Origin of the sequence: Bradyrhizobium sp. JR4.3, from assembly GCF_040547695.1 — a bacterium.
In the GTDB taxonomy this organism is placed as follows: Bacteria; Pseudomonadota; Alphaproteobacteria; order Rhizobiales; family Xanthobacteraceae; genus Bradyrhizobium; species Bradyrhizobium canariense.
In genome coordinates, this window is record NZ_JBEPQF010000011.1 from 171,314 (window position 1) to 228,079 (window position 56,766).

The following is a 56,766-nucleotide window of genomic DNA, read 5'->3' on the forward strand; positions in this document are numbered from 1 at the left end:
AGCGCGCAGACGCCATAGGTGCCGATCCGGCTGTCGCGCATGATCTCGAGCTTGCGCTCGCGCGTGCGGCCGCCGCCGAGCCCGTCGGCAGTATCGGCAAGGCCGTCCTCGTGCAGCGCGCCGGTGATGAGGGCGGTCGCGGCCAGCGCGAGCAGGGCGGCAAGATTCGGTGTCAGACCGAACCGGCTCGCGACCTTGTAGACCAGGGCGCCGGCAAGGCCGACCAGCAGTCCCGCCACGGGCAGCGCCCAGGTCGCGCGCGCGACGGCGCCGTCAGCTGCGGGCTTCGACGATGCCACGGGGAGGATCGTCACGAACGATGCCGCCATCCTGAGATCGGCGATGACGTCCTGCAAGAATTCGGCGCGCGGCATCATTTCAGTTTCATCGGTAGGCCGGCGACGATAAATTCGACCTCGTCGGCGACGGCCGCGATGGCCTGGTTCATGAACCCGGCGGCGTCGCGGAAGCTGCGCGCCAGCGCATTGTCGGGGACGATGCCGAGGCCGACTTCGTTGGTGACGAGAACGACGGGGCTTTTCAGCCGGGGCAGGGCACCGGCAAGCTCCTTGATCTCGCGTTCCCAGTCGCGCTCCGCATGCATGAGGTTAGAGAGCCACAGCGTCAGGCAATCGACGAGCCGCGCGCCGCCGCCGTCGCTTGCGACCAGCGCGGGAACGAGATCGAGCGGCACTTCGCGTTCGATCCAGTCTGTTCCGCGGCGCGCGCGATGCCCGGCAATGCGCGCCTCCATTTCGGCATCGAGAGCCTCGGCCGTCGCGACATAGACCGGCTGCCCAGGAAAGGCGCGCGTGCGCATTTCCGCACGCTTGCTCTTGCCCGATCGCGCTCCGCCCGTGATCAAGATGATGGCCATAACGGTCTCCTGTGGGCCTGACTAATCACCAAACGCGGCCAAAAACAAAGCCGAAATCCGCCAATCAGGGGCTTGCGCTCCGGCCACCCTTTGCGCAACAGGGGCAGGACAGGAGACGGGTGTGGGTTTTGTGGGTGCGATGGCGGTGGCGATGGCGGTGGATGCCCTGTTGGGCTGGCCGTCGTGGTTGTTCGCGCGGATCGGCCATCCCGTCACCTGGCTGGGCCGGCTGATCTCTGCCATCGACACCGCCTGGAATCGATCGTCTGATCCGCCAGCGTTTCGCCGCGCCGCCGGTCTTGCCGGAACGCTCGCGGTGATCGGGCTCGCCGTTGCGCTCGGCTGGGCGCTTCAGTCCCTGCTTCCCTTGGAGATCCAGGTCGTGCTGGTCGGCGTCCTCGCCTGGCCGCTGGTCGCGCTGCGCTCGTTGCTCGACCACGTTGCTGCCGTCGCAAATCCCATGCGGGCCGGTGACATCGCCGCCGCGCGCGACGCGGTCTCGCGCATCGTCGGCCGCGATCCCCTGACGCTCGACGAGGCCGGCATCGCGCGCGCGGCGATCGAGAGCCTCGCCGAGAATGCGTCTGACGGCATCGTCGCACCGGTGTTCTGGGGCGCGCTGTTCGGTCTGCCCGGCATTTTGGGTTACAAAGCGATCAACACGCTGGACTCCATGATCGGCCATCGCTCCGAACGCCACGAAGCTTTCGGCTGGGCCGCGGCGCGCATCGACGACGTCGCCAATTTCGTTCCGGCGCGGCTGACCGGATTTCTGTTCGTTCTGTTGGCGCCACGGCGATCAGAGGCGCTGTCGTGCATGACGCGGGATGCACGCCGTCACCGTTCGCCCAATGCCGGCTGGCCGGAAGCAGCGATGGCGGGTGCGCTTGGTGTGCGGCTCAGCGGTCCGCGGATCTATCACGGCAGCACCACGAACGAGCCATGGCTGAATGAAGGTGCGCGCGATCCGCTTGCCGCCGACATCGATCGGGGATTGACGGTCTACCGCCGCGCCATGCTGCTGCTCGCCGGCATCCTTGCGATCCTGGCCTTCGCGTGAAAGAACAACGCATGCGCGAGCACGGTGGAAATCTCGATCAGGCCCAGCAGCGTTTCGGCGGTCGCGCGGAGGACTGGATCGATCTGTCGACCGGGATCAACCGCCTGCCTTATCCCGTGGGCGAGGTGAGCTCGCGCGCGTGGAGCGCGTTGCCGTCCCGCGGCGGAATCGAGGCGCTGCATCAGGCGGCGCGGCACGCTTATCGCACGAGCGCGGCGGTCGTTGCGCTTGGCGGCGCACAAGCTGCAATTCAACTGCTGCCGCAACTTGCGCCGCCCGGCCGCGCGCGCATCCTCGCGCCGACCTACAACGAATATGCGGGGGTCCTCTCGGCTGCGGGCTGGGAGGTCCAGGAGGTCGGGGAGCTCGACGCACTGGCGGGCGCGGACCTCGCCATTGTCGTCAATCCCAACAATCCCGACGGCCGATGCCACACACCAAGGGATTTGCTGTCACTGCTGCCGCGCGTCGGCCGTCTCGTCGTCGACGAGAGTTTTGCCGATGTGGCACCGCAGCTTTCGCTTGCATCCGAGGACCGGCCGGGGCTGCTGATTTTGCGCTCCTTTGGAAAGTTTTACGGCCTTGCCGGCCTGCGGCTCGGCTTCGCGCTCGGCAATTCCTCCGACATCGCCAGGCTCGCATCGATGTCGGGGCCTTGGCCGGTCTCGGGACCGGCGATCGCGATCGGTTGCCGCGCTCTGCATGACGATGCCTGGGCCGAGGCCACGTCCGCGCGGCTGGCGCGAGACTGCGTTCGCCTCGACGGCATGGTGCGGTCGCAAGGCTGGACGCTCGTTGGCGGCACGCAGCTGTTTCGTCTCTACGAGACGCCTGACGCGCTTGCGGCGCAGGAGAGACTGGCGCGTCGCCATATCTGGTCGCGCGTGTTCGCGCGAGAGCCGACATGGCTGCGCCTCGGGCTTCCGGGCGGCGACTCCGAATGGACCCGCCTGGCCGAGGCGCTAGCGCGCTAGCGCGAGCAGGCCGTCGACGTCGAGATGTTGCTCGATGTGATCGGCAAGCGCATCGAGCGCACTCTCGACCCTGGCGTGATAGGGCTCGTTGCCTGCGGGAATGTCGAGCTTCGCCAAGAACGCCTTGCGGAAATCATCCGACGTGAACAGGCCGTGCAGATAGCTGCCCTGCACGCGTCCGTCGCGTGAGATCGCGCCTTCCAGTTCGCCGTTCAGCCTTGCGAATGGCCGCGTGCGATCCGGCCCATCGGTGCGGCCGATGTGGATTTCGTAGGCCTCGATCGGCTGATCCGTCGCGGCATGCACGGCCGCGACACGCGTCAGCGTCTTCTGCGGGGTCATCACCGTCTCGACGTCCAGAAGTCCGAGACCCGGTGTATCGCCCGCGGGTCCCTCGATCCCCTCGGGATCAGTGACGCTTCGTCCGAGCATCTGATAGCCACCGCAGAGGCCGAGCACATGGCCGCCTCTGCGGTAATGAGCCAGGAGATCGATGTCCCAGCCCTGCGCGCGCAGAAAGGCGAGGTCGCCGCGGGTGGATTTCGAACCGGGAATGATGACGAGGCGCACATCGCCGGGAATTGCCTCGCCCGGCCGCACCATCACGAGATCGACGCCAGGCTCGAGCTTGAGCGGATCGAGATCGTCGAAATTGGCGATCCGCGACAGCGCGAGACAGGCGATCTTGCATTGGCCCGGCTTGCGCGCATCGCTCAGGCCCAGCGCATCCTCAGCCGGCAGCTCGCCGGCGCGCGCGAACCAGGGCAGCACGCCGAAGCCGCGCCATGCGGTCTTTTCTTCGATCAGCTTATAGCCGTCGTCGAACAGCGTGGGATCGCCGCGGAACTTGTTGATGACAAATCCCTGGATCATCGCGGCATCATCCGGGTCGATCACCGTCTTGATGCCGACGAGTTGCGCGATGACACCGCCGCGGTCGATGTCGCCGACCAGCACGACCGGCACGCCAGCCTTGCGCGCAAAACCCATATTGGCGATGTCGGCCTTGCGCAGGTTCACCTCGGCCGGACCGCCGGCGCCTTCCACTAGCACGAGATCGGCGCGCGCCTTCAGCCGTTCGAAGCTCTCCAGCACCGCACCCATCAATGACGGCTTCATCGCCGCATATTCACGCGCACGCGCGGTCGCGATGCGCTTTCCTTGCACGATCACCTGCGCGCCGACATCGGTCTCGGGCTTGAGCAGCACCGGGTTCATGTCGGTGTGCGGCTCGACGCCGGCGGCGAGCGCCTGGAGCGCCTGGGCGCGGCCGATCTCGCCGCCGTCGACCGTGACGGCAGCATTGTTCGACATGTTCTGCGGCTTGAACGGGAGCACGCGCAGGCCGCGTCGCACAAAGGCGCGCGCGAGGCCGGCGACGATGAGCGACTTGCCCACGTCCGAGCCGGCCCCCTGGATCATCAATGCGCGCGCCATCGCGAGTTTCTTAGAACTCGACGCCGGCTTGCGCCTTGATGCCGGAGCGGAAGGGATGCTTGATCAGCGTCATCTCGGTGACGAGATCGGCGATCTCGATCAGCTCGTCCTTGGCGTTGCGCCCGGTGAGCACGACATGCGTCATCGGTGGCTTCGAGGTCACCAGGAAATCGACAACTTCGGCGATGTCGAGATAATCGTAGCGCAGCGCGATGTTGATCTCGTCGAGCACGACCATGCGGAGATTCTGGTCGAGGATCAGTTCCTTGGCCTTTTCCCAGCCGGCGCGCGCGGCTGCGATATCGCGGGCGCGGTCCTGCGTCTCCCAGGTAAAACCCTCGCCCATGGCGTGGAATTGGCAGAGGTCGCCGAAATGACCGGTGAGCATGCGGCGCTCGCCGGTGTCCCAGGCGCCCTTGATGAACTGCACGACCGCGCAGGGGAAGCCATGGGCGACGCAGCGGACGATCATGCCGAAGGCCGAGGACGACTTGCCCTTGCCGGCGCCGGTGTGGACGATGATGAGGCCCTTTTCGCCGCTCTTGGTCGCCATGATCTTGTCGCGGGCGACCTTCTTCTTCGCCATTTTCGAGGCGTGACGGGCGTCGGTTTCGTCGGCCGTCTGGGTATCCGGTTCTGACGTCATCGGACGGGGTCCTTCGGCTTGACAAGAGGCGGTCGGGGGCAAATGGTGACCCGGCGTTGGTTCCTGTCCTACGACAGGCGAAGAGGGAATGCGATAGGGTCCGAATCGGCAAGATTTGGTTCCAAAATGCAGCCGCCCCCGCGACCGTGACCGGAGAGATGCCCGAAGCCACTGACCCCTAGGGGATCGGGAAGGCGGGGATCGAAGGGGAAACCCTGCTCCGGAAGCCGGGAGACCTGCCAGCGCGGACGATTTTGGACCGGCGGACGGGGTGTTCCGCGACGGGGAAACGGGCCTTCGCAAGAACGGTTCGTGGGCCTCATCGCTTCCCGCTGTTTATTCTGGAAGAAGCGATGACCGTCACACTTCATGTCTGCATCACCTGCCGCGCCGGCCAGACGCTTGGCGAGGGCGAGACGACGCCGGGCAAGCGCCTCCATGGTGCGATCCTCGAGGCCGGCGTGCCCGACGGCGTCAGCGTGGTTCCCGTCGAATGCCTGTCTGCGTGCAACCAGGGTTGCTCGGTCGCGCTCAGCGCGCCCGGCCGCTGGTCCTATGTTTATGGCCGTCTGTCGGATGCGAATGCGAGCGACGTGGTCGCGGGCGCCGCGGCCTATGCGGCCGCGCCCGACGGCCTCGTGCCCTGGCGCAGCCGCCCGGAGATCTTCCGCAAGCAATCGCTTGCCCGCATTCCCCCCATTCCCACCTTGGCCGTCGTACCGGAGGCCGCCGAATGAATTCGCTCGCAAAAGTCCCGGTCACGGTCGTCACGGGCTTTCTCGGCTCCGGCAAGACCACGCTGATCCAGCATCTGCTTGCCAATGCCAACGGCAAGAAGCTCGCGGTGCTCGTCAACGAGTTCGGCAGCGAGGGCGTCGATGGCGAGATTCTGAAATCCTGCGCCGATGCGAATTGCCCGGAAGAGAACATCATCGAGCTCGCCAATGGCTGCATCTGCTGCACCGTCGCCGACGATTTCATTCCGACCATGGAGAAGCTGCTGTCGCGCCCGGTGCGCCCCGATCATATCCTGATCGAGACCTCGGGCCTGGCGCTGCCCAAGCCGCTGCTGAAGGCGTTCGACTGGCCGGAGATCCGTTCGCGGATCACGGTCGATGGTGTGATCGCGCTCGCCGACGCCGAAGCTGTCGCCGCCGGCCGTTTCGCGCCCGATCCTGACGCCGTCGAGGCGCAGCGTGCGGCGGACGAGAATCTCGACCATGAGACGCCGCTGTCGGAAGTGTTCGAGGACCAGATCGCCTGCGCCGACATCGTGCTGCTGACCAAGGCGGATCTTGCGGGCGCGGCAGGGCTCGAAGCCGCCAAGGCGGCGATCACCGCCGAGATGTCGCGTCGTGTGCCGATGCTGGCGATCACCGACGGTGCGATCGATGTGCGCCTCATCCTCGGCCTCGGTGCTGCCGCCGAGAACGATCTCGCCGCGCGTCCCTCGCATCACGACGGCGAGGAGGATCATGAGCACGACGATTTTGCGTCGGTCGTGATCGATCTTCCCGAGGTCACCGATATCGACGCGCTGGTTGCATCCGTTCAGCGGCTGGCGCGCGAGCAGAATGTGCTGCGCGTCAAGGGTTACATCGCGATGGAAGGCAAGCCGATGCGCCTCTTGCTGCAAGCGGTCGGCGAGCGCGTGCGCCACCAGTTCGACAAGCCCTGGGGCGCGGGTGTGAGGCGATCAAAGCTCGTCGTGATCGGCGAGCACGGAAATATTGATGAAGCCGCGATCAAGGCGGGACTCGGTCTTTCAGGATCTGGTATCTGATGCACGTCGTCTTCCGCGAGAGCCGCGGTCTCGAGGAGACCGCGATACCAAGGGACATCGGCCAGGACCCGGCCGATCTCGTGGTGCTCTCGTATTCGGATTCCGATCTAGCGGCGTTCGCGGCCGGTTGGCGCCGTGGTCGCGACAGCCTGCCGTCGCTACGCCTCGTCAATCTCGCCGAACTGCGTCATCCGCTCTCGGTCGACACCTATATCGAGCGCACGCTGGCGCAGGCGCGCGGCATCCTCGTGCGTCTGATCGGGGGGGAATCCTATTGGTCATATGGGCTCGCGGCCCTGCAGCAACTGGCGAGGGAGCGCGGCATCGTGCTGGCCGTGCTGCCGGCTGACGGCCGCGACGACACGCGGCTGGATGCGTATTCGACCCTGCCGGTCTCGACGCTGCGGCGGCTCAAGGTGCTCTGCGACACCGGCGGGCCCGTCGCGGCGCAAGCCGCGATCGCGCAGCTTGCGTTGGCTTCGGGCCTCTATGCGGGGCCAGTTATCGGCGAGATGACCGTGCCCGAGATGGGCTTTTACGATCCCGCGCGCGGCGTCATTGCCGCGCCGGCGTCGGGTGAGGGCAGGCCGCGAGCGCTCGTGGCCTTCTATCGCTCCTATCTCACCGCTGCCGACACTGGCCCGGTCGATGCCCTGATCGCCGCACTGCGCGAGAAGGGGTTCGACGCGCTTGGTGTGTTCGTCACCTCGCTGAAGGCCCCGGGCGTTGCGGATTGGTTGCGCACGTATCTCGCGCAAAATCCTCCGGCCGCCATCGTCAATGCGACGGCGTTCTCGGCGATGGGCGACGACGGCACGATGCCGTTCGATGCCGCATCCTGCCCGGTGTTCCAGGTCGCGCTCTCCACGGCACGGCGCGAGGATTGGGCCGGCTCGCTCCGCGGCCTGTCGCCCGGCGACCTCGCGATGCATGTGGTGCTGCCCGAGGTCGACGGCCGCCTGTTTGCGGGCGTGGTGAGCTTCAAATCGGCCGCGATGCGCGATCCCGATCTGCAATTCTCGCATCTGGCACACAGGCCCGACGAGGAGCGCGTGAAGGCCGTCGCCGCGCGCGTTGCGGCCTGGCGGCGCCTTTCAGAGAAGCCAGCCGCCGACAAGCGGATGGCACTCGTGCTCTCCAACTATCCGGGCCGTCCGCATCAGATTGCGCATGCGGTGGGACTCGATGCGCTGGCCTCGGTCGAAGCCATGGTGTCCGACCTCGCGGAGGCTGGCTTCGATGTCGATCCGGTCCATGCGCTCGGTGAGACGCTGCTCAAGCGGACCTTGAGCTGGAGCGTTGTCGATTACCGCGCTGCGCTCCTGCACCTTCCGCAAGTCTTGCAGGATGATCTCGCGCAAGCCTGGGGCGCGCCGGAGACCGATCCGGGTTGTCGCGATGGCGCGTTCCATTTTGCCGCGATTCAGTGCGGCCGCTCGATCATCGCGGTTCAGCCGGAGCGTGGCGATGCGACGACGCGCGATGTCGACTATCACGATCTCGCCCGCACGCCGCGCCATGCCTATGTCGCGTTCTATCTCTGGCTCCGAGCGCAGGGCTGTGATGCCGTCGTGCACATGGGCGCGCACGGCACGCTGGAATGGCTGCCCGGAAAATCCGTGGCGCTATCGCAGGCGTGCTGGCCGGAAGCCCTGATTGGCGATTTGCCCGTCATCTATCCCTTCATCGTCAACGATCCCGGCGAAGCCGCGCAGGCCAAGCGGCGCCTGGGCGCCGTCACGATCGGCCATCTGCCGCCGCAGCTCGCAGCATCAGCGGTGCCGGACGGGCTGCGCAGGCTCGAACAGCTCCTCGACGAGTACTCGACGGCCGATGGCCTCGACCCCGCCCGCCGCCAGCGTCTGATCGCCGCGATCCGCGACGAGGCACGCGCGGCTGGCCTCGAAGACGATCTTGGCCTCGATGCAGCGGCCGCGCCGGCCGAAGCGATCCCCCGGATCGACCGCTTCGTCTGCGATCTCAAGGAAAGCCAGTTCGGCGACGGCCTGCACGTGTTCGGCCGCGGCGCCTGCGGTGAAGCGGAACGCGACGCGTTGGGGGCCGCGCTTGCAGGACGGCGCGTCGCGCCGGGGCCGTCAGGCTCACCGTATCGCGGCCGTCAGGACGTGCTGCCGACCGGGCGCAATCTCTTTGCCGTCGATCCGCGCGCGGTGCCGACGCCGTCCGCGCATGCGCAAGGCATCAAGCTCGCGGAAGAATTGCTCCGTCGTCATCTGCAGGATCATGGCGACTGGCCGAAGGGCCTTGTCGTCGATCTCTGGGGCTCGGCGACGATGCGCACCGCGGGCGAGGAGTTTGCCATGGCGCTGCATCTGGCCGGCCTCGCACCGCGCTGGGATCATGCTTCCGGCCGTGTGACCGGCTACGACATCATCGCGCCTGCCGAGCTTGGCCGGCCCCGCATCGACGTCACGCTGCGTGTCTCGGGCCTGTTTCGCGACGTCTTCTCAGGCCTCGCGCAATTGTTCGAGGCGGCAGCCGAGGCGCTGTCGGCGCGCGAGGACGAGGGCGATGACAATCCATATCGCCATCGCACATCGCGCGTGTTCGCGCCGCGTCCCGGACAATACGGCGTGGGTCTCTCGGCAATCCCGGACGCCTTCACGCCCGAGACGCGCGACGCCGCCGGCGAAGCGTGGCTCTCGGCATCGTCATGGGCGTTCTCGGCCGATGGCGAGATCAAGCCCGATCGTGCCGGCATCGAGAAGCGGCTCGCATCCGCCGATGCTTTCGTGCACGTGCAGGATCTGCCTGAAACCGATCTTCTGCTCGCGGCCGACTATGCTGCGCATGAGGCCGGCATTGCGGCCGCCGCAGCACATCTCGGTGCGGCAGGGCCATCGCTCTATCATCTCGACGCGACGCGCCCCGAGCAGCCGCACGCGCGTACGCTGACCGAGGAAATCTCCCGTGTCGTCCGCGCGCGCGCGGCCAACCCGGCCTGGATCGCGGGCATGATGCGCCACGGTTTTCGCGGGGCGGCCGAGATCACCGCAACGCTCGAGCACATGGCCGCCTTCGCGCATCTGGCCGGCGCCGTGCCGCCGCATCTGTTCGACCTCTATTACGATGCGACGCTCGGCAGTGAGGACGTCCGCGCTTTCATGGGCCGCGAGAATCCGGCGGCACTGGCGGCGATGGAGACGTGTTTCACGCGCCTGCATGAGGCCTCGCTCTGGCGTACGCGCCGCAATTCGATTGCGGCTGCGCTGCGGGAGGCGTCATGAGCGCTTCCGTGGTCAAGGGCTGGTGTCCCGGCGCGCTGCGCCCGATGCAATCCGGCGACGGGCTGGTGGTCCGCGTGCGTCCGTTCGGCGGCCGGCTCGAAGCTGCCCAGATCTCCGGACTGGCCCATCTCGCCGAACGCCATGGCAACGGCCTGATCGACGTGACCAGCCGCGCCAATCTCCAGATCAGGGGCGTCAACGAGACCAGCCACAGGCTGCTGCTCGACGGCCTTTCGCAACTGGCGCTGCTCGACCCGGATGCTGACACCGAATCCCGTCGCAACATCCTTGTGACGCCGTTCTGGCGTGCGGGGGACGCGACCCAATCGCTCGCCGCCGAGCTCGAGGAGGCGCTCGCTGACAGCAAGCTCGAACTTCCAACCAAGTTCGGCTTCGCCATCGATGACGGCACCTCACGCGTGCTTGCGGGCGATTCCGCCGACGTGCGGATCGAGCGCGATCGTTCCGGCGGCCTGCTGGTGCGGGCTGATGGCGACAAACTTGGCCGCTCCGTCGCGCGTGGCGAGGCCGTGACCACCGCGCTCGCATTCGCCGACTGGTTCGTGACCTCAGGCGGCGCCAGAGGGGGGCGAGGGCGGATGGCGGCGCATCTTTCAGCCGGTGCAATCTTGCCGGCGGCATTGCGCGGCGAGGCCGAGCCGGCGCCGATCATGGCCACGGCGCGTCCCGGCCTCTATGCGCAAGGTGCGATGGTCGGGGTCGCCTTCGGGCAGATGGCGCATGCGACGCTCAACCAGTTCGCCGGTTGCGGGCATGCGCTGCGCATGACGCCATGGCGGATGGTTTTGAGCGAAGGCAAGCGCGCCATGCCGAACGTGACCGGTCTTATCACCGAGGCCTACGATCCCGCACTGCGCGTCATCGCCTGCAGCGGCGCGCCACGCTGTCGCGAGGCGCATGCCGATACGCGTGGCCTTGCCGCGGCCCTGGCCCCGAACATCGGCGCGGCCGCACGGCTCCACGTCTCCGGCTGTGCCAAAGGCTGCGCCCATTCCGGTCCCGCCGCCATCACTCTGGTCGCGACCGGCGCCGGCTTCGACCTCGTGCGCGCCGGGTCGACACGCGATGAGCCCATCCTGCGTGGGCTGAACCGCGACGACATTGTCCGAGATCCCTCCATCCTGATGGGAGGGCACTGATGCCGCACTCGTACGAGACCGACGGCGCGGCGATCTACCGGCAATCCTTTGCGACCATCCGGGCTGAAGCCGATCTTGCGCGCTTCACGCCGGACGAGGAGCAGGTGGTGGTGCGGATGATCCATGCCGCCGGCATGGTCGGCCTCGAAGCGCATATCCGCTTCACATCAGGCATGGCGGTCGCGGCGCGCGCGGCCTTGCAGAAGGGCGCACCGATCCTGTGCGACGCGCGCATGGTCTCCGAAGGAATTACGCGCGCGCGGCTTCCCGCGGCCAACGCCGTCATCTGCACGCTGGGCGACGAGACCGTTCCCGCGCTCGCGCAGTCCATGCGCAACACTCGTTCGGCTGCTGCCCTGGAGCTATGGCGCCCACATCTCGACGGCGCGATCGTAGCGATCGGCAACGCGCCGACCGCGCTGTTTCACCTCCTCAACATGCTGGAGGACCGGGACTGCCCGCGGCCTGCGGCGATCATCGGCTGTCCCGTCGGCTTTGTCGGCGCGGCCGAATCCAAGGCTGCGCTGATGGCCGATCCGAAGGTCGCCGCGTTGACGGTCGAGGGCCGCCTCGGCGGTTCCGCGATCACGGTCGCCGCCGTGAACGCGCTGGCGAGCCGGAGCGAATAGCGATGGGACGCATCATCTGCTGCGGTCTCGGCCCCGGCGATCCCGATATGATGAGCGTGCGCGCCGATCGCACGGTGCGCGGCGCCAGGCATGTCGCCTATTTTCGCAAGAAGGGTCGGCCCGGCCAGGCGCGCCGCATCGTCGAGGGCATGTTGGCTACCGACGTCACCGAATATCCCATGGAATATCCTGTTACGACCGAGATCGCCTTCGACACGCCTGAATATGTCCAGCTGCTTGCCGGCTTCTACGACGAATGGTCGGAACGTCTGGCGCGGCTGGCGCGCGCAGTCGACTTGGTCGTGCTCTGCGAGGGCGATCCCTACTTCTACGGCTCTTTCATGCATCTGCACGCGCGCCTGCAGGGCCGCGTCAAGATCGAGGTGATCGCCGGCATTCCCGGCATGGTCGGCTGCTGGAATGGCGTGGGACAGCCGATCGCGCTCGGTGATGACGTGACGACGGTGCTCATGGGCACGCTCGCCGAGGCCGAGCTCGAACGCCGCATGCGCGATTCCGATGCGCTCGTGATCATGAAGACCGGGCGCAATCTCGCAAAGGTGCGCCGTGCGCTCGCGTCCGCCGGACGGCTGGACGACGCGTGGCTGGTCGAGCGCGGCACCATGCCGGGCGAACGCGTGGTGCGGCTCGCGGATATCGATGCTGCCGATTGTCCCTATTTCGCGATCGTGCTCGTGCACGGCAAGGGCCGGCATCCGGACGCCGCCGAATGACGGGCACGCTGACCATCGCGGGACTTGGGCCGGGCAGCGATGCGCTGGTGACGCCCGAAGTCTCCGCCGCGCTTGCCGCCGCGACCGACATTCTGGGCTACGCACCCTATGTCGCGCGTGTGCCGCCGCGACGGGGACTCAAGCTGCATCCCTCCGACAATCGCGAAGAATTACAGCGCGCGAGCGAGGCGTTGCGGCTCGCGGCCGAAGGCGGGCAAGTCGTCATCGTGTCCTCCGGCGACCCCGGTGTCTTCGCGATGGCCTCCGCCGTGTTCGAGGCGCTCGAACAGGCGCCGCAATGGCGGGAGCTGCCGATCCGTGTGCTGCCCGGCATCACCGCGATGCTGGCGGCCGCCGCGCGCGCCGGCGCGCCGCTCGGCCATGATTTCTGTGCGATCAATCTCTCCGACAATCTCAAGCCGTGGGCGGTGATCGAGAAGCGCCTGCGGCTCGCCGCGGAAGCCGATTTTGCCATTGCGATGTATAATCCGCGCTCGGCGAGCCGGCCGGAAGGATTTGGCCGTGCGCTCGCAGTGCTGAACGAGGCCGGCTGTGGCGAGCGCCTCGTGATCTTCGCGCGCGCGATCAGCGCCGCCGATGAAAGGATCGAGACCGTCAGGCTGAACGAAGCGACACCCGAAATGGCCGACATGCGCACGCTGGTGATCGTCGGCAACTCGCAGACACGCCGCGTCGGCCGCTGGGTCTATGCGCCGAGGCAGGTGCGATGACCGAGCCGCTGCATGATCTCGGCCACGCTCTCGACCCGCAATCGTTCCGGCAGTTGCGGTCGCGCGATCATGATCACGGGCAGGCCGAGCACCCGCGCAGCGTCGATCTTGGCGCGCGCGCCGTCGCCGCCCGAATTGCGGGCAACGATCCGGGTGATGCCTCGCGCCCGCATCATCTCCAGCTCGCCCTCAAGCGTGAACGGCCCGCGCGACACGATGACGTCCGCGGCAAAGGGGAGCGGCGCTTCGGGCGGATCGACGAATCTCAGCGTGTAGGCGTGCTGCGGCTTTGTCGCGAAAGGTGCGATGTGCTGGCGGCCGATGGCGAGGAACACATTTGCCGCCGCCTCCGGCAGTGCGGCGACCGCGGCGTTGACATCAAATATTTCGATCCAGTCGTCGCCGGGCGCTTTGGTCCAGGGCGCACGTTCGAGAGCGATCAGCGGCGTGCCAGTTTCCGCGCATGCCGCGACCGCATTGCGGCTCATCTCGGCGGCAAAGGGATGCGTCGCATCGACCACATGCGTGATGTCTTCGCGTCGGATGTAATCGGCAAGACCGCTGACGCCACCAAAACCGCCGATGCGGGTCGGCAGCGGCTGACCGGCGGGCGCACGTGTGCGGCCGCCGTAGGAATACACGGCGTCGATGCCGGCGCGCGCGATCTCCGTCGCGAGCAGGCTCGCGTCGGCCGTTCCGCCCAAAATGAGGGCGCGTGTCATGGCTGATCCCTGGCTGACCATCATCGGTATCGGCGAAGATGGCCTTGCCGGGCTGTCCGAAGCAAGCCGAAAGGCGCTCGATGATGCTGAAACTGTCTTTGGCGGTGAACGGCATCTTGCACTGGCCGGTGTAACCGGGTGCGGCCGTCCATGGCCGGTGCCATTCGATGCAGATGTCGTGCTGAGCTGCCGCGGCCGTCCGACTGCGGTGCTCGCCTCCGGCGATCCGTTCTGGTTTGGCGCCGGCGCGAGCCTTGCCGAGAAGCTCCATGGCGACGAATGGATCGCGCATCCGGCTCCCTCGACATTCTCGCTCGCCGCCGCGCGACTAGGCTGGCGCCTTGAAGCGATTGCCTGTCTTGGTCTCCATGCCGCGCCATTCGAGCGCCTCGTGCCACATCTGGCGCACGGTGCACGCATCATTTGCCTCGTGCGCGACGCGAAGGCGGCCGGCGATCTCGCGAAATGGCTGACGGCGCGCGGATGGGGTGCCTCGGCATTCTGGACGCTCACCGCGCTTGGCGGGCCGCGCGAAAGTATCGACGCGCATCGCGCCGATAGCTTCGCAGACCGTCTTGCCGGAACTCTGGTCGCGGTGGCCGTGGAGGCGAGAGGAGCGCAGGGCCTTCCCCGCAGCTCGGGACTATCGGACGAACTCTTCGTCCATGACGGCCAGATCACTAAGCGTCCGGTCCGTGCGCTTGCGCTCTCGGCGCTGGCGCCGCGTCCCGGTGAACGGCTGTGGGACATTGGTGCTGGCTCCGGCTCGATCTCGGTCGAGTGGGCGCTGAGCGGCGGGACGGCGATCGCCGTCGAGGCGCGCGAGGATCGCGCCGCGAACATTCGCAACAACGCAGCGGCGTTCGGGTTGGCGCATCGGATCACAGTCATCGCGGGAAAGGCGCCTGAAGCCCTTGCTGCGCTGGACGGGCCTGACGCCGTGTTTATCGGCGGCGGGCTCGACATCGCGATGTTCGACGCCGTCTGGTCGCGGCTCGCATCCGGAACGCGATTGGTTGCCCATGCAGTGACGCTGGAGACGGAAGCGCTGCTGGGTGAGCTGCACCAGCGCCACGGCGGCGACTTGATCCGGGTCGAGCTTGCGCATGCCACTCCGCTCGGCCGCTACCGGTCCTGGGAGGCGGTGCGGCCCGTGGTGCAATGGAGTGCGGTCCGATGAAGGTCGCCGGGCTCGGATTCAAAAAGGATGTCACGCTGGCCTCGCTGCATGAGGCGCTTCTGGCGGCCGGCGGTCCCGAGGGCCTCGCAGCATTGGCAACGGTCAGCGACAGGGCCGACGCGGAGGTGTTGAAGCAGCTCGCGCGCGAATGCGGCGTGCCGATCAAGGCGGTCGCCGCCGAAATGCTGGCCGGCATCGACACGCCGACCCAATCAAAACTCGTTGCCGAAAAATTCGGGACGGGATCGGTCGCCGAAGCGGCGGCTCTCGCGGTGGCTGGACCTCGCGCGCGATTGATTGCGACGCGGGTGGTCTCGCAGGATCGCACCGCGACCGCGGCGATCGCGGAGGGAGACGGCGCATGACGGTGCATTTCATCGGGGCAGGGCCGGGCGCCCCTGACTTGCTGACATTGCGCGGCCGCGACCTGATCGCCGTCTGTCCGGTTTGCCTCTATGCCGGCTCGCTGGTGCCCGAAGGCGTGCTGGCGCATTGCCCGCCCGGTGCGCGGATCGTCAACACCGCGCCGCTGTCGCTCGAGGAGATCGTCGCGGAGATCGCCGCCGCACATGCTGATGGCAAGGACGTTGCGCGGCTGCATTCCGGTGATCTCTCGATCTGGTCGGCGATGGGTGAGCAGCTTCGCCGCCTGCGCACGCTCGACATTCCCTACACGGTGACGCCTGGTGTTCCCTCCTTCTCGGCCGCCGCGGCTGCGCTGGAGGCCGAGCTGACGCTGCCCGGCCTTGCCCAGACGGTGATTTTGACGCGCACGCCGGGCCGCGCCAGCGCGATGCCGGAAGGCGAGAACCTCGCCGCCTTCGCCGCCACCGGCGCGGTGCTCGCCATCCATCTGTCGATCCATCTGCTCGACAAGGTCGTCGCCGAGCTGACGCCGCATTACGGCGCGGATTGCCCGGTCGCGATTGTCTGGCGTGCGAGCTGGCCCGACCAGCGCATCGTCCGCGCCACGCTCGCAACACTCGACGCTGCTGTCGGCAGCGAGATGGAGCGCACCGCATTGATCCTGGTGGGCAAGACGCTGGGCTCGGCGGATTTCTCCGAGAGCCGTCTCTATGCCGCCGATTACGACCGCCGCTACCGGCCGGTCGGCGCCGAGCCGCGCTTTCCGGAGGTGTCGTGATGGCAGCAGGGCTCGTCATCTCCGCCCCGGCCTCCGGCGTCGGCAAGACGACGCTGACGCTGGCGCTCGCCCGCGCCTGGCGCAACAGCGGATTGCGGGTGCAGTGCTTCAAGAGCGGCCCCGATTACATCGATCCCGCGTTTCATGCAGCCGCTACGGGACGCGCCTCGGTCAACGTCGACAGCTGGGCGATGGATCGCGGGACAATCTCGCATCTCGTCAGCCGCGGCATTGACGCCGATGTCGTGCTGGCCGAAGGCTCGATGGGTCTGTTCGACGGCGTCGCCGCGCGCGGCGTCTGCGGCACCGGAGCGACCGCCGACATTGCAGAGATGCTGGACTGGCCGGTGCTGCTGGTGATCGATCCCTCGGGACAGGCACAGACGGCGGCGGCGATCGCCGCAGGCCTTCGCGATTACCGCGCGGGTGTTCGCCTCGCAGGCGTCGTGCTCAATCGCGTTGCGAGTCCACGCCACGAAGCCCTCGTGCGCCGTGCGCTGCTGGATGTCGGCATCGCCGTGTTCGGTGCGCTGCCGCGACACGCCGAGATCAGCCTGCCGAAGCGACATCTCGGGCTGGTGCAGGCCGAGGAGCAGGCGGAAATCGGCAAGCTGATCGACGAGGCTGCGCGCTTTGTCGCCGAGCATGTCGATCTCGACGCAGTGCTGCGTTCGGCCGCCACCTGGTCCCCGCAACCTGCCGCGAGCGGCGTCAACGTGACGCCGCCCGGTCAGCGCATTGCGTTGGCCCGTGACGCCGCGTTCTCCTTCGTCTATCCGCATATGCTGGAAGCGTGGCGCGCGGCGGGTGCGGAGATATCGACATTCTCGCCGCTGGCTGATGAGGACCCTGATCCGGGCGCCGATGTGTGCTGGCTGCCGGGCGGCTATCCCGAGCTGCACGCCGGCAAGATCGCGGCCAATGCGCGCTTCCGCAGCGGATTGCGCGCATTCGCCGAAACGCGCCCGGTGCACGGGGAGTGCGGAGGCTATATGGTGCTGGGCACCGCTTTGACCGACGCCGACGGCATCAGCCACGAGATGACGGGCCTGCTCGGCCTGGAAACAAGCTTTGCCAAGCGCCGCATGCATCTGGGCTATCGCCTCGCCGAGCTCACAGCGCCGATGCCGGGGCATCGGGCGGGTGCACGCCTGCGTGGCCATGAATTCCACTATTCGACGATCCTCGCGCAGCCCGACACGCCGCTGGCGGTCGTGCACGACGCGACAGGCGCCGTCATCGCCGAGACCGGCTCGCGCCGGGGACAAGCCACCGGCGCGTTCTTCCATCTGATCGCGGAGGACCGGTGAGCGGTTTTGTCTCCTTCGTCTCCGCCGGCCCCGGCGATCCCGAGCTCCTCACGCTCAAGGGAGCCGCGCGCCTGCGCGAGGCCGACGTCGTGCTCTATGACGATCTTGCTTCGGGCGCGATCCTCGATCTGGCCCGGCCCGGCGCCAATCTCGTCGCGGTGGGGAAGCGGGCGGGACGGCCCTCGACCAAGCAGCACCATGTCAACCGCTTGCTGGTCGACTATGCCGTAACGGGCGCGCGCGTGGTGCGGTTGAAGTCGGGCGATGCTGGCATCTTTGGCCGGCTCGAGGAGGAGCTCGAGACGCTGCGCGAAGCGGGCATCGGCTTCGAGATCATTCCCGGCGTCACCTCGGCCTGTGTCGCCGCCGCGCAAGCCGGCATTCCGCTGACCCGGCGTCACACCTCCCGCCGCGTGCAGTTCGTGACCGGGGCGGACGTCACCGGCGAGCTGCCGCCAGATCTCAATTGGGTGGCGCTGGCCGATCCGGAGGCGACGACCGTGGTCTATATGGGCCGGCGGACGTTCCCGGCGCTTGTCGTCAAATTGATCGAGCACGGCCTCTCCCCAACCACTCCGGCGGTGTTTGCCGAATCGCTCGGCCGTCCCGATGAGCGGTTGGTCCGCACCACCATTTCGGAACTTGCCGAGCAACTTGCGCGGGGCGGGGCGGCCTCGACGGCGGCCGTGATCCTGTTCGGCGCGCTGGCGGGGGATTATCCGTCATGACCGCCTCGTCCGCCCTTCGCCCCTTGACGCCCGGCCGGCGAAAGGGGCACACAGGAGAGGCATGGTGCTCGACGCGGCGCAAAGCGCCGGAGCATAATCGGGAATGGGGATGGGCGGACCCAGTTGCGGCGCTCAAAACCCCAGCCGCCCCCGCGACTGTAAGCGGTGAGGGACTTCGATCAGCCACTGGGCCGCAAGGCCCGGGAAGGCCGGAGACTCCCAGTGAACCGCGAGCCAGGAGACCGGCCGTGCACGTTTTGAGGCCAAGGCCGTCGGGTGTGACGGCAAGAAGGATCTGAGCCATGCATATCGAACCCGGACTAGTCTCGGACGCCAAGCTCGTGCTGAGTTACGCAACCGGCATCGCCGTCGGCGGTGTTGCCTTGAAGCTCGCGGTCGAGACCGTGCGCGAGCAGGGCATCACGTCGTTCGCGGCGCGGACGCTCGCCACCACGGGACTCGTGTTTATCTTCTTCGAGATCCTGCCGCACTTCCCCGTCGGCGTCTCCGAGGTGCACTTCATCCTCGGCTCGACCTTGTTCCTGCTGTTTGGCGCTGCGCCTGCGGCCTTCGGCCTCGCGTTCGGCCTGCTGTTCCAGGGCATCTTCTTCGAGCCGCCCGACCTGCCGCAATATGGCATGAACGTCACCACGCTGCTGGTGCCGCTGTTCGGGATCCAGGCGATCGCCACGCGGATCATTGCGCGCAACACGGCCTATGTCGATCTGAAGTATCGCCAGGCGCTGGCGCTTTCGACGACCTATCAGGCGGGCGTCATCGCCTGGGTGGCGTTCTGGGCGGTCTATGGCGCCGGTTTTGGCGCGACCAACCTCGTCAACATCGCGACCTTCGCGGCGTCCTATGCGCTGGTCATCGTGATCGAGCCGCTCGCCGATCTCGGCGTGCTGGCGCTGGCGAAGTCGTTGCGCGGCGTCACCGCGCCCGGCCTCGTCACCCCGCGTTTGCACAACGCGGCTTAAGTGACAAGCGAACGGGCGGCCGTCATGGCCGCCCTTCGCAGGCACGATGCTCACGCTCTCCCTGATAGGCATCGGTTGCGGCGATCCCGAGCAGCTCACGCGCGCCGCGATTACTGCCATCAACGCGGCTGATCTCGTCCTGATCCCGCGCAAGGGGACGGCCAAGTCCGATCTCGCCGATCTCAGGCGGACGATCTGCGCCGATGTGCTCGCCAGCGACACGACGCGCATTGCCGAGTTCGATCTGCCCGTCCGCGACGCCGCTGAAGCGGACTATCGCAAGGGCGTGGACGATTGGCACGATGCCGTGGCCGCTGCCTGGTCGCAGACGATCGCAGATCATCTCGAAGGCGAGGGCAATGTCGCAATATTGATCTGGGGCGATCCCTCGCTTTATGATTCCTCGCTGCGCATCGCGCGGCGGCTCGATCCCTTGCCTGACATCAGGGTCGTTCCCGGCATCACCTCGATCCAGGCGCTGTGCGCGGCGCATGCGCTGCCGCTCAACGATATCGGCGAGCCATTTCTGGTCACGACCGGCCGTCGCTTGCGCGATGGCGGCTGGCCGCAAGGTGTCGATACAGTGGTGGTGATGCTCGACGGCGGCACGGCGTTCCAGTCGCTTGATCCGGAAGGCCTGCACATCTGGTGGGGCGCCTATCTCGGCATGGCCGATCAGATCGTCATGTCCGGCGCGCTGGCCGAGATCGGCCCGCGTATCGTCGCGGTGCGGCAAGAGGCGCGCGAACGGCACGGCTGGATCATGGACAGTTACATCCTCAAGCGCAGGCCGTGAGGCAAGCGAGGCAGCATGCTCCCCGAATGGATCACCCAACAATGCCCTGATATTTCGGCAGTCCATCGCGACGCGGCGGTGGCGCGACAGGCGCAACTGACGAAACCGACCGGCGCGCTCGGCCGGCTCGAGCAGCTCGCGATTGAGCTTGCGGGCCTGCAAGCAACCGAGCAACCGCGCGCGGCCCGGGTTCCGATCATCATCTTCGCCGGCGATCACGGCATCGTCGCGCAGGGCGTCTCGGCCTATCCGCAAGAAGTGACCATCGCGATGCTGGCGAATTTCGCCTCCGGCGGTGCCGCGATCTCGGTGCTGGCGCGTGAGCTGGGCTCCAGCCTGGAGGTCGTCGACGCCGGCACGCTGGCGCAGGAGGAGATGGCTGGAATCGTGACCGACAAGCCGCGCAGCGGCACGCGCGATTTCAGCGTCGAAGCTGCGCTCACCTCCACAGAGCTGGCATTCGCCTTCGAATCCGGCCGACGTGCGGTGACGCGCGCGCAGGCCGGGCAGCCCGATCTTCTGATCTTCGGCGAGATGGGCATCGGCAACACCACGACATCGGCGGCGATCGCGGCCGCCTTGCTCGGCGTGAGCGCGGAAGAGATCGCGGGCAGCGGCACCGGCATCGACGCGGCCGGCCGTGTGCACAAGGCGCGGGTGATCGACGCCGCGATCGCACGTCATGGCATTACGGGCGCGTCGCCCGAAAAGATCCTGTGCGCCGTCGGCGGCCTCGAGATTGCGGCCATCTGCGGTGCCATTATCGCGGCTGCACAGGGCCGCATCCCCGTGTTGATCGACGGCTTCATCGTATCGGTCGCGGCACTTGCTGCGGCGCGGTTGAATCCCTCGTGCCAGCCGTTCCTGCTGGCATCGCATCAGTCCGCCGAGCAGGGGCATCGGCTGGTGCTTCGCGCGCTGAATGTGCAGCCGCTGATCAGCCTCGATCTCAGGCTCGGCGAAGGATCGGGGGCGGCCATCGCGCTGCCGCTGGTGCGGTCGGCCTGTGCGCTCCACAACGGGATGGCGACCTTTGCGCAGGCCAATGTGCCTGATCGTCCGGCCTGATCAAATCGTCCGCTGATTGACCGAGACGATGCGCCAGCCGGTCGAGAGCCGGTCGATCCGAGTCAGCGACAGCGGATCGATCACAAAGCGCAGGGCCGCTTTTGGCGTCAGATCCAGCGCGATGCACAGCGCCGCACGGATCGTGCCGGAATGCACGACGAGCGTTGCGGCCCCGCTGCTGATCTTCGACAAACCCAGCCGCACCCGCGCGACCTGATCCTCAAAGCTTTCGCCGCCCGGCGGCCGTGCGCGCGCCGGATCGCTCCAGAACCGTGCATAGGCCTCGCCACCAGTCGCGGCGAGCTCGTCATGCCGACGACCGGTCCAGTCGCCAAAATTCTGCTCGCTGAATTCGTCCAGCTGCAGCGGCTCGAGCCCCAGCGCGTGGGCCGTTTCGACCGTGCGACGCGACGGGCTCGCATAGCTCGCGGCGTCCTGCGCCAGACGCTGCCGCAGCGCCCCCAGCTGCGCGCGATCGCCGAGATCGGCCGGTGCGTCGGCCGCATGGATCGTCCCCGTGACGCCATCGACGGGCGCGTGCCGTATCAGCCAGAGGAAGGTCTCGCCTTCCATGCTTATCTCCGAGGAAGTTGGTCGTTGTGGCAATAACGCCGCAACTGGCACATTGACTCTGTCTTGATCGTAATCCTAGATGCTCGCGACGGTTTCCCCGAGAGGGGATGAAAAGGGAATGCGGTGCGGGGACATTGTCCCCAATGCCGTGGCTGCCCCCGCAACTGTAAGCGGCGAATCTTGCGTCACGAGCCACTGGGTATCTCGGTCCCGGGAAGGCGACGCAAGGTAGTGACCCGCGAGCCAGGAGACCTGCCGTCAGCCGTGGTCACACGCGAAGATGTCGGTCGGGGAGTACAGACATTCGGCTTCATCGGAAGGCTTATAAGCCGGAAGATGGGACCTTGGTTCGCTGTGACGTGCCACTGACGTCATACCGAGGTCCAAGACCGTGTCTCCTGTTCGCATTGTACGACCGCGTGCGTTCCTGCTCGCATCCGCCGCGCTCACATCCCTTGCCGCGCTTGATCCTCCCGGCGCACTGGCGCAGCAGGCCCGCGAACCTCTGCCGCCGGTCGAGGTGACGCCGGCCCAATCCCGCAAGCAGGCCAGGCCGGCCGGCCGAGAAGCGCAGGGCCCACGCCGCGCAGCTGCGCGCCGGCCGGCGGCTGCATCTGTAGCGCCCAAGCCCGTCGTGCCGACCGCGGCAGCACAGACGCCGCTCAACACCAATGCAGTCGCCGAAAGCGCCTCTCGCCTCGGCCTGACCGTGCGCGAAACGCCCGCGACCGTGGAGGTGATCTCGGCCGCAACCATGCGCGAGCAGGGCTACCGCACCGTGTCCGACGTCGCGCAGGGAGCGGTTGGCGTCACAGCCGGCGACAATCCGGCCGAGCCTTCGGCTTTCTCGATGCGCGGTTTCACCAACAGCCAAATCAACACGCTCTACAACGGCATCAAGATCGGTCCGCAGAACATGACCTCGCGGATCACCGACACGGCCAATCTGGAAGCTGTCGAATTCCTGAAGGGTCCGGCGTCACTGATGTCGGGCGAGGGCGCCGCCGGCGGCGCGATCAACTTCGTCACCAAGCAGCCGCACACCGGTCCGATCCGGAACGAGGCGGATTTCTCCTGGGATTCGCTGAACTCGTTCCGCGCGCATTACGGCTCGGGCGGCAGCACCAATGTGCAGGGGCTGGACTACCGTTTCGACGTCAGCCGTTCCTCGCTCAACGGCTTTGCCGACGACACCAACACGAAGACGCTCGATGTGTCGGGCCAGCTCAACTATCGCATCTCCGATAGCCTCAAGGTCTGGGGCGCGATCGAGTACCGCGAGGATCGCTCGAAAGCCTATTGGGGCGCGCCGCTGGTGCCGATTGCCTTCAGCGGCTCGCATGCGACGACGGGGATCGTGTCCGGCAATTACATCTCGAACTACAACAAAACCAATCTCGGTGCGGTCACGATCGATGACCGCACCTTCAACACCAACTACAACGTCCTCGACAACAGGAACGTCGCGCAGGAGGTCTGGTTGCGCGGCGGTTTCGAGCTGAAGCTCGCGCCAGACCTGACGCTGAAGAGTCAGGCCTATGGCTACGGCGCGGAGCGCACGTGGTTCAACAATGAGGTCGAGGCGTTCAATTCCGGTACCAACATGGTGGATCGCGAGCGTTTCTACGTCGCGCACAGCCAACGCTTGGTCGGCAACGTCACCGACTTGATCTGGGATGCGAATATCGCCGGCCTTGACAACCGTTTGGTCACGACGCTGTCCTCAAGCTACCTTGATTTCGTGAGGCCGGGCGCCGCAAATTTCCCTGGCGATTCCGTTCCGCTGGTCGATCCGCCTCGCGGCTACTACGGCCTGCTCACTATTCAGCAGCAGACTGCGCGCATCGATAATGAGGCGCTGTCATTCGAGGACCGGCTGAAGCTCACGCGCAGCTTCGCGCTGGTTGGCGGCCTGCGCGTCGAGCATATCGGGCTCGACCGTAATTCGACCGACAAGTTCGGTCTGGAGAAGGCGAACTTCCCGTTCTCGCAATCCTGGGCGCCGACCACGGGCCGTATCGGCTACACGTGGGAAGCGGTTCCGGGCCTGACCTTCTTCAGCCAATATGCGACCGGCGCCGACATCGCGGCCAACAACATCTTCCTGCTCAATCCGACCGATCCGCTCAACCTGACCACCGCGCGCACCTACGAGACTGGTGTCAAGCACCTGTTCTGGGACAACCGGGCGGAGTGGTCGTTCTCGGCCTACGACATCCTGCGCAAGAACGTCTATGCCGCGGCAGGCGGCATGCAGCTCAACCTGGCCGGACGGCAGGAGTCGAAGGGCGTCGAGCTGGCCGCCTCGGTGCGTCCGATCGAGCCTCTGCGTCTCTGGGGCAACATCGCCTATGTCGATGCGCGCTACGCCGACTACAATTTTGTCGGCGGCTCGTTCTCCGGCAACACGCCGCCGAACGTGCCACGCGTCGTCGCCAATGCCGGCGCGTCATACCGGTTCTTCACGCCCTGGGCGGTCGAGTTCGGTATCACCGGCCGCCATGTCGGCGACCGCTACAACACCGATGCCAACACCGTGACGCTGAAAGCCTACACTGTTGCGGACGTCTACGCTTTCGTCGACATCCCCAAGACCGTGTTCAACGCCGTCGAGCAGGCCCGCCTGACCTTCCGGGTGCGCAACATCGCCGACAAGCGTTACGCGATCTGGGGCGATCCATTCTATCCCGACCAGATCCTGCTGGGCGCGCCGCGCACCTACGAGATCTCGGCCGCGTTCAAATGGTAGGACGCTGATCGATGATGCGCGCGATCGTCCTGCTGCATCGATGGCTCGGGATCGCGTTCTGCCTGCTGTTCGCGATGTGGTTCGCGACGGGAATCGTGATGCACTTCGTTCCGTTTCCGTCCCTGACGGAAGCGGAACGCTTTGCCGGGCTCGTGCCGTTGGCTAGCGCGGAGACGGGGCTTGCGGTCGCCGATGCCGTTGCCGCGAGCGGGATTGCGGATGCGACGCGCGTTCGCCTGATCCAGCGCAGTGATGGACCGGTCTATGTCGTCGCGGGGCCGTCGCGCGCGGGCGCAGTCCGCGCCTCCGGCGGGGTCGGCGCCTCGGTCGCGTCTTCCGAGGTCGCGCTGGCCATCGCGCGAGACCACGCACGCAGCCGTGGGCTGGATGCCGCGCGTGCCGCGATCGTTGCGCGCTCGGACTATGACCAATGGAGCGTGCCGAACGGCTTTGACCGCCATCGGCCCCTGTTTCGGGTTGCCCTGGGCGACGCCGCCGGAACGGAGCTCTATGTCTCCTCGCTCACCGGCGAAATCGTTCTGGATACGACGCGCAGCGAGCGCGGATGGAATCTCGCCGGAAGTGTGCTGCACTGGATCTATCCGACAGTTCTGCGAAGCAACTGGTCGCTGTGGGATCGCGTGGTCTGGACCTTGTCGCTGCTGGCCCTGATCGCAGCTTTGCTTGGCGCTGTGCTCGGGCTTGCGCGGATCAAACCTCAAAGCGGTCTGATCGGGTCGCCCTATCGTGGCTGGCATGCGCTGCATCATCTCATCGGCCTCGCGGCGATGGTCTTCGTGCTGAGCTGGATTTTCAGTGGCTGGCTCTCCATGGATCACGGACGGCTGTTCTCGCGTGGGCAATTGACCTCGGCTGAATCCAGCGTGATGAACGCCCCACCGAACTGGACGGCGGCCCGATCGCTCGATCGCCAGCCCGTATCGCCGTCGGTCCGCGAGATCGAATGGTTTGCCTTCAACGGCACTCTCTATCGGCGGGATCGCACGGGCGTTGCCGCTCAGACCTTGATCAAGGCAGGGGATGCGCCGCGCGACGGACCAACGGGATCTCTGGATGTCCACGAGGTCCAGGGGCTGACCGCGCGCCTCGCAGCCGGCTGCGGCGCACCGTCGATACTTGCCGACAACGACAACTATCCCGCGCAGTCCACCGTCCCTGGTGCCCCGGTCTACCGCTCCTCCTGCGGCGACCTCTGGTTCGACATCGACGGCGCCGACGGCAATTTGCTGCAAAGGCTGGATTCGTCGCGGCGGGCTTATCGCTGGTTCTACGGCGCGCTGCACACGTTGGACTTTCCGGTCCTGGTCGCGCATCCGTTGCTGCGCGACGGCTTGGTCGTCGGGCTCTGCGCCCTCGGCTTTCTGTTCTCCATCACGGGCATCGTCATCGGCTCGCGTCGCCTGGTCGCGAGGCGTTGAGTGGGCAAAACGACCGCTTACTGATCGTACAATAAAGAGAGGCTGAGCCGACTGCCATGCATAGCTCATAAGCAATCGTATGGTCCGTAGCGCCGATCGATCGCCTGCAAATTAGACAGTGCGTCCGCGGCGAGTGGATTGCAGTGCAGCGGATGTGCCGTTTCGTCCGGGAAAACTCGTGGTGCGCTGCACTTAGCGCGCGTGGAACGATCCACACCGATGTGCACTCCCTGCGGGCAGCGCTGCACTAAAATGTGCCTCGGCGGGCAGCGCCGGTTGCGTGCTGGTCCTGTGCGTTGCGACAACGCTGGCCCTATCCGAAGCCCATCGCTCTGTCGCACGCTCGCAAGCAGTGGCATGACAGGGGATGACGATGAGCGCTCTCGGTTTGCGATTGAACCTCGCGAAGGACGGGAAGCACCCGGCGTCCGGTTCGAACGTCGTCCGCAGCTGACCCACGCATGAACACTGACGAAAATCACTGGGAGGTCGGCACCGATATCGGTGGCACCTTCACCGACATCATCGCGATCCGGCACTCCCCCGCGGAGGCGCGGATCGCGAAAGTGCCGTCGCGACCTCAAGCTCCGGTTCAGGCGATGCTGGAGGCAATCGAGGCGGTGGGCCTGCGCAAGAGCGAGGTCAAGCGCTTCGTCCACGGCACCACGCGCGTAACCAATGCCATCGTCGAAGGACGTTTGCCGAAAGTGGCGCTGGTGGCGACCGAAGGCTTTTCCGACGTGCTGGAGATCGCGCGCTACCGCCGCCGCGATCTCTACCGTCTCGACATTCCGCCGAAATCGTCGCCGCTCGTGCCGCCGGAACGATGTTTTGGGCTTGCCGAGCGCCTCGATCACGAGGGAAAGGTGCTGAAGGCGTTGGATGAAGCGGAGATCGAGCGCCTGGTGGCCTGGCTGAAGGGGACCGGCGTGCAGAGCGTCGCGGTCGCACTGCTTCACGCCTATGCCAATCCTGTCCACGAGAAAATGCTCGGCGAGCGGCTCAAGGGCGTCGTTGCCCACGTCTCGCTGTCGCACGAGGTCAATCCCGAGGCGCGCGAATACGAGCGGACCTCGGCGACCGTGTTCAACGCGGCCGCCATGCCGATCGCGGTGGAGTATCTCAGCGAACTGGAACTGCGACTGCCGATCGGTCCCGGCCTGCAGGTGTTTCATTCGGCCGGCGCCATGGTCCCGATCTCCGCCGTGAAGCGGCGGCCGCTGGTGATGGCGATGTCGGGCCCGGCGGCCGGCGTCTCCGCATCCGTCAGCATCGCGCGCCAGCTCGGCACATCGCGGATGCTGACGTTCGACATGGGCGGCACCACGACCGACGTGTGCCTGATCGTCGACGGCCAGGCCGAGATGACAGACGGCCGCATGCTCGGCGACAAGCCGCTGCGCCAGCCGATGCTTGCGGTTCACTCGATCGGCGCGGGCGGCGGCTCGATCGTGCGCAATGGTCCCGGCGGCCTGACCGTCGGACCGGAAAGCGCCGGCTCAGAGCCTGGACCGGCTTGCTACGGCCGCGGCGGTACCGAGCCGACCATCACCGACGCCAACGCCGTGCTCGGCTATCTCAATCCCGAAACCAAACTCGGCGACCGGATCGGAATCGACATCCAGGCAGCCAATGGTGTCATCGCGCCGATCGCGCGCGCTTTGGGGCTGAGCCTGACCGAAACCGCGCTCGGCATCATCAAGGTCGCGAACGCGACAATGGCGCGTGCGCTCCGCCGCGTCACGGTCGAGCGCGGCATCGACGGACGCGACTGCACGCTGCTCGCCTTTGGCGGTGGTGGCCCGATGCACGCCGCGGGGCTTGCCGATCTCTACGGAATTGCCGAGGTCGTCGTTCCCAGTGCATCAAGTGCTTTTTCGGCGCTGGGCTGTCTCACTGCCGATTTCAGCTTCCTCCAGCAGCAAACCTTGCGTGCTGCGCTTGACGGCATCGACCTCGCCCGCGTGTCGGAACGGATCGGGGTGCTGATTGACGATGCTTCGGCGCCGCTCGTCGCCAACGGCGTGGCCGCGACCGAGATTCAGGTCGAGCTGGTGGCCTTGATGCGCTACGCCGCGCAGAACGACGCCATTCCGGTTCCGTTTGCGCGACCGCTCGACGTCATCACGCTGAAGAAGGATTTTCTGGCCCGGCACCACGAGCTGTTCGGCTATGCGACCGGCGAGAGCTGCGTCATCGAATCCGTGCGGGTGCAGGCGCGCCGTCCGTCGCGCACCGTCGTGAGCCGGCCGTCCGTCGCGGTGAGGGCGGTCTCCACCGGCGAGCGCATCTGCTCGTTCGACGGCTTTCACGACATCGCAACAAGCATCATCGACCGCGCCTCGTTGACCGAGATTGTCAGCGGTCCGGCCATCATTGAAGACGCATGGTCGACCGTGGTGGTCCCGCCCGGCTGGCAGGCGCGGCCCGACGTTTCAGGCAATCTGTTCCTGACGCGGGTGGCCCCATGAAGATCGATCCGTTCGTCGTCGAGGTCATCAGGCACGGGCTCTCGGCCGCGGCCGAGGAGATGAGCCTGGTGATGACGCGCTCGGCGCGCTCGCCGCTGCTGCGCGAGGCCGGCGACCTGTCGTCGGCGATCACGGACGGCCGGGGCGACCTGGTCGGGCAGGGCCGCGACATCCCGATCCATCTCGGCGCGATGGCCTATACGGTTCTCGAATTGTTGAAGGTGGTGCCGCGGGACAGCCTGAACGAAGGCGATGCACTGATCTACAATGTCGGCCCGCTCGGCGGCAATCATCTCAACGACGTCAAGGTCGTGCGCCCCGTCTTCGTCGACGGCGAGATCGTGGCGTTCGCGGTCAGCCTCGCGCATTGGCCCGATATCGGCGGCACCTGGCCCGGCAGCTATTTTGCGAAAGCGATCGACACCTTCCAGGAGGCGATGCGCATTCCGCCGGTTCTGATCGCCACGGCAGCGGGCGTCAATACGCCGATCGTGCAGCTGCTCAAGGCCAATGTTCGCGATCCCGAATCCTGCGAGGGCGATCTTCTCGCCCAGATCGCCGCAACGAAAGCCGGCGAGAAGCGCATCTTCGAGCTTTGCCGCGAGCACGGCAAGGCAGTCTTCACGGCGGCGCAGGCGCGCCTGCACGATCTCTCCGAAATCGAGATGCGCGAGGCGTTGCGCGATCTGCCGGATGGCGTCTACGAGGGCGAGGATTATCTGGACGACGGCGGCGTCAACGCCGCGCCAGCGCGCATTCATGTCAAGATCACCATTGCAGGCGACGAAGCGACCTTCGATCTCTCGGGAAGCTGCGACCGCGTCTCGAATTTCTGCAACACCACGCCGTTCATGGCGCGCTCGGCGGTAGCCTATGCCGCGCGCATCATGAGCGGGCGCGACATGAACCAGAACGCGGGCGCGTTGCGGCCGCTGACCATCATCACGCGCCCGGGCTCGATCCTGGAGCCGGGGTGGAATGCCTCGGTTGCGGCCGGCAACCACGAGACCTCGATGCGCATCGTCGATGCGATCTTCCGCGCGATGCAGGATACCATTCCCGAGCGTCTGTCGGCCGGCGGGGCGACCACGGCGGGCGTCCTGTTTTTTGCCGAACCGCGGCAAAACGGTTCATGGAAGATGCTTTACGAGGTCCACGGCGGTGGCGAGGGCGCGCGGCATGATCGGGACGGCATCTCAGCGACGCGGGTGCATCTGTCCAACACCTCGAATACGCCGGTCGAGGTGATCGAGGCGAATTACGCGATCCAAGTCGAGCAGCAGGCCATTCGCAGGCATTCCGGCGGCGCGGGCGCCCATCGCGGCGGAGACGGAGTCGTGCGCACCTATCGTATCCTGGCGCCGTCGATGCATCTGACCACCTGCATCGAGCGCATGGTGATCGCGCCGTTCGGCATGCAGGGCGGCGAACCCGGCAAGCCCTGCCGCATCTCGCTGATCCGGCAGGGCGCGAACGTCGCGATCGACGGCAAGTCGAACCTGGTGCTGCAGCAAGGCGATCTCGTCAACATCGAGACCTGCGGCGGCGGTGGCTACGGCGCCGAGGCTGCGGAATGAAGGGATTGCAATGAGCAGATTGTTGCGAACCGGGCTGAATGCCGGCGACAGCGCGCCCATGGCCGTGGTCGGCGGCGAGGGCGTCTATTTTCATCTGTCGGATGGTCGCAAGCTCATCGACGGCAGCAACACCGGCGGCGGTCTCGGACATCGTCATCCCGCGATGGTGGAGGCGATCCGCCGCGCGGCGGATACGCCCGTCGTGAACGAGGGGTGGACCTGGGTCGGCCGCGAGCAGGCCGCTGACGATTTGATGGCCATCGCCTTCAAGGGCGAAGAGGATTGGGTCGGTGCGGTGCGCTTCTGCATCAGCGGCAGCGAGGCCAACGACATGGCGCTGTCACTTTGCCAGGCGCTGACGCAGCGGTCCGCGCTGGCAACGCGCGAACGCGCCTATCACGGCATTACAGGCCTGTCGCGCAGTATGACCGTGCAGCCGCAATGGCATGGCGGCCTCGCGGTGCACTCAGGCGGCTCGAAGCTGCCGGCGCCGATGGCGCCGGTGCGGATATTGCCGGCGCCGGATGGCGCGATCTATGGTGCGCCCGCCAACAATGTTCCCCCACGCGAATATCTGGCCGATGCCACGCGCCTGCTTTCGGACACCGCAGCGACGATCATCGACTACACGCAGGGCGGCATCTATTACGACGGCGCCTATCAGGACGAGGTGGCGCGTTGCGCGCGGCAGGCTGGCTCCTACTGGATCGCCGACGAAGTGGTGACCGGCACCGGCCGCGCTGGGCGCTGGTTCGCCTTCCAAGGCGCCGAGAGCCGTCCTGATATCGTGACGCTCGGAAAATCGCTCGGTGGCGGTGCGGCGGCGGTTGCCGCGGTCGTAGTGTCGAAAGATATCGTCGAAAGGCTCAAGGGCACGAGCTGGCAGAACTACGGCACGTTGCGTGGGCATCCCATCAGCATGGCCGCCGTCAGCGCCTATCTGAAGGTCGTCAGTGAAGAGAAGATTCTGGAGCACGTGAAGGGCGTCGAAAAGCTGTTCGCCCGCCGCCTGCTCGCCATCGCGCAGAAACATCCGAGCGTACAGCGCGTGGCCGGGCAGGGGCTGCACTGGACCGTGGAGCTGCACGGCCCGGACTGGCGCTCCTGGCACGCCGACACCACCGAGGTGCCGATCGCCTCGCGCGTCGCGGAGCGGGCCCTGGAGGCAGGCGCCGTGATCGGCACCAGCGGCGAGCAAACTTCGCTGTTCCTCGCGCCGCCACTCGTGATTTCCGAGCATGAGGTCGGGCAGCTTCTGGATGCACTGGACCACGGTCTCGATGTTGCGGATGCGGAACAAAAATGAGCGCGGATCGTGCAGCGCACACTATGATGATCGGCAGGCAGCGGCCGGAACGCCCCGGCGACGCTGCGTTATGCAGCCGCGTGCCGGCAAGTGATTGAAATTGTAGCTTCGAAGACATCACCAGGAAATCGCTGATGCGTATTGTCAATGTTGCCGCTGCCCAGATGGGCCCGATCCAGAAAGCCGACAGCCGCGAGGCCGTGGTCAAGCGCATGATCGCGCTGATGGATGAAGCCAAGAGCAAGGGCGCCGACCTGATCGTCTATCCGGAACTGGCGCTGACGACCTTCTTCCCGCGCTGGTATGTGGAGAACCGGGCCGAGTTCGACAATTGGTTCGAGCGCGAGATGCCGAACGCTGCGACGAGGCCGTTGTTCGAGCGCGCGGCGCAGCACCAGATGGCGATGAATTTCGGCTATGCGGAGCTGACGCCTGATGGACATCACTTCAACACCGCTGTTCTCACCGACAAGTCGGGCAAGATCGTCGGCAAATATCGCAAGATCCATTTGCCCGGCCATGTGGAATACGACACCAAACGCTCGCACCAGCATCTGGAAAAGCGCTATTTCGAGCCGGGCGATCTCGGCTTCAACGTCTGGCGCGAGCTCGGCGGCATCATCGGCATGGCCATCTGCAACGACCGCCGCTGGCCCGAGACCTATCGCGTGATGGGCTTGCAGGGCGTCGAGATGGTGCTGATCGGCTACAACACGCCGTCCGTGAATGCGGAGAGGAGCGATGAGGGCGTCGAGAAACGCCTGTTCCACAATCGCCTCTCGGCGCAGGCCGGCGCCTATCAGAACGCGACCTGGGTCGTCGCGGTGGCCAAAGCCGGTAACGAGGACGGACACCCGCTGTTCGGCGGCAGTCTGATCGTCGATCCCAATGGCGAAATCGTCGCCGAAGCGAAGACGGAGGAGGACGAGCTGCTGGTCCACGCCTGCGACCTCGATGCCACCACCTTCGGCAAGACCACGATCTTCAATTTCGCACAGCACCGCCGCATCGAGCACTACGGCCTGATCACCAGCCGAACCGGCGCGGTGCCGCCGCCGGAGAAGTAACGTCGATGACTGGCCAGACCACATCGGGCATATTGTTACGCGAGCTCGATCCGCGCGATCGCTACAAGCTGCTTTGCGGCGTGGTGGTGCCGCGGCCGATCGCGCTGGTGACGACGCTCGATGCGAACGGGGCGGTCAACGCTGCGCCGTTCAGCTTCTTCAACGTGTTCTCGGAGAGTCCGGCGCTGATCGTGCTCGGGCTTCAACACAAGCCGGATCACAGCCCGAAGGACACCACCCGCAACATCCATCGCGACGGCGAGTTCGTCGTTCACATGGTTGATGAGGCGCTCTCCGCAGCGATGAATGACTGCGCGGTCGATTTCCCGTCCGGTGACAGCGAGGTCGCTGCGGCAGGGCTCGCGACCCTTCCCTCAATCGACGTGAAGGTACCGCGCCTCGCCGCAGCGCCCTTCGCGCTCGAATGCCGGCGCCATGTCGCGCTGAGCTTCTCGCCCGATCGCGAACTGCTCGTCGGCGAAGTGCTCCGGGTTCACGCCCGCGAGGGCCTCGTCAACGAGGCCAACATGTATGTCGACCTCGACGCCTACCGCCCGATCGGCCGCATGTTCGGCAATCTCTATACGACGCAGCGGGACACGTTCACGCTTGTCCGCGAGAGCCACGCGCAATGGATCGCGCGGCAGGACGCCAAAGAGCTGAAGGACGCCTAGTGATTCGAGAATTGCACCGTACCCAGCGCCATCGTGACGGCCGCCTGCGTCGGGTCGATCACGGCAATGCCGAGCGCGTCTTCGAGGGGACGGCGATGGCGCGCCATGCCGGCGCAGCCCATCACGATGGCGCGGGCGCCGTCCTCGTCGCGCAGCGCGCGGCCGATTTCGATCATCCTGGCCAGCGTGCCTTCGCCCGAGGCGGTTTCGGCGACGCTCATGTTGAGAGGCTGCTCGCCGGCGAGGCGTTCGGTCAGTCCCATCTGCCTGAGATAGCGCATGTGACGCGGGATCGAGCGCTGGGCGATCGCGATGACGCCAAAGGTCTCGGCGCGGGCCAGCGCCGTCAGCACGCCGCACTCGGCGATGCCGAACACGGGCCGGTCGGTGCCTTCACGGCAGACCTGAAGCCCGGGATCGCTGTAACAGGCGATGACAAAGGCGGCCGAGCTGTTGTCGCTCTCGACCAGCCGGCGCAGCGGCATCGCGACGCCATCGACATCGGCCTGGCTTTCAATGCCGAACGGTCCCTCGGCCAGCGTCTGGCAGACCAGTTCGGGGCCGCCCTCGAAACCGAGCGGCTTCAGCGCGTCCTCCAGCCCCTGCGTGACCGCGGGGTTGGAATTCGGATTGATGACGAGAATGCGCGGCCGGGCCATGATGGTTTTCCTGCGGAATGGCGATCACTTGGCTTTAGGCTATCACGGAGTGCCTCATGACTGAACCAGTTTACGACCTGATCATCCGCGGCGGCCGCGTCGCCACCACGACCGACGTGTTCGAGGCCGACGTCGCGATCTCCGGCGAGACCATCGCCGCTATCGGCCGCGGGCTTCCGCCTGCGAAGCGCGAGATCGACGCGCGCGGCAAGCTGGTGCTGCCAGGCGGCGTCGACAGCCACGCCCATATCGAGCAATTGTCCGCTGCCGGCATCATGAACGCCGACACCTTCGAGAGCGCGACCGTCTCGGCCGCTTTTGGCGGTACGACCACGGTGATCCCGTTTGCCGCCCAGCATGTCGGCATGAAGCTGCCGCAGGTGGTGGAGGATTATCACGCGCTGGCCAAGAAGGGCGCCGTGATCGACTACGCCTTTCACATGATCATCGCCGATGCGACCAAAGAAACGGTCGAGGAGCATATCCCCGCGTTGGTGAAGCAGGGGCATGCGTCGATCAAGATCTTCATGACCTATGACCGGCTCAAGGTCGACGACGAGCCGCTGCTGGATATCCTTCTGGCCGCGCGCCAGTCCGGCGCGATGTTGTGCGCCCATGCCGAAAACCACGGCATCATCGCCTGGATGGTGAAGCGCCTGCTCGCGCGCGGCTACACGATGCCGAAATATCACGCCGTCAGCCACGCCCGCGTGTCCGAGGCGGAGGCCTTCACCCGGTTGATCGGCATGGCGGCGCTAATCGACCAGCCCATCATGATCTTCCATGTCTCGACTGCCGAAGGCGCCAAGGTGATCCGCGACTCCCGCGGGCAGGGGCTGAAGGTGTTTGCCGAGACCTGTCCGCAATATCTGTTCCTGACCGCCGCCGATCTCGACAAGCCCGGGGCGGAAGGCGCCAAGTGGATGTGCAGCCCGCCGCCGCGGACGCATTCGGACCAGGAGGCGCTGTGGCAGGCGCTATCGCTGGGCGATCTCCAGACCATCTCGTCGGATCACGCGCCGTATCGCTACGACGAGACCGGCAAGCTGCGTGCCGGTCCCAATCCCAACTTCAAGCAGGTCGCCAATGGCCTGCCGGGACTGGAACTGCGCTTGCCGTTGCTGTTCGACGCGATGGTGTCGAACGGGCGGCTGGGCCTGGAAAAATTCGTGGAGCTGACCGCGACCGCGCCAGCAAAAATCTACAATCTGCATCCGCGCAAGGGCTCGATCGCGGTCGGCGCCGATGCCGATATCGCGATCTGGGATCCCGATCGTGAGACCGTGATCGCCGACGAGATGATGCACGACCTCGCCGGCTATACGCCGTTTGCGGGACGGAAGTTGAAGGGCTGGCCGGTGTCGGTGCTGTCGCGCGGGCGGGTGATCATCGACGGCAACAGGTGCCTCGCGAGCGCTGGCAGCGGCCAGTTCCTGGCACGCAGCGGCGGCGAGGCGGCCAAGCCGACGGGACGGCTCGTCGCCGACATGGATCCGGAACGGAATTTCGGAGCGAAGCTACTGTGATGGTGGATCGCGCGCGATGAAGATCGTCATCTTCGGCGGTACCGGCTTTGTCGGCCTCAATGTTGCGGAGGCGCTACTCGCGCGCGGCCATGACGTCACGCTCTATGACCGTAAGCAATTGCCGGCGGGAGCGGAGCGATCGTTTGCCGACTATGGCGAGCGGTGCACGGTTGTTCAGGGTGAGATCACTGACGTCGAAAGGATCGACGCGCTTCTAAAGCAGAGGTTTGATACGATCGTCCTTGGCGCCGCCATAACCGCCGGGGATCAGCTCGAACGAACCACCACCTCGAGTATCTTTGAGATCAACGTGATGGCTCAGATCCCGATCTTGAGCGCGGCGGTCCGCCGTGGCATTCGGCGCGTGATTAATCTCTCATCCGCTTCCGCCTATGGCGCTGCGGGGCAGCGTCATGCGGTGCTGGACGAGGAGACGCCCTGCGATCCCGTCTCTTTCTACGCGATTAGCAAATTCGCCTCGGAACGATCGGTGGCTCGGCTCGCCGAGTTGTGGGATGGTGACTTTCTCAGTGTGCGTTTGAGCGCGGTGTTCGGTCCGTGGGAACGGATCGGCAAGGTACGGGATACGCCGAGCCTTCAGTTTCAAATCCTGGCCGAGTTCGCCCGCTGCGGGCTGGCGCTCATGCCGGGCGCGGGCGTCAAGGACTGGATTTACGCCCTCGATGCCGCTGAAGCCGTGGCCGTCTTGATCGAAGCTGAGCGGCCGCGCCATCGGCTCTACAACATCTCCGGCGGCGGAACGTGGTCCGCGCTGCAATGGGGCGAGACCTTTGCGGCGTTGCATCCCGGCCTGCAATGCCGGCTGGCGGCACCGGGAGAGAAGACCTTCATCAAGCTCCATGGGCCGGATCGTGCGCCGCTCTCGGTCGCGCGGATGGCGGAGGAATTCGGCTGGCGCGCGCGGTTCGGGTGTACCGAGTCCGCCGCAGCCATGAGCGCCTGGTGGACGCAGCACAAGGAGAGTCTCTGATGCGGCTGCAGGGGCGCACGGCCATCATTACGGGCGCAGGCTCCGGCATCGGCCGCGCCAGCGCGAAGCTGTTTGCCGACGAAGGCGCGCATCTCGCTCTGGTCGATCGCGATGCCGCGGGGCTTGAGGAGACGCTGATCCTGGTGGGCGAGGCAACGACCTATGTCGGTGACGCCGGCGATGCCAGTTTTGCCGAGACCGTAGTCGGCGATGTCGTGGCCCGGCACGGCCGGCTCGATATCCTGATGACCGCCGCGGGCTTTTCCTGCGGCGGCACGGTGCTGACCACCAGTCCCGAAGATTGGGATGCGGTGTTCCGCACCAATGTCGGTGGCACCTGGCTGTGGGCGCGGGCGGCCGTGCCGCAGATGCAGCGGCAGAAGGGCGGCTCGATCATCACGCTGGCATCGCAGCTTGCGATCGCCGGCGGCAAGGGCAACAGCGCCTATATCGCCGCCAAGGGCGCGATTATCGGCCTGACGCGGACGATGGCGGTGGACTTTGCGACCGACGGCATTCGCGTCAACGCCATTGCACCCGGTGCGATCGACACGCCGATGCTTCGCCGCAGCTTTGCCCGTCACGCCAATGCGGACGAGGTGCGCGAAACCTCCCGCAATCGACATGCCATGAAGCGGTTCGGTCAGGCCGAGGAGATCGCGCAAGCGGCGCTGCATCTCGCAAGCGATGCGTCCTCATTTACCACCGGCACCGTGATGGTGGTCGACGGAGGCTGGCTCGCGGCATGAGCGATACACTGACAGAGCTCGAAGCTGACGTTCGCGCCGATCTCGCGCGGATCGCGCATCCCGGTGCCGCCTGGCTCGAACCGAAGACGGGACCGGACGGCAAGCCGGCGCTGGATGTGCTCGTGATCGGCGCCGGCCAATCCGGCATCGCCATCGGCTTCGGCCTGATGCGCTCCCGTGTCAGCAACATTCTGCTGCTGGACAAGGCCGAGGAGGGGATAGAAGGCCCGTGGCTCACCTATGCCCGCATGCCGACGCTGCGCAGCCCAAAGGATTATACCGGTCCTGACCTCGATATCCCCAGCCTGACCTATCAGTCCTGGCATGAGGCCCGCTTCGGCAAGGAGAGCTGGCAGACACTCGACCTGATCCCGCGCGGGCACTGGGCTGAGTATCTGCTCTGGCTACGGCGCACGATCGGCCTGCCCGTGCGCAACGGCTGCGAGCTCCTGGAAATCCGGCCGGCCGCAGACGGGTTGCTGGCCGCACGCGTGAAGCGTGGCGATGGCGTCGAGACGCTCCATGCGCGCAAGATCGTGCTGGCGACGGGGCAGGAGGGAATGGGGAACTGGATGATCCCCGAGCCGCTGAGCCATCTGCCGATGAGCTCGGTCGCAACAGTCGCCGACGACATCGATTTCAAAAACCTGCGCGGCAAGCGCGTTGCTGTAATCGGCGCCGGAGCATCGGCCTTCGACAACGCGGCAACCGCGTTGGAAGCGGGCGCGACCGAGGTGCACCTGCTGTGCCGTCGTGCGCAGATCCAGGTAATCCAGCCCTATCGCTGGCTGACCTTCCGCGGCTTCCTGCGTCATCTCAGCGATCTCGACGATGCCTGGCGCTGGCGCTTCATGCGCACCATCCTCGACATGCGCGAAGGATTTCCGCAGCCGACCTATGATCGCTGCGCGCGCCACGCCAATTTCACATTGCACGAGGGCGCGCCGATCGAGGCGGCCCGCGAGACCGGCAAGGGCATCGAATTGCAGACGCCGCGCGCCGCCATCGCGGCGGATTTCGTCATCTGCGGCACCGGCATCGACATGAACTTTGCCGGGCGCGGCGAACTCGCCACATTCGCCGGCAATGTCGCAACCTGGGCGGACCGCTACCAGCCCCCGGAGACCGAGCGCAACGCGCGGCTCGGCCGCTTTCCCTATCTCGCCGACGATTACGCCTTCACCGAGCGCGTCGCGGGCGAGACGCCGTGGATCTCGAACATCCATCTCTTCGCCATCGCCTCCACCATGAGTTTTGGCCCGTCGGGATCGTCGATCAACGCGATGACGACCGCGGTGCCGAAGCTGGTGAATGGCCTGACGCGCGGCCTGTTCCGCGCCGATGTCGAACGGCACTGGGCCTCGCTTCGCGCCTATGACGTGCCGCAGGCCGTGGTCACGCGGCCAGCGCGAAAAATGGAAGAATCGCGATGATCGTCCATGCGCCGCCGCGACAAAGCGTCCACAACAGCGCATCATGAGACTGGCGCGCAACTTGCTTCTTTCTTAACCTGTCCTGTCGGCGTTCTTGTCGAGATCTTTGGGGAAAACCAATGCGTATTGTGTCTTTCAGGTCGGCATCCTCCGTGCTCGCCACCACCGCGTTGTTGCTCATCGCCACTGCGCCTTCGCAAGCGCAGACCAGGGCCGAGACGTTGCGCTATGTCACCGGCGCATCCGTCAACACGCTCGATCCCAACATCCCGGGCTCGACGCGCGAATCCTTCGCGCTGAGCATGAGCACCTACGACCGCCTGGTGGCGTTCGGCCGCAAGCAGCTCAACGGCAAATGGGTGTTCGATCTCGACAAGATCACCGGCGAACTCGCCGAATCCTACGACGTCAGCCCGGACGGACTGAAGCTGACGTTCCGTCTGCGCAAGGATGCCAAGTTCCAGGACGGCTCGCCCGTGACCGCCGAGGACGTGAAATGGTCGCTCGACCGCTGCGTCACCGCGCCGATCCTTGGCAAGGCACAGTTGCTGACGGGATCGCTGACGTCGGCCGACCAGTTCAAGGTGATCGATCCCCTCACGATCGAAGTGACGCTGCCGAAGCCCGACAAGCTCGCGCTGCCGAATCTCGCGACGGTCTACCCGCTGATCATCAACTCGAAGGTCGCCAAGGAGCACGCGACCCCAGAAGATCCCTGGGCCACCGCTTGGCTGAAGGAGCACACTGCCGGCAGCGGTGCCTATGTGATCGAGAGCTTCAAGCCCGGCGAGCAGGTGATCATCAAGCGCAACGAGGACTGGAACCGCGGCTCGCCCAACAAGCCGGCCTTCTTCAAGCGCGTGATCGTGCAGTCCGTGCCGGAGCCCGCGACCCGCGCCAATCTTGTCGAGCGCGGCGACGCCGACCTCGTCGTCGATCTCCAGGCCAGCGACGTGCAATCGCTCGAGGCCAAGGGCAAGCTCAAGGTGATCTCGACGCCGCAATACAATTCGATCACCTTCGTCTCGATGAACAACCAGATCCCGCCTTTCGACAACGTCAACGTCCGCCGCGCCATCGCTTTCGCGCTGCCTTATGAGGATATGTTCAAGGCTGCCCTGTTCGGTCGCGGCGCGCCGCTGTTCGGTGCGACATGGCCGGATGGCAAGCCCCTAAACGGGATCTATCCGTTCCAGGCGCCGGTGAAGACCGATCTCGACAAGGCGAGGGAATATCTGAAGGCCGCGGGACTCCCGGAGGGTTTTTCAACCACCTTCAGCTTCAACGTCGGCCAGGCCTCGACCGCGGAGCCGATGGCGGCCCTCGTGAAGGAATCGCTTGCCAAGATCGGGATCAAGGTCGACATCCAGAAGCTGCCGGATGCGCAGATGTCGACGCAGATCAACGAGAAGAAGCTGCCCCTGTTCACGGAAGGCATCGTCGCCTGGCTGCCCTCGACCGATTACTTCTACCGCAACTTCTACACCGGCAATCAGCGCTGGAACTACAGCTCGATCAACAATCCGGAACTGGCGACGATCGCGCAGGAAGCGCGCTTCGAGCCCGACAAGGCCAAGTACGAGGAGGATGGCCGCAAGCTCAACGCGATCCATTTCAGCGAGATGCCGCAGATCCCGCTGTGGCAGCCCAATCAGGACGCCGTAATGGCGGCCTCGATCGAGGGCTATACCTACGAGTTCCATCGTCAGGTCGACTATCGCGACGTCAGCCGCAAGTGACATCCGAAAAATTGGAGGAGCTCTGAAAGGTGATGACCGGTCTTGGTGCGACGGTGGCGCGGGCGGGGAGGCGGCTTTTGTCGTCGCTGCCGGCGTTGTTCGGCGTGCTGGTCTTCACCTTTCTCCTGATGCGGGTCCTCCCCGGAGATCCCGCGGTGTTCTTCGCCTCTGGGCCCAATGCCGGCAAGGAGGAGATCGAGCAGATCCGCAAGCAGATGGGGCTCGACAAGTCGGTGCCGGAGCAGCTGGTGTTCTATCTGTCCGATATCGGCCGCGGCAATCTAGGCCGCTCCATGATGACCGGTCAGCCCGTGCTCAAGGATTTGCGCGAACGATTGCCGGCGTCCCTGGAGTTGACCTTCACGGCGCTCCTGATCGCGCTGATCGCGGCGGTGCCGCTCGGCGTGGTCGCAGCCTTGAAGCCGGGATCGCTGGTCGATCACGGCGTGCGGCTGTTCTGCGCGCTCGGTGTCTGCGTGCCGACCTTCGTCTCGGGCCTGCTGCTGATCTATGTGTTCTACTATCTGCTCGGTCTTGCGCCTGATCCGACCGGGCGGATCGACGTCTTCACCTCGCTGCCGCCGCAGCGCACCGGATTCCTGTCGATCGATTTCCTGCTCGCGGGAGACATCGAGGGCTGGTGGGCGGCCTGCAAGCAGCTGATCCTGCCTGCGCTGAGCATGGCCCTGTTCGTGATCGCGCCGCTGGCGCGGATCACGCGTGCCTCGATGCTGGTCTCGCTCGGCAGCGATTTCGTGCGCACGGCGCGCTCGGTCGGATTGTCCTGGCAGAAGGTCGTCGTCACCTATGCGCTGCGTAATGCGATCCTGCCCGTCATCACCATTGCCGGCATCGTGTTCTCGACCATGCTTGGCGCCAATGTCCTGGTGGAGAAGGTGTTCTCCTGGCCGGGCGTTGCCTCCTACGCGCTCGACGCGCTGCTATCGTCCGACTATGCGCCGGTGCAGGGTTTCGTCCTGCTGATGGCTGGCATCTTCGTGCTGGTCAATCTCGTCGTCGACATCTGCTACGGTATCGCCGATCCCAGGGTGTCGATCGGATGACCAGCGCAACCCTCCGCCATTCGGTCTGGATTTTGCGCGGCAACCCGCTGACCGGTGTCGCCGCGGCGGGTGTCCTGCTGTTTGTCCTGGTCGCGATCTTCGGACCGTGGCTGGTGCCCTATGATCCCGTCGTCTCCAATGTCTCGGAGGCCCTGCAACCGCCGAGCGCGGCGCATCTTGCCGGCACCGACCAGCTCGGGCGCGACGTGTTCAGCCGCCTCGTCGTTGCGGCACGCCTCGACCTTGCCATCGCGGTCTCGGCGGTCGGCATCTCCTTCGTGATCGGCGCCGTCGTCGGCTCTTTCTGCGGCTATGCAGGCGGCAGGCTCGACCGTTCGGTCGGCCGCTTCGTCGACGTCATGATGGCCTTTCCGCTGTTCGTTCTGGCCATGGCGATGGTTGCGGCGCTCGGCAACCGGATCGAGAACATTGTGATTGCGACCGCGATCATCAATCTGCCGTTCTACATCCGCTTCGCGCGCGCCGAGGTCAACGTCCGGCGCAATGTCGGCTGGGTGGAGGCGGCGCGTTCCTGTGGCGAGAGCCATTTCTCGGTGGTGCTGCGCTTCCTGCTGCCGAACATCCTGCCGGCGATGGCGGTGCAGATCTCGCTCAACCTCGGCTGGGCGATCCTGAACGCCGCCGGCTTGTCCTTCATTGGCCTTGGCGTCAAGCCGCCGACACCGGAATGGGGCATCATGGTCGCGGAGGGCGCCCGCTTCATCTCGACGGGGCGGTGGTGGCTGGTGGCCTTTCCGGGCCTCGCGTTGATGATGGCCGTGCTGTGCTTCAACCTCCTCGGTGACGGGATGCGGGACATTCTCGATCCGCGCATGCGCACATGAGCGAGGACTTGCTCAGGATCGACGATCTCCACGTTTCGTTCTCGACGCGGCGCGGAATGGTCGAGGCCGTGCGCGGCGTGACGCTCAAGGTCGAGGCCGGCGAGATGCTTGGCCTCGTCGGCGAAAGCGGATCGGGCAAGTCGGTCACCGGTTTTGCCACGACGCGGCTCCTGGATCCGGCCGGGCGCGTCACCGGCGGAAAAATCCTGTTTCGCGGCCAGGACGTGACAAAACTCAGGGGCGACGATCTCCGTCAGCTCCAGGGCGCCGCGATGTCGATGATCTTCCAGAACCCGCGCGCGGCGCTCAACCCGATCCGCGCGATCGGCCTGCAGATCGCGGACGCGATCCTCACGCACAAGCGGATATCGAAGGACGCCGCCCGCGCCGAGGCGCTGGAGCTGTTGCGCGCCGTCCAGATCCGCGACCCCGAGACGCGGATGAACGCCTATCCGCACGAGCTCTCCGGCGGCATGTGCCAGCGCGTGATGATCGCGATCGCGATCTCCTGCAATCCCGCGCTCTTGATCGCCGATGAGCCGACGACCGGGCTCGACGTCACCACGCAGAAGGTGGTGATGGACCTTTTGGCGGAGATTGCCGCCGCGCGCGGCATGGCGACGATCCTGATCACGCACGATCTCGGGTTAGCGGCGCGATATTGTCGCCGTATCGCGGTGATGGAGCGCGGCCGTATCGTCGAAGAGGCTAGCCCCAGGACGCTGTTCGGCGCACCGCAGCACGCCTATACCCGGCGTCTGGTGGCGGCGTCGCCGACCTCGACCTCCGGGATCGCGGACCTCGTAACGGAAGAGGAGCGGGAAGGCTACGCGGCTGTCGTCAGCAGGCCCAGGCAGGAGCCCGTTCACGGGACTCCGCCGCTGCTGGAGGTGCGCAAGCTCGCAAAACGCTTCGACGAGGGCGCTGCGGCGGTGGCGGACTTCTCCATGACGATGGCCGGCGGCGAGAGCGTCGGCCTCGTCGGCGAATCCGGCTCCGGCAAGAGCACGACGTCGCGCATGATCTGCCGCCTGATCGATCCGAGCGAGGGCGAGATCGTGTTCGACGGGCAGTCGATCGGGCACGTGGCGTCGCGCGACTTTCATCGCTCGCGCTTCCGCAAAGACATCCAGATGGTGTTCCAGGACCCGAACGAGAGCCTCAATCCGCGCTTCACCGCCTTCGATTGCATCGCCCATCCGCTGATGCGGCTCGATCGTATGCGTGGGGGCGATGCGCTGCGCAAGCGGGTGGAGGATTGCGCCGAGCGTGTGGGGCTGCAGCTGGATCTGTTGCCGCGCTTTCCGCATCAGCTCTCCGGCGGCCAGAAGGCGCGCGTCGGCATCGCGCGCGCCATCGCCTGCCGGCCGCGGCTCCTGGTGCTGGACGAGCCGACCGCCGCGCTCGACGTATCCGTTCAGGCGGTGGTACTGCAACTGCTCGATCGTCTCAGGCGCGAGAACGACATCGCGCTGCTGTTCGTCAGCCACGATCTCAACGTGGTGCGCATGCTTTGCGATCGCACTATCGTGCTGCGCAATGGCGGCATCGTGGAGCAGGGCGAGAGCCGGGCGCTGTTCGACAATCCCAAGACCGACTACACGCGCAAGCTCGTCGAGGCGATTCCGCATATCGAGACCGGGCCAGTGCTGGCGGCTGCGCTTTGAGGTCTCGCCCGGCCCAAATGGTGCGGATATCCCGCTGGCGAAGGTCCGGTTAGTGGCATACCATTTGCACGCCAATGAGCTCTGGTTTCACCTGTTCTTGGCCAACGATGGCCGGCATCACGGCACTATTGGGAGGATTTCATGGATCGCAGGACCGTATTGAAGGGACTGGCCGGCGCGGGCGGTCTGGCATTGAGCGGCCTCTCGGCCCCGGCGATCGCACAAGGCGCCTCCGCGCGCACCCTGCGCTTCGTGCCGCAGGCAAACCTCGCCAATTTCGACCCGATCTGGGGCACGCAATATGTCGTGCGCAATGCCGCCGCGCTGGTCTGGGATACGCTCTACGGCGTCGATTCCGCGCTCCAGCCGCAGCGGCAGATGGTCGAGTCCGAGGAAGTGACCGACGACGGCACCACCTGGACGTTCAAATTGCGGCCGGGCCTCAAATTCCACGACGGCGAGCCGGTGCGGAGCAAGGACGTCGTTGCGAGTCTCACCCGCTGGGCGGCGCGCGATCCGATGGGGCTGATGCTCAAGGCACTGCAGCAGGAACTCACTGCTGTCGACGATCGCACTTTCAAATGGGTGCTGAAGCAGCCGTTCCCGAAGATGCTCTATGCGCTTGGCAAGAACAACTCGCCCTGCGCCTTCATCATGCCGGAGCGCATCGCGCAGACCGACCCGTTCAAGCAGATCGGCGATTATGTCGGCTCGGGGCCGATGAAGTTTGCCAAGGGCGAGTGGGTCCCCGGCGCGAAAGCCGTGTTCGAGAAGTTTGCCGACTATGTACCGCGGCAGGAGAAGGCGTCGTGGCTCGCCGGCGGCAAGCAGATGCTGCTCGACCGCGTCGAATGGATCGTGATGCCGGATCCGGCGACCGCCGCGGCCGCGTTGCAAAACGGCGAGATCGACTGGTGGGAGAACCCCATCGCCGATCTCGTCCCGGTCCTCAAGAACAACAAGAACATCAGCGTCGACATCGGCGATCCGCTCGGCAATGTCGGCTCGTTCCGCATGAACTTCCTGTATCCGCCCTTCAACGACGTGCGGGCGCGGCGCGCAGTGCTGATGGCGATGAGCCAGGAAGACTATATGCGCGCGCTCGTCGGTGACGACAATTCGCTGTGGAAGTCGCTGCCCGGCTTCTTCACACCGGATACGCCGCTCTACACCGAGGCGGGCGGCGAGGTCCTCAAGGGCAAGCGCGATCTTGACGCTGCCAAGAAGCTGCTCGCCGAGAGCGGTTATTCCGGCCAGCCGGTGACCTGCCTGGTGGCGCAGGACCAGCCGATCACCAAGGCGTTCGGCGATGTGACCGCCGATCTCTTGAAGAAGCTCGGCATGAATGTCGACTTCGTCGCGACCGATTGGGGCACGGTCGGCTCGCGTCGCGCGCAAAAGACGCCGCCCGGACAGGGCGGCTGGAACATGTTCCACACCTGGCATGCGGGTTCGGACTGCATCAATCCGGCGCCCTATACCGCCATTCGCGCCAACGGCGACAAGGCCTGGTTCGGCTGGCCGAACAGCCCCGGCACGGAAAAGGAGGTCACGTCCTGGTTCGAGGCCAAGGGCCTCGACGAGGAGAAGGCCGCGGTCGCTCGTCTCAACAAGGTCGCGCTCGAGGACGTCGTCTACGCGCCGACCGGCTTCTTCCTCAGCTACACGGCCTGGCGCAAGAACGTCTCCGGCATCACAAAGGGGCCGCTGCCGTTCTTCTGGGGCGTGTCGAAATCCGCATGACCTTGCGCTGAAGCCAGATGCTATCCTACATCCTCCGGCGTATCGCCTCGACCTTGCCAGTGATGGCCATCGTCGCGCTGTTCGTGTTCAGCCTGCTCTACATCGCGCCGGGAGATCCCGCCGTGGTGATCGCGGGCGATCAGGCAAGTCCGGAGGATGTGGAGCGCATCCGGCAGAGCCTCGGCCTCGACCGACCCTTCCTGATCCAGTTCGGCAGCTGGGTCTGGCGCATTCTGCACGGCGATCTCGGCACCTCGATCTTCACCAATTTGCCGGTCTCGACCATGATCGGGCAGCGTCTCGGGCCGACGCTGTCGCTGATGATGGTCACGCTCCTGCTCACGATCGTGGTCGCGGTGCCGCTCGGCGTGCTGGCGGCCTGGAAGGCGGGAAGCCTGATCGACCGGGCCATCATGGCCTTTGCCGTGTTCGGCTTCTCCCTGCCGGTCTTCGTCGTCGGCTATGTCCTCGCCTACGTCTTCGCGCTGGAGCTCGAATGGCTTCCGGTGCAAGGCTATACGCCGCTCGCCCAGGGCGTCTGGCCCTGGCTGCAAAACCTGATCCTGCCGGCGATCGCGCTCGGCTGTGTCTACATCGCGCTGATCGCCCGTATCACGCGCGCCACCATGCTCGAAGTATTGCAGCAGGATTATATCCGCACCGCGCGCGCCAAGGGCCTCGGACAGGGCGGCATCCTGTTCGTCCACGCGCTGAAGAACGCGGCGGTGCCGATCGTCACGGTGATCGGCATCGGCATCGCGCTGCTGATCGGCGGCGCGGTCGTCACGGAAAGCGTTTTCGCGATTCCCGGCCTCGGCCGGCTCACGATCGACGCGATCCTGCGCCGCGATTATCCCGTAATCCAGGGCATCGTGCTGCTGTTCAGCTTCGTCTACGTCCTCGTCAATCTGATGATCGACGTCATTTATACGCTCGTTGACCCGAGGATCCGCTATTGACCGATACGACCGTCAATCCGCAAGCGCTGCCGGCGGGCTTCGTCCTCGCGCCGCAACTGCCTGAGATCCTCCGGCCGGTTACGATCCGGCGCGGCTTCGTCGGGCTGCTGCGCGGCCATCCCACCGTTGCCATTGGCGGCACGTTGCTGCTGTTGCTCGTCCTGATCGCGATCTTTGCGCCTTATCTTGGAACGGTGGATCCGACCGCACTTGCGCCGGCCAAGCGGACCCGCGCACCGTCGGCGCTTTACTGGTTTGGCACCGACGTTCTCGGCCGTGACATCTATTCACGCGTGCTGTTCGGCGCGCGCGTCTCGCTCACGGTCGGCTTGTCCGTTGCGATCTTCGCCTCCGCGGCCGGTCTCGCCATCGGCATCGTCTCCGGCTTCATCCGCTGGGCCGACGGCATCTTGATGCGCTTCATGGACGGCCTGATGTCGATCCCGCCGATCCTGCTGGCGATCGCGCTGATGGCGCTGACACGCGGCAGCGTCGGCAACGTCATTCTCGCGATCACCGTCGCCGAAATCCCGCGCGTCTCCCGCCTCGTGCGCAGCGTCGTGCTCTCGCTGCGCGAGCAGCCCTACGTGGATGCGGCAGTGGCCTGCGGCACGCGCACACCGATGATCATCCTGCGCCATATCCTGCCCAACACGCTGGCGCCGATGCTGATCCAGGCGACTTACATTTGTGCCAGCGCGATGATCACCGAGGCGATCCTGTCCTTCATCGGCGCTGGTACGCCGCCGACCATTCCGTCCTGGGGCAACATCATGGCCGAGGGGCGGGCGCTGTGGCAGGTCAAACCCTACATCGTGTTCTTTCCGGCGGCCTTCCTGTCCGTCACCGTGCTTGCCGTGAACCTGCTCGGCGACGGCCTTCGCGATGCGCTCGATCCGCGCATGGCCAAGAGCCTCTGATGTCAAGGGGCTGATCACGATGGCGCTGCTCGAAGTTGAGAACCTCCAGACCCACTTCCGGACGCCCAGCGGCATCAACCGCGCGGTTGAAGGCGTGTCGTTCCATGTCAACGAGGGCGAGACGCTCGCGATCGTCGGTGAGTCCGGCTGCGGCAAGTCGGTGACCTCGATGTCGCTGATGCGGCTGATCCCGGAACCGCCGGGAAGGATCGCCGGCAGCATCCGCTTCGCGGGCAAGGACCTGCTGCAAATGTCCGACCGCGAGATGCGCGCGATCCGCGGCAACGACATCTCGATGATTTTTCAGGAGCCGATGACCAGCCTCAACCCGGTCCTGACCGTCGGGCGTCAAATCCGCGAGACGCTGATGATCCACCAGGGCCTGGACAAGCAGGCCGCAGAGGCGCACGCCATCGAGATGTTGATTCTGGTCGGCATTCCCGAGCCGAAGCGTCGCGTGCGCGAATATCCGCATCAGCTCTCCGGCGGCATGCGCCAGCGTGTCATGATCGCCATTGCACTCGCCTGCAATCCAAAGCTTCTCATTGCCGACGAGCCGACCACCGCGCTCGACGTGACGATCCAGGCGCAGATCCTGAAATTGATGCTGGACCTCAAGCACCGGGTTGGCGCAGCGATCATCCTGATCACCCACGATCTCGGCGTCGTCGCCGAGATCGCCGAGCGCGTCATGGTCATGTATGCCGGCCGCAAGGTCGAGGAGGCGCCGGTGGCGGAACTGTTCCGATCGCCGCGTCATCCCTATACGCAGGGCCTGCTCGGCGCAGTGCCGCGGCTCGGCTCGTCGCTGACCGGCACCGCGAGACGGCTGGCTGAAATTCCGGGGCAGGTGCCTGATCTGCGCAAGCCCATCGTCGGCTGCGTCTTCGCCGGACGTTGCGCGCTCGCGACCGATCTCTGCCGGCAGTACGCGCCGGGGCTCGAAGAGAAGGGGCCACGTCACGTCGCGGCCTGCCACTATGCGGCCAAGGGAGCGGTCGCGGCATGAGTCCCCCGCTGCTCCAGGTCAACGACCTCAAGAAGCACTTCCCGGTCAAAAAGGGCCTGTTCAGCCGCAAGTCCGAATGGGTCTATGCGGTGGACGGCGTGTCGTTCGAGATCGCGCGCGGCGAGACGCTCTCTCTGGTCGGCGAGTCCGGTTGCGGCAAATCGACGGTCGGCCGTGCGATCCTGCGACTGTTCGACATCACGTCGGGGCAGGTCATCCTCGACGGCCAGCGCATCGACGACGCCCATCCGAGCACGATGCGCCAGATGCGCCGCCGTGTGCAGGTGGTGTTCCAGGACCCGTTCTCGAGCCTCAATCCGCGCATGCGCGTGCGCGACATCCTGGCCGAGCCGATCCGCAATTTCGGGCTCGCCAAATCCGCAATCGACCTCGAGACCCGCGTGACCGCGCTGATGGACACCGTGCGCCTGCCGCGCGAGGCGTTGAACCGCAGGCCGCATGAATTTTCCGGCGGCCAGCGCCAACGCATCGGCATCGCGCGGGCGCTCGCCGCCGAGCCCGAGCTGATCGTCTGCGACGAGGCGGTCTCGGCGCTCGACGTCTCGGTCAAGGCCCAGATCGTCAATCTGCTGCAGGATCTCCAGCGCGAGTTCGGCCTGGCGCTGCTGTTCATCAGCCACGACCTCGCGATCGTCGAGCACATGACCCATCGCGTCGCGGTGATGTATCTCGGCAAGATCGTCGAGGTGGCGCCGCGCTACGAGATCTTCGCCGCGCCAAAGCATCCTTACACCAAGGCGCTGCTCTCGGCGGTCCCGCTGCCGGAGCCGGGGGCCCAGCGCAATCCGATCATCCTCAAGGGCGACGTGCCGAGTCCGATCAACCCGCCGAGCGGGTGCCGCTTCCACACCCGTTGCCCGCTCGTGTTCGATCGCTGCCGGACCGAGGAGCCGACATTGCGCGCGGCCGGCCCCGAGCAGTGGGTGGCCTGTCATCTCGAAGAAGGTGCCGCGGTGGCGAGCGGCTAGCCGTTGGGGCCGCGGCGAAGCTCTGGATCGAGGCGTAGGGGCGACAATCGGGCAAGGATGGCACTCCGCTCCTGTTCTGCCCGACGAGTCAAAGACGTTTGCGACGAAAATTCATGTGTAAAAACAACCCCGTTCTTACTGTGCATGGGGTTGTTTTCGCGTTTTTGTTGAGCCGCCTTTCAGCCTTGGCGGCGCAGGAAGCCCGTGATCGTGACCTTGTCCCAGATGTCGGCCGCCGCAAACGGATCGGCTCGGTTGAAAGCCTCGACCTCGCTGCGGCCAGGCGCCTCGATCAGGAACAGGCTGCCGATCATGGTCGCGCCGTCGTCGGAGACCAGCGGTCCCGACATCACGATCTCGACGCTGAAGCGCGAGGTGTCGCTCAGGAAAGCCTTGTGGGCGTCGTAATTGGCGAGCCGGGTCGGCAACGCCCCGGCGCGGTCGACGGCGTGAATGGCGAACAGCATGATGGTCTCCGTTTATGTCTCGTTTTCTTGGGACGGCCGCGGCTGCGGCCGTCCGGGCTTGTCGCGATGGGTGCGCCTGGTTACTTGCCGCCGAGCTTGCTGGCTTCCTCGAAAGTCGGGCAGCTCCGTTGCTCCAGCGGCACGTCGAACGGCTGGTAATTGTCCTTGGTGATCACGGTCGGCTTCAGCACGATCTCGGCAATGACGGGCTGGTTGCGCAGGGAGCGGATCGCCATCATGGTGCCAAGGCATCCCTGAAAAAATCCGTTGTAGTCGCCGCTCGCGAGCAGCTTGCCGGACTTGATCGCGTCGATCGCTTCCTTGGTGCCGTTGATGCCGATCACCTGCGCCTTGCGGTTGGCGCCGTCGAGCGCCTCGATCGCACCGACGGCCATGGCGTCGTTGGCGGCGAGCACGCCGTCGATCTGCGCGTTCGACTGCATCAGATTCTCCATCACCTGGAGCGCCTGGAGCCGCTGGTAGTTGCCGGGCTGCGAGGCCAGCAGTTTGGCACCGGCGTTTTCCTTCAGTGCGTCGTTGAAGCCGCGGACGCGGTCGACATTGGTCAGCGAGCCCTTGACGCCCTCGATGATGACGATGTTGCCCTTGCCGCCCAGCGTCTTGAGCAGGAAGCGCGCGGTCTCGAGCCCGAGGCTGTAATCGTCGGCGCCGACGAAGGACAGGAACTTGCCGCCGGCGGAGCGGTCGGTGATGTTGACGACGGGGATCTTGGCATCGTTGATCTTCTCGACACCCGGCACCATCGCCTTGTAGTCGACCGGCGTGAAGACGATGGCGCTCGGCTTCTTCACCACGACGTCCTCGATCTGGCTGAGCTGCTCGGGAATGCTGTCGGGCTTGGTCGGGATGTACTGCAGCGTCTTCGCGTTCAGCGTCTTCGCCATGTTGTCGGCGCCGACCCGCACGGTCTGGAAGAACGGGTTGGTCTGGTTCTTGGTGAAGACGGCGATGGTCTCGCCGTCGGCTCGCGCTTGCGTGGTGAGCGCGGGCGCCATCAGCAGCGGCAGCGCCAAATAACCCAGTGTCTGTTTCATGTTGCCTCCATCCCTCATTTTGCTTGTTGGTCGTTCAAGAACTCATTGCGCGCGGCGGCGGGTCTTCATGTCGAGCCAGACCGCGAGAATGACGATGATGCCGGTGACCAGCGGCTGCCAGTTGGCGCTGACCGACAAGAGGTTCATGCCGTTCAGCACCAGCGTCAGGATCAGTGCGCCGATGAAGGTGCCGAACACGGTGCCGACGCCGCCGAACAGCGAGGTGCCGCCGATCAGCACGGCGGCGATCGCGGGCAGCGTCAGGCTTTCGCCGATATCGGCCTCGGCCGAATTGAGCCGCGACAGGAAGATGATCGAGGCGAGCCCCGCCATGGTGCCGGAGACGGCGTAGACCAGCAGCAGGCGGCGCGCGACCGGAATGCCGGAGAGCCGCGCCGCAACCGGATTGGCGCCGATCGCATAGATCTCCTGGCCCCAGATCGTTCGCTGCGCAAACAGTGTTCCGATCCCGAGGAACACCAGCAGCAGGTAGACCGGGATCGGCAGGCCGAACAGATAGCCGCTGCCGATCTGGCGGAAGCCTGCCGGAAAGCCGTGAAGGGTTTCGCCCGCCATGTACCAGTAGGTGAGGCCGTTCAGCACCCAGAGCATGCCGTAGGTGGCGATGAAGGAGGGGATACGAAGCGCGGTGACCATGACGCCGTTGAGCAGGCCGACGATGCCGCCGCAGGCAAGCCCGGTGAGAATGCCAAGCGCCGGCGAGCCGGTCTTGTGGATCACGGTCCCGGCGATGCAGGCGGACAGCGCGACATTGGCGCCGACGGAGAGATCGAGGCCCGCGGTCAGCACCACCAGGGTCAGGCCGGAGGCGATGAAGAAGGTCAGGCTCGCCTGCCTGAGCACATTGAGGATGTTGCCGAGGCTCAGGAAGGAATCGCTGAGCACGGCAAGCACCGCACAGATCAGCAGCGCCGCAAGCAGGCGATAGAACAATTGGATCGCATCCTGCGACAGGAACGAGCGCGGCGGCGCGATGGCCTCTTTGCTGATGTCGGTCATGCGCGGCTCCTGAGCCCGTCGAGGAACAGCGCGACGATGACGAGCACGCCGACGCTTGCGACCTGCACCGAGGACGGCAGCGAGATCAGGTTCAGCCCGTTGCGCAGCACGCCCACCGAGAGCACGCCGAGCACGGTGCCGAGCAGCCAGCCATTGCCGCGCTCGAACGACGTGCCGCCGACGGCGACGGCCGCGATCGCATCGAATTCGAGACCGAGGCCGGCCGTCGGGTGACCGGAATTCATCCGCGCCGTCATCAGCAGGCCGGCAATGCCGGCCATCGCGCCACCGATCGCATAGACCATGATCAGCAGACGGTTGGGTGACAGGCCGGCATAGCGCAGCGCCTCCCGGTTGCCGCCGAGCGCGAAGATGTAGGTGCCGAAACGGGTGTGATAGAGCAGGCCGTGAAACGTTGCATAGGTCACCAGCGCCATCACGATCGGCACGGGAACGCCCAGCAGCGTCGCCGAATAGATGTCGCGTACGCTGTGGGGGATGCCGACCACGCTCTGGCCGTCGCTGACGATCAGTGACAGGCCTTGCGCCATGCCAAGCGTGCCCAAGGTCGCGACGAAAGGTGGGATGCCCACGATGGCGACCAGCCAGCCGTTGGCGAAGCCGAAGGCTGTGCCGACGAGAAGCCCGGCACCGAGGCCGAGCGACATCGAGTGGGTGGCGAGCGAGACGATGGCGACGCAGAGCGAGGTCAGGGTCAGCACCGCGCCCATCGACAGGTCCAGCCCCTCGGTCATGATGATCAAGGTCATCGGCAGCGCGAGCATGGTCAGGATCGTCGACTGCACCAGCACGTTGGAGAGGTTGGCGACCGACAGAAAACCGGGCGCGATCGTGCTGAACAGCGCGATCAGCAGCACCAGCACGATGGCAACGCCGGGAATGCGTTGCAATGGATTGGGTTGAGAGACGACTGCGGCCTCACGCATGATGCATCCCCAGTCGCACGATGTTCTCCTCCGTCAGCTCGTTGCGCGCGAGGTGCCCGGCGACACGCCCCTCGCGCATCACATAGGCGCGGTCGCAGACATGGCAGATCTCGACCTGTTCGGACGAGATCATCAGCGCGGCCGCGCCTTCAGCGACAAGTCGGTCGATCAGGGCGAAGATTTCGACCTTGGCGCCGATGTCGATGCCCCGGGTCGGCTCGTCGAAGATGAAGAGCTTCGAGCCGGCAGCGAGCCACTTCCCGATCACGACCTTCTGCTGATTGCCGCCGGAGAGCAGACCGACGGTCTGGCGCGCGCTGGGCGTCGCAATGCGCAACTGCCGGATCAGGCCGTCGGCAGTGCGCTGCGCGCTGCGTTGATCGAACAGACCGCTCGGAAACAGCTTTCGCAGCGCCGACACCACCAGATTGTCCCCCACCGACCGCAACAGTGCGAGGCCCTCGCTCTTGCGGCTCTCCGGGATCAGCGCAATGCCGCAGCGGGCGGCAAGATCAGGCTCGCCGGAGATAGTCTTGCCGTCGAAGACGATCTCGCCTGATGTCACGGGATCGGCCCCGAAGATCGCGCGCGCGACCTCGCTACGACCGGAGCCGACCAGGCCACACAGGCCGACGATCTCGCCCCGCCGCACCTCGATGTTGATGTCCGAGATTCCGGTGGAGGCGCTCAGGCCCTTGACCTCGAGCAGCACTTCGCCGGGTTCGTCGGCAAAATTGCGCGGGTAGGTCATGTCGACATTGCGGCCGACCATCATGCGGACGAGCTGGTCCGGCGTGACGTCGGCCGGGCGAACGCCGTCGATGCGACGACCGTCGCGCAGCACGGTGATGCGGTCTCCGAGCGCGAACACCTCCGCCATGCGGTGCGAGATGTAGACGATGGAGACGCCGTCGGCCTTCAGCCGCGCGATTAGCGCGAACAGCAGCTCGGTCTCGCGATCGGACAGTGCTGCGGTCGGTTCGTCCATCACGAGGATGCGGGCGTTCTGGCTGATCGCTTTGGCGATCTCGACCATCTGCTGCTGCGCCACCCCTAACTTGTCGACGATGGTTGACGGGTCGATGTCAAAGCCGATCGTGCCAAGCACGCGCGCGGCGTCGGCCAAAATCTTGCGGCGGTCGATGGTGCCGGGGATGCGGCCCTTCGGCTCGCGGCCGAGAAAAATGTTCTGGGCGATATCGAGATGGGGGACCAGCGAGAATTCCTGGAAGATCACGGCGATGCCGAGCTTCTGCGCGTCTGCGGCCGAGTTGATCGCGACCGGCTCGCCCTTGAAGTAGAACTCGCCGGCATCGGCGCGATAGGCCCCGCACAGCACCTTCATCAGGCTCGACTTGCCGGCGCCGTTCTCGCCCAGCAGCATATGGACTTCGCCGGGGAAGACGGCAAAGGACACGTCATCCAGCGCCTTGACGCCAGGAAACTCCTTGCTGATGCCGCGCAGCTCGAGGAGCGGGACAGGCGAGGAGGGCTCGACGGCCAATGCGGCGGTGCTCATGCCTGCGCTCCGCTTGCAAAGATCTTTCCGGGATTCATCAGGCCCTTGGGGTCGAGCGCGGTCTTGATCGATCGCATCACATCGACGGCCTCGCCGAGTTCATCAGCGAGATAATCGATCTTGCCGAGCCCGATGCCGTGCTCGCCGGTGCAGGTGCCGTCCATGGCAATCGCGCGGGCGACCATGCGAGCCTGGAGCGCCTTGGCGCCTTCGACTTCCTCCGGCCTTGCCGGGTCAATCAGGATCAGCATGTGGAAATTGCCGTCGCCGACGTGGCCGACGATCGGCGCGATGAACCCGCGCCCGTCCGCGTCGCGCCGGGTCTCCGTGAGGCATTCCGCCAGTCGCGAGATCGGCACGCAGACATCGGTGATCACGGCACGCGCGCCGGGGCGGAGGCCCAGGCCGGCATAGAGCGTGTTGTCGCGGGCGTGCCAGAGACGGCTGCGATCCTCCGGTGCCTTCGCCCAGGCAAAGCCATGGCCGCCATGGTCGGCGGCAATGGCCTGTGCGGCCTCGGCCTGCTCGGCGACGGAAGTCTCAGAACCATGGAATTCGAAGAACAGGGTCGGGGCTTCGCGATAGCCGAGCTTCGCATAGGCGTTGATGCCGCGCATCATGACGTCGTCGAGCAGCTCGATGCGCGCCACGGGGATCGCGGACTGGATCACGGAGATCGCGGTGTCCACGGCGTCCTGCAGGGTGTCGAAGCTGCAGACCGCGGCCGAGATCGCCTGCGGCACGGGATGCACCTTGAGCGTGATCTCGGTGATGACACCGAGCGTGCCCTCGGCGCCGACGAACATGCGGGTCAGGTCGTAACCGGCGGCCGACTTGCGCGCACGCCGGGCGGTTCGGATCACGCGGCCGTCGGCCAGCACCACCTCCAGCGCCATGACGTTGTCCTTCATGGTGCCGTAGCGCACCGCCATGGTGCCGGAGGCCCGCGTGGACGTCATGCCGCCGATCGAGGCGTCGGCGCCGGGGTCGATCGGAAAGAAAAGCCCGGTGCCGCGCAGCGCCGCATTGAGCTGCTTTCGTGTGATGCCGGGCTGGACCACGACGTCCATGTCGCTCTCGTGCACCGTCAGCACCTTGTTCATGCGTGCGAAGTCGAAGCAGACTCCCCCCGCGACCGCGGCCGCATTGCCTTCGAGCGAGGTCCCGGCGCCGAACGGAACGATGGGCATGTTCGCGCCCGCGCATAGCTTGACGATCTCCGCGACCTCCTGCGTGGTTTCAGGGAATACGACGATGTCTGGCGGCAGGCTGCGATAATGTGACTCGCTCTGCCCATGCTGATCGAGCACGCCACGCGCGACGCTCGCGCGCGGGCCGATCAAGCCTGTGAGGCGATCGGCCAATATGCCCGTGCTGACCCGTGGTCCCATCCTTGCTCCCTGTCTTGCCCTGCCGGACTCTTGTTGGTCCGCCGTCGTTCAGCTTAGGCGGCTCTTGCGCTGCTTGCGACCTGCTTCAGGCCGAAATCATAGTTGAGATGAAAATACTCGCTGTCCACCATGCGACCATCGGGCGCACGACCTGGCGGGCACCGCACAAATTCGCGGATCAGGCTGTCCTTGACGCCGAACACCACGTCGCTGTCGAGATACTGGTCGCCGGCCACGAACACATGGGTCACGAGTTGCTCGAAGCCGGGCGCCGAGATCATGAAATGCACATGCGCCGGGCGCCAGGGATGGCGGCTCTGGACCGCCAGCATGTCGCCGACCGTGCCGTCATGCGGGATCGGATAGGCGGCCGGCTTGATCGACCAGAAATTGAATCGGCCATTCTGGTCGGTGTGGAAGCGCGCCCGCATCGCAAGATCGCCGATCTTGTCGAGCTGCTGCACGTCGTAATAGCCGTCGTCGTCGGAATGCCAGACGTCGACGACCGCGTCCGCGAGCGGCCGTCCGTCGACAGTCGACACCGAGCCGGTGACGAGCATCGGATCGCCCTCCATCGGGCCGGAGATGTCAGCGCCGTTGTCTTTCTCGGGCGAGGCCTGCACGAAGAACGGACCGAGCACCGTGGTTTCGGTCGCGCCTTCCGGCACCGGATGGTTGATGGCGTCGACCAGCATGGAGACGCCGAGCGCGTCCGACAGCAGGATGAACTCCTGGCGCTTGTCGTCGCACATCTGGCCGGTGCGGGTCAGGAAGTCGATGCCGTATTCCCATTCCTTCTGGGTCGGCCGCACCTCGCGGACAAAGGCATGAAGGTGGCGCACCAGCGCTTCGCTGACCTGCTTGATGCGCGGATCGGTTGCGCCCGCGATCCGCTCCAGCACGGCGTCGGTGATGGTGTTCTCGTTGAAATTGCGCATAGATGCCTCCGTAACTCAGAGTTTGGGCTCGCCGAGGCCGGACAGCCGCTCGATGTGTTTGACAGTCGCGATG

General features: G+C 65.9%; 52 protein-coding genes and 3 riboswitches (2 of these 55 only partly in view). Of the genes, 37 read left to right on the forward strand and 15 right to left on the reverse strand.

Going from position 1 to position 56,766, the window contains the following annotated elements; genetic code table 11:
* Window positions 1–377 carry the start of an adenosylcobinamide-GDP ribazoletransferase gene (gene cobS / locus ABIB91_RS19510; protein ID WP_354164592.1) on the reverse strand. 406 nt of this gene lie to the left of the window's left edge, so 377 of the gene's 783 nt are visible here — the first part of the coding sequence; the start codon lies at window positions 375–377; its stop codon lies beyond the left edge, outside the window.
* Window positions 374–877, reverse strand: coding sequence for a bifunctional adenosylcobinamide kinase/adenosylcobinamide-phosphate guanylyltransferase (cobU, locus tag ABIB91_RS19515; protein WP_354164594.1), 504 nt, complete (start codon window positions 875–877; stop codon window positions 374–376). The genes cobS and cobU overlap by 4 nt, the downstream gene beginning before the upstream one ends.
* A 121-nt stretch (window positions 878–998) precedes the next feature.
* Here cobU and cbiB point away from each other — a divergent pair, with 121 nt between their 5' ends.
* Together cbiB and cobD are read left to right on the forward strand one after the other, a co-directional pair.
* Complete coding sequence (gene cbiB, locus ABIB91_RS19520; RefSeq protein ID WP_354164597.1) at window positions 999–1,937, forward strand: adenosylcobinamide-phosphate synthase CbiB; 939 nt, start codon at window positions 999–1,001, stop codon at window positions 1,935–1,937.
* Window positions 1,938–1,948: 11 nt separating this feature from the next.
* The gene (gene cobD, locus ABIB91_RS19525) at window positions 1,949–2,911 is read left to right on the forward strand and encodes a threonine-phosphate decarboxylase CobD (protein WP_354164600.1); all 963 of its coding nucleotides are present in this window, start codon (window positions 1,949–1,951) and stop codon (window positions 2,909–2,911) included.
* On the opposite strand, the gene ABIB91_RS19530 is transcribed toward cobD, so the two are convergent.
* Complete coding sequence (locus ABIB91_RS19530; protein ID WP_354164603.1) at window positions 2,900–4,348, reverse strand: cobyric acid synthase; 1,449 nt, start codon at window positions 4,346–4,348, stop codon at window positions 2,900–2,902. The genes cobD and ABIB91_RS19530 overlap by 12 nt on opposite strands.
* Before the next feature lie 10 nt (window positions 4,349–4,358).
* Window positions 4,359–4,994, reverse strand: a complete 636-nt coding sequence (gene cobO / locus ABIB91_RS19535) for a cob(I)yrinic acid a,c-diamide adenosyltransferase (protein WP_007593167.1) — start codon at window positions 4,992–4,994, stop codon at window positions 4,359–4,361.
* A 40-nt stretch (window positions 4,995–5,034) separates the two neighbouring features.
* A riboswitch (cobalamin riboswitch) is annotated at window positions 5,035–5,252 on the forward strand.
* A 95-nt stretch (window positions 5,253–5,347) separates the two neighbouring features.
* On the opposite strand from cobO, the gene ABIB91_RS19540 reads away from it, so the two are divergent.
* From ABIB91_RS19540 to cobJ, 7 genes are read left to right on the forward strand one after another with little or no spacing between them, the layout of a single operon-like run.
* Window positions 5,348–5,731, forward strand: a complete 384-nt coding sequence (locus tag ABIB91_RS19540) for a DUF1636 family protein (RefSeq protein ID WP_354127539.1) — start codon at window positions 5,348–5,350, stop codon at window positions 5,729–5,731.
* Window positions 5,728–6,777: a cobalamin biosynthesis protein CobW gene (gene cobW, locus ABIB91_RS19545; protein WP_354164607.1), complete on the forward strand. Its 1,050-nt coding sequence runs from the start codon at window positions 5,728–5,730 to the stop codon at window positions 6,775–6,777. Before ABIB91_RS19540 ends, cobW begins: the two co-directional genes overlap by 4 nt.
* Window positions 6,777–10,025, forward strand: a complete 3,249-nt coding sequence (gene cobN / locus ABIB91_RS19550; protein ID WP_354164610.1) for a cobaltochelatase subunit CobN — start codon at window positions 6,777–6,779, stop codon at window positions 10,023–10,025. Before cobW ends, cobN begins: the two co-directional genes overlap by 1 nt.
* A complete protein-coding gene (gene cobG, locus ABIB91_RS19555) occupies window positions 10,022–11,185 on the forward strand; it encodes a precorrin-3B synthase (protein ID WP_354164613.1) in 1,164 nt (387 codons plus the stop codon). The genes cobN and cobG overlap by 4 nt, the downstream gene beginning before the upstream one ends.
* Window positions 11,185–11,814, forward strand: a complete 630-nt coding sequence (locus ABIB91_RS19560; protein WP_007593162.1) for a precorrin-8X methylmutase — start codon at window positions 11,185–11,187, stop codon at window positions 11,812–11,814. Before cobG ends, ABIB91_RS19560 begins: the two co-directional genes overlap by 1 nt.
* A gap of 2 nt (window positions 11,815–11,816) precedes the next feature.
* Complete coding sequence (locus ABIB91_RS19565) at window positions 11,817–12,548, forward strand: precorrin-2 C(20)-methyltransferase (protein WP_354164616.1); 732 nt, start codon at window positions 11,817–11,819, stop codon at window positions 12,546–12,548.
* Window positions 12,545–13,279, forward strand: coding sequence for a precorrin-3B C(17)-methyltransferase (gene cobJ, locus ABIB91_RS19570; RefSeq protein ID WP_354164619.1), 735 nt, complete (start codon window positions 12,545–12,547; stop codon window positions 13,277–13,279). Before ABIB91_RS19565 ends, cobJ begins: the two co-directional genes overlap by 4 nt.
* On the opposite strand, the gene ABIB91_RS19575 is transcribed toward cobJ, so the two are convergent.
* Complete coding sequence (locus ABIB91_RS19575) at window positions 13,255–14,001, reverse strand: cobalt-precorrin-6A reductase (RefSeq protein WP_354164622.1); 747 nt, start codon at window positions 13,999–14,001, stop codon at window positions 13,255–13,257. The genes cobJ and ABIB91_RS19575 overlap by 25 nt on opposite strands.
* On the opposite strand from ABIB91_RS19575, the gene ABIB91_RS19580 reads away from it, so the two are divergent.
* From ABIB91_RS19580 to cobT, 8 genes are all read left to right on the forward strand, one after another.
* Window positions 14,000–15,181, forward strand: a complete 1,182-nt coding sequence (locus ABIB91_RS19580; protein ID WP_007593154.1) for a bifunctional cobalt-precorrin-7 (C(5))-methyltransferase/cobalt-precorrin-6B (C(15))-methyltransferase — start codon at window positions 14,000–14,002, stop codon at window positions 15,179–15,181. The genes ABIB91_RS19575 and ABIB91_RS19580 overlap by 2 nt on opposite strands.
* Window positions 15,178–15,546, forward strand: a complete 369-nt coding sequence (locus tag ABIB91_RS19585; protein WP_007593152.1) for a cobalamin biosynthesis protein — start codon at window positions 15,178–15,180, stop codon at window positions 15,544–15,546. Before ABIB91_RS19580 ends, ABIB91_RS19585 begins: the two co-directional genes overlap by 4 nt.
* On the forward strand, window positions 15,543–16,325 hold the full coding sequence (cobM, locus tag ABIB91_RS19590; RefSeq protein WP_007593150.1) for a precorrin-4 C(11)-methyltransferase: 783 nt from the start codon (window positions 15,543–15,545) through the stop codon (window positions 16,323–16,325). The genes ABIB91_RS19585 and cobM overlap by 4 nt, the downstream gene beginning before the upstream one ends.
* On the forward strand, window positions 16,325–17,635 hold the full coding sequence (locus ABIB91_RS19595; protein WP_007593148.1) for a cobyrinic acid a,c-diamide synthase CobB: 1,311 nt from the start codon (window positions 16,325–16,327) through the stop codon (window positions 17,633–17,635). The genes cobM and ABIB91_RS19595 overlap by 1 nt, the downstream gene beginning before the upstream one ends.
* Window positions 17,632–18,363: a uroporphyrinogen-III C-methyltransferase gene (cobA, locus tag ABIB91_RS19600; protein WP_007593145.1), complete on the forward strand. Its 732-nt coding sequence runs from the start codon at window positions 17,632–17,634 to the stop codon at window positions 18,361–18,363. Before ABIB91_RS19595 ends, cobA begins: the two co-directional genes overlap by 4 nt.
* Window positions 18,364–18,408: 45 nt before the next feature.
* A riboswitch (cobalamin riboswitch) is annotated at window positions 18,409–18,628 on the forward strand.
* Between the two features lie 37 nt (window positions 18,629–18,665).
* The gene (locus ABIB91_RS19605; protein ID WP_007593143.1) at window positions 18,666–19,343 is read left to right on the forward strand and encodes an energy-coupling factor ABC transporter permease; all 678 of its coding nucleotides are present in this window, start codon (window positions 18,666–18,668) and stop codon (window positions 19,341–19,343) included.
* Between the two features lie 46 nt (window positions 19,344–19,389).
* Complete coding sequence (cobF, locus tag ABIB91_RS19610) at window positions 19,390–20,139, forward strand: precorrin-6A synthase (deacetylating) (protein ID WP_007593141.1); 750 nt, start codon at window positions 19,390–19,392, stop codon at window positions 20,137–20,139.
* A gap of 15 nt (window positions 20,140–20,154) precedes the next feature.
* Window positions 20,155–21,207, forward strand: coding sequence for a nicotinate-nucleotide--dimethylbenzimidazole phosphoribosyltransferase (cobT, locus tag ABIB91_RS19615; protein WP_007593139.1), 1,053 nt, complete (start codon window positions 20,155–20,157; stop codon window positions 21,205–21,207).
* Here the strand turns inward: cobT and ABIB91_RS19620 are convergent, their stop codons facing one another.
* Window positions 21,208–21,780: a histidine phosphatase family protein gene (locus ABIB91_RS19620; protein ID WP_007593134.1), complete on the reverse strand. Its 573-nt coding sequence runs from the start codon at window positions 21,778–21,780 to the stop codon at window positions 21,208–21,210.
* Between the two features lie 72 nt (window positions 21,781–21,852).
* Window positions 21,853–22,054: riboswitch (cobalamin riboswitch) on the forward strand.
* A gap of 117 nt (window positions 22,055–22,171) precedes the next feature.
* Between ABIB91_RS19620 and ABIB91_RS19625 the strand changes: the two genes are divergently transcribed.
* The 7 genes from ABIB91_RS19625 to ABIB91_RS19655 all read left to right on the forward strand — a co-directional run bounded on the left by ABIB91_RS19625 (window position 22,172) and on the right by ABIB91_RS19655 (window position 33,063).
* Window positions 22,172–24,529: a TonB-dependent receptor gene (locus ABIB91_RS19625; RefSeq protein WP_354164631.1), complete on the forward strand. Its 2,358-nt coding sequence runs from the start codon at window positions 22,172–22,174 to the stop codon at window positions 24,527–24,529.
* Window positions 24,530–24,540: 11 nt separating this feature from the next.
* Window positions 24,541–25,968, forward strand: a complete 1,428-nt coding sequence (locus tag ABIB91_RS19630; protein ID WP_354164634.1) for a PepSY domain-containing protein — start codon at window positions 24,541–24,543, stop codon at window positions 25,966–25,968.
* Window positions 25,969–26,429: 461 nt separating this feature from the next.
* On the forward strand, window positions 26,430–28,439 hold the full coding sequence (locus ABIB91_RS19635; protein WP_354164637.1) for a hydantoinase/oxoprolinase family protein: 2,010 nt from the start codon (window positions 26,430–26,432) through the stop codon (window positions 28,437–28,439).
* Window positions 28,436–30,016 (forward strand): hydantoinase B/oxoprolinase family protein, encoded by a 1,581-nt coding sequence (locus tag ABIB91_RS19640; protein ID WP_354127553.1) that lies wholly within the window; start codon window positions 28,436–28,438, stop codon window positions 30,014–30,016. Before ABIB91_RS19635 ends, ABIB91_RS19640 begins: the two co-directional genes overlap by 4 nt.
* 10 nt (window positions 30,017–30,026) lie before the next feature.
* Window positions 30,027–31,322, forward strand: a complete 1,296-nt coding sequence (locus ABIB91_RS19645; protein WP_354164641.1) for a class-III pyridoxal-phosphate-dependent aminotransferase — start codon at window positions 30,027–30,029, stop codon at window positions 31,320–31,322.
* A gap of 134 nt (window positions 31,323–31,456) precedes the next feature.
* Complete coding sequence (locus ABIB91_RS19650) at window positions 31,457–32,389, forward strand: N-carbamoyl-D-amino-acid hydrolase (RefSeq protein WP_354164644.1); 933 nt, start codon at window positions 31,457–31,459, stop codon at window positions 32,387–32,389.
* A gap of 5 nt (window positions 32,390–32,394) precedes the next feature.
* Window positions 32,395–33,063, forward strand: a complete 669-nt coding sequence (locus ABIB91_RS19655; protein WP_354164647.1) for a flavin reductase family protein — start codon at window positions 32,395–32,397, stop codon at window positions 33,061–33,063.
* On the opposite strand, the gene ABIB91_RS19660 is transcribed toward ABIB91_RS19655, so the two are convergent.
* Window positions 33,060–33,722, reverse strand: coding sequence for an aspartate/glutamate racemase family protein (locus ABIB91_RS19660; RefSeq protein ID WP_354164650.1), 663 nt, complete (start codon window positions 33,720–33,722; stop codon window positions 33,060–33,062). The two genes, ABIB91_RS19655 and ABIB91_RS19660, sit on opposite strands and share 4 nt — an antisense overlap.
* Before the next feature lie 56 nt (window positions 33,723–33,778).
* Here ABIB91_RS19660 and hydA point away from each other — a divergent pair, with 56 nt between their 5' ends.
* The 13 genes from hydA (at window position 33,779) to ABIB91_RS19725 (ending at window position 49,356) form a co-directional block, all read left to right on the forward strand.
* On the forward strand, window positions 33,779–35,248 hold the full coding sequence (hydA, locus tag ABIB91_RS19665) for a dihydropyrimidinase (RefSeq protein WP_354164653.1): 1,470 nt from the start codon (window positions 33,779–33,781) through the stop codon (window positions 35,246–35,248).
* A gap of 16 nt (window positions 35,249–35,264) precedes the next feature.
* Entirely contained in the window at window positions 35,265–36,239 is a 975-nt protein-coding gene (locus ABIB91_RS19670; protein ID WP_354164656.1) for an NAD-dependent epimerase/dehydratase family protein, read from the forward strand.
* Complete coding sequence (locus ABIB91_RS19675; RefSeq protein WP_007593107.1) at window positions 36,239–36,988, forward strand: SDR family oxidoreductase; 750 nt, start codon at window positions 36,239–36,241, stop codon at window positions 36,986–36,988. Before ABIB91_RS19670 ends, ABIB91_RS19675 begins: the two co-directional genes overlap by 1 nt.
* The gene (locus ABIB91_RS19680; protein ID WP_354164659.1) at window positions 36,985–38,421 is read left to right on the forward strand and encodes an NAD(P)-binding domain-containing protein; all 1,437 of its coding nucleotides are present in this window, start codon (window positions 36,985–36,987) and stop codon (window positions 38,419–38,421) included. The genes ABIB91_RS19675 and ABIB91_RS19680 overlap by 4 nt, the downstream gene beginning before the upstream one ends.
* Window positions 38,422–38,540: 119 nt before the next feature.
* Window positions 38,541–40,160, forward strand: coding sequence for an ABC transporter substrate-binding protein (locus ABIB91_RS19685; RefSeq protein WP_007593103.1), 1,620 nt, complete (start codon window positions 38,541–38,543; stop codon window positions 40,158–40,160).
* A 29-nt stretch (window positions 40,161–40,189) separates the two neighbouring features.
* Window positions 40,190–41,224, forward strand: a complete 1,035-nt coding sequence (locus ABIB91_RS19690; protein WP_007593101.1) for an ABC transporter permease — start codon at window positions 40,190–40,192, stop codon at window positions 41,222–41,224.
* Window positions 41,221–42,069 (forward strand): ABC transporter permease, encoded by an 849-nt coding sequence (locus ABIB91_RS19695; protein WP_007608569.1) that lies wholly within the window; start codon window positions 41,221–41,223, stop codon window positions 42,067–42,069. The genes ABIB91_RS19690 and ABIB91_RS19695 overlap by 4 nt, the downstream gene beginning before the upstream one ends.
* Window positions 42,066–43,736 carry a nickel ABC transporter ATP-binding protein NikE gene (nikE, locus tag ABIB91_RS19700; protein WP_354164664.1) on the forward strand — a complete coding sequence of 557 codons (1,671 nt, stop codon included), beginning with the start codon at window positions 42,066–42,068 and terminating at the stop codon, window positions 43,734–43,736. Before ABIB91_RS19695 ends, nikE begins: the two co-directional genes overlap by 4 nt.
* 141 nt (window positions 43,737–43,877) lie before the next feature.
* Window positions 43,878–45,479 carry an ABC transporter substrate-binding protein gene (locus ABIB91_RS19705; RefSeq protein ID WP_219681063.1) on the forward strand — a complete coding sequence of 534 codons (1,602 nt, stop codon included), beginning with the start codon at window positions 43,878–43,880 and terminating at the stop codon, window positions 45,477–45,479.
* Window positions 45,480–45,496: 17 nt separating this feature from the next.
* Complete coding sequence (locus tag ABIB91_RS19710) at window positions 45,497–46,438, forward strand: ABC transporter permease (RefSeq protein ID WP_007593093.1); 942 nt, start codon at window positions 45,497–45,499, stop codon at window positions 46,436–46,438.
* The gene (locus ABIB91_RS19715; RefSeq protein WP_007593091.1) at window positions 46,435–47,358 is read left to right on the forward strand and encodes an ABC transporter permease; all 924 of its coding nucleotides are present in this window, start codon (window positions 46,435–46,437) and stop codon (window positions 47,356–47,358) included. The genes ABIB91_RS19710 and ABIB91_RS19715 overlap by 4 nt, the downstream gene beginning before the upstream one ends.
* A 19-nt stretch (window positions 47,359–47,377) precedes the next feature.
* Window positions 47,378–48,367: an ABC transporter ATP-binding protein gene (locus ABIB91_RS19720; protein ID WP_007593086.1), complete on the forward strand. Its 990-nt coding sequence runs from the start codon at window positions 47,378–47,380 to the stop codon at window positions 48,365–48,367.
* Entirely contained in the window at window positions 48,364–49,356 is a 993-nt protein-coding gene (locus ABIB91_RS19725) for an ABC transporter ATP-binding protein (protein ID WP_007593084.1), read from the forward strand. The genes ABIB91_RS19720 and ABIB91_RS19725 overlap by 4 nt, the downstream gene beginning before the upstream one ends.
* A gap of 179 nt (window positions 49,357–49,535) precedes the next feature.
* Here the strand turns inward: ABIB91_RS19725 and ABIB91_RS19730 are convergent, their stop codons facing one another.
* The 8 genes from ABIB91_RS19730 to ABIB91_RS19765 form a co-directional block, all read right to left on the reverse strand.
* Entirely contained in the window at window positions 49,536–49,823 is a 288-nt protein-coding gene (locus ABIB91_RS19730) for a YciI family protein (RefSeq protein ID WP_007593082.1), read from the reverse strand.
* An 80-nt stretch (window positions 49,824–49,903) separates the two neighbouring features.
* Complete coding sequence (locus ABIB91_RS19735; RefSeq protein WP_354164671.1) at window positions 49,904–50,878, reverse strand: sugar ABC transporter substrate-binding protein; 975 nt, start codon at window positions 50,876–50,878, stop codon at window positions 49,904–49,906.
* 42 nt (window positions 50,879–50,920) lie between these two features.
* On the reverse strand, window positions 50,921–51,898 hold the full coding sequence (locus ABIB91_RS19740; protein ID WP_007593078.1) for an ABC transporter permease: 978 nt from the start codon (window positions 51,896–51,898) through the stop codon (window positions 50,921–50,923).
* Window positions 51,895–52,845: an ABC transporter permease gene (locus ABIB91_RS19745; RefSeq protein WP_007593077.1), complete on the reverse strand. Its 951-nt coding sequence runs from the start codon at window positions 52,843–52,845 to the stop codon at window positions 51,895–51,897. Before ABIB91_RS19745 ends, ABIB91_RS19740 begins: the two co-directional genes overlap by 4 nt.
* A complete protein-coding gene (locus tag ABIB91_RS19750) occupies window positions 52,838–54,364 on the reverse strand; it encodes a sugar ABC transporter ATP-binding protein (RefSeq protein WP_354164676.1) in 1,527 nt (508 codons plus the stop codon). The genes ABIB91_RS19745 and ABIB91_RS19750 overlap by 8 nt, the downstream gene beginning before the upstream one ends.
* A complete protein-coding gene (locus ABIB91_RS19755; RefSeq protein ID WP_007593073.1) occupies window positions 54,361–55,755 on the reverse strand; it encodes an FAD-linked oxidase C-terminal domain-containing protein in 1,395 nt (464 codons plus the stop codon). The genes ABIB91_RS19750 and ABIB91_RS19755 overlap by 4 nt, the downstream gene beginning before the upstream one ends.
* 53 nt (window positions 55,756–55,808) lie before the next feature.
* Window positions 55,809–56,693, reverse strand: a complete 885-nt coding sequence (locus ABIB91_RS19760) for an intradiol ring-cleavage dioxygenase (RefSeq protein ID WP_007593071.1) — start codon at window positions 56,691–56,693, stop codon at window positions 55,809–55,811.
* Window positions 56,694–56,708: 15 nt separating this feature from the next.
* Window positions 56,709–56,766, reverse strand: the 3' portion of a protein-coding gene (locus ABIB91_RS19765) for an NAD(P)-dependent oxidoreductase (RefSeq protein WP_007593070.1). Its footprint extends 845 nt past the window's final position; the window shows 58 of its 903 coding nt (coding positions 846–903); the start codon falls outside the window, past its right edge — the gene reads right to left on this strand; its stop codon occupies window positions 56,709–56,711.

Bases quoted from the DNA above. Each gene is read 5' to 3' on its own strand.
- cobT (WP_007593139.1), top strand. From the start codon at position 20,155: ATGCTCCCCGAATGGATCACCCAACAATGCCCTGATATTTCGGCAGTC.
- ABIB91_RS19730 (WP_007593082.1), bottom strand. From the start codon at position 49,823: ATGCTGTTCGCCATTCACGCCGTCGACCGCGCCGGGGCGTTGCCGACC.
- ABIB91_RS19565 (WP_354164616.1), top strand. From the start codon at position 11,817: ATGGGACGCATCATCTGCTGCGGTCTCGGCCCCGGCGATCCCGATATG.
- ABIB91_RS19725 (WP_007593084.1), top strand. From the start codon at position 48,364: ATGAGTCCCCCGCTGCTCCAGGTCAACGACCTCAAGAAGCACTTCCCG.
- hydA (WP_354164653.1), top strand. From the start codon at position 33,779: ATGACTGAACCAGTTTACGACCTGATCATCCGCGGCGGCCGCGTCGCC.
- ABIB91_RS19560 (WP_007593162.1), top strand. From the start codon at position 11,185: ATGCCGCACTCGTACGAGACCGACGGCGCGGCGATCTACCGGCAATCC.
- cobM (WP_007593150.1), top strand. From the start codon at position 15,543: ATGACGGTGCATTTCATCGGGGCAGGGCCGGGCGCCCCTGACTTGCTG.
- ABIB91_RS19620 (WP_007593134.1), bottom strand. From the start codon at position 21,780: ATGGAAGGCGAGACCTTCCTCTGGCTGATACGGCACGCGCCCGTCGAT.
- ABIB91_RS19735 (WP_354164671.1), bottom strand. From the start codon at position 50,878: ATGAAACAGACACTGGGTTATTTGGCGCTGCCGCTGCTGATGGCGCCC.
- ABIB91_RS19660 (WP_354164650.1), bottom strand. From the start codon at position 33,722: ATGGCCCGGCCGCGCATTCTCGTCATCAATCCGAATTCCAACCCCGCG.
- cobN (WP_354164610.1), top strand. From the start codon at position 6,777: ATGCACGTCGTCTTCCGCGAGAGCCGCGGTCTCGAGGAGACCGCGATA.
- ABIB91_RS19605 (WP_007593143.1), top strand. From the start codon at position 18,666: ATGCATATCGAACCCGGACTAGTCTCGGACGCCAAGCTCGTGCTGAGT.
- ABIB91_RS19585 (WP_007593152.1), top strand. From the start codon at position 15,178: ATGAAGGTCGCCGGGCTCGGATTCAAAAAGGATGTCACGCTGGCCTCG.
- ABIB91_RS19530 (WP_354164603.1), bottom strand. From the start codon at position 4,348: ATGGCGCGCGCATTGATGATCCAGGGGGCCGGCTCGGACGTGGGCAAG.
- ABIB91_RS19710 (WP_007593093.1), top strand. From the start codon at position 45,497: ATGCTATCCTACATCCTCCGGCGTATCGCCTCGACCTTGCCAGTGATG.
- ABIB91_RS19670 (WP_354164656.1), top strand. From the start codon at position 35,265: ATGAAGATCGTCATCTTCGGCGGTACCGGCTTTGTCGGCCTCAATGTT.
- ABIB91_RS19635 (WP_354164637.1), top strand. From the start codon at position 26,430: ATGAACACTGACGAAAATCACTGGGAGGTCGGCACCGATATCGGTGGC.
- cobW (WP_354164607.1), top strand. From the start codon at position 5,728: ATGAATTCGCTCGCAAAAGTCCCGGTCACGGTCGTCACGGGCTTTCTC.
- ABIB91_RS19720 (WP_007593086.1), top strand. From the start codon at position 47,378: ATGGCGCTGCTCGAAGTTGAGAACCTCCAGACCCACTTCCGGACGCCC.
- ABIB91_RS19630 (WP_354164634.1), top strand. From the start codon at position 24,541: ATGATGCGCGCGATCGTCCTGCTGCATCGATGGCTCGGGATCGCGTTC.
- ABIB91_RS19685 (WP_007593103.1), top strand. From the start codon at position 38,541: ATGCGTATTGTGTCTTTCAGGTCGGCATCCTCCGTGCTCGCCACCACC.
- cobG (WP_354164613.1), top strand. From the start codon at position 10,022: ATGAGCGCTTCCGTGGTCAAGGGCTGGTGTCCCGGCGCGCTGCGCCCG.
- ABIB91_RS19745 (WP_007593077.1), bottom strand. From the start codon at position 52,845: ATGCGTGAGGCCGCAGTCGTCTCTCAACCCAATCCATTGCAACGCATT.
- ABIB91_RS19675 (WP_007593107.1), top strand. From the start codon at position 36,239: ATGCGGCTGCAGGGGCGCACGGCCATCATTACGGGCGCAGGCTCCGGC.
- cobJ (WP_354164619.1), top strand. From the start codon at position 12,545: ATGACGGGCACGCTGACCATCGCGGGACTTGGGCCGGGCAGCGATGCG.
- cobF (WP_007593141.1), top strand. From the start codon at position 19,390: ATGCTCACGCTCTCCCTGATAGGCATCGGTTGCGGCGATCCCGAGCAG.
- ABIB91_RS19695 (WP_007608569.1), top strand. From the start codon at position 41,221: ATGACCAGCGCAACCCTCCGCCATTCGGTCTGGATTTTGCGCGGCAAC.
- ABIB91_RS19750 (WP_354164676.1), bottom strand. From the start codon at position 54,364: ATGAGCACCGCCGCATTGGCCGTCGAGCCCTCCTCGCCTGTCCCGCTC.
- ABIB91_RS19595 (WP_007593148.1), top strand. From the start codon at position 16,325: ATGGCAGCAGGGCTCGTCATCTCCGCCCCGGCCTCCGGCGTCGGCAAG.
- ABIB91_RS19540 (WP_354127539.1), top strand. From the start codon at position 5,348: ATGACCGTCACACTTCATGTCTGCATCACCTGCCGCGCCGGCCAGACG.
- ABIB91_RS19640 (WP_354127553.1), top strand. From the start codon at position 28,436: ATGAAGATCGATCCGTTCGTCGTCGAGGTCATCAGGCACGGGCTCTCG.
- cobO (WP_007593167.1), bottom strand. From the start codon at position 4,994: ATGACGTCAGAACCGGATACCCAGACGGCCGACGAAACCGACGCCCGT.
- ABIB91_RS19755 (WP_007593073.1), bottom strand. From the start codon at position 55,755: ATGGGACCACGGGTCAGCACGGGCATATTGGCCGATCGCCTCACAGGC.
- ABIB91_RS19645 (WP_354164641.1), top strand. From the start codon at position 30,027: ATGAGCAGATTGTTGCGAACCGGGCTGAATGCCGGCGACAGCGCGCCC.
- ABIB91_RS19650 (WP_354164644.1), top strand. From the start codon at position 31,457: ATGCGTATTGTCAATGTTGCCGCTGCCCAGATGGGCCCGATCCAGAAA.
- ABIB91_RS19580 (WP_007593154.1), top strand. From the start codon at position 14,000: ATGGCTGATCCCTGGCTGACCATCATCGGTATCGGCGAAGATGGCCTT.
- ABIB91_RS19705 (WP_219681063.1), top strand. From the start codon at position 43,878: ATGGATCGCAGGACCGTATTGAAGGGACTGGCCGGCGCGGGCGGTCTG.
- nikE (WP_354164664.1), top strand. From the start codon at position 42,066: ATGAGCGAGGACTTGCTCAGGATCGACGATCTCCACGTTTCGTTCTCG.
- ABIB91_RS19760 (WP_007593071.1), bottom strand. From the start codon at position 56,693: ATGCGCAATTTCAACGAGAACACCATCACCGACGCCGTGCTGGAGCGG.
- cobU (WP_354164594.1), bottom strand. From the start codon at position 877: ATGGCCATCATCTTGATCACGGGCGGAGCGCGATCGGGCAAGAGCAAG.
- ABIB91_RS19740 (WP_007593078.1), bottom strand. From the start codon at position 51,898: ATGACCGACATCAGCAAAGAGGCCATCGCGCCGCCGCGCTCGTTCCTG.
- cobD (WP_354164600.1), top strand. From the start codon at position 1,949: ATGCGCGAGCACGGTGGAAATCTCGATCAGGCCCAGCAGCGTTTCGGC.
- ABIB91_RS19680 (WP_354164659.1), top strand. From the start codon at position 36,985: ATGAGCGATACACTGACAGAGCTCGAAGCTGACGTTCGCGCCGATCTC.
- ABIB91_RS19575 (WP_354164622.1), bottom strand. From the start codon at position 14,001: ATGACACGCGCCCTCATTTTGGGCGGAACGGCCGACGCGAGCCTGCTC.
- ABIB91_RS19655 (WP_354164647.1), top strand. From the start codon at position 32,395: ATGACTGGCCAGACCACATCGGGCATATTGTTACGCGAGCTCGATCCG.